The following is a 57,671-nucleotide window of genomic DNA, read 5'->3' on the forward strand; positions in this document are numbered from 1 at the left end:
TAAAGTGGAGTAAAGTGGAGTAAAGTGGAGTAAAGTGGAGTAAAGTGGAGTAAAGTGGAGTAAAGTGGAGTAAAGTGGAGTAAAGTGGAGTAAAGTGGAGTAAAGTGGAGTAAAGTGGAGTAAAGTGGAGTAAAGTGCCAGCGCGCGTATTTAGGTAAGTTTAGACGAGCCGTAGGCTAAGCAAAACCTGCTTAGGCTTCGCGGACCGCTATGCTGGTTTTGTGGGATTGCACCCCTTTATCTACATTTAATTTGCACGCAAAAGCGCTGTTCGCGCATTTTGCACCGTGCGAATTTCCTCTGTAAAATCTTAGAAGTGCTTAAATTTATTTCTAAATTCTCGCAAATTTTAGACGGATTGAATTTAGCACCACGGTTACTGAGCTAAAACACATTGCTGCTGCGCCAAACATCGGTTTTAGCAAGACACCCCACAAAGGATATAAAATTCCTGCCGCCACAGGTATGCAGATGAGATTGTAAAAAAACGCCCAAAAAAGGTTTTGTTTTATCGTCGTCATGGTTTTTTGCGACAAATTTATCAAATAAGCCAAATTTCGCAAGTCGTTTTTGATAAAGATTATATCCCCCGCACCTTTGGCGATGTCGCTGCCTGAGTTCATCGCAACGCCTATGTCTGCGGTTTTGAGTGACGGAGCGTCGTTTATGCCATCTCCTACAAAAAGGACTTTTTCGCCGTTTTTTAAATTTGAGATAAATTCGTATTTTTGACTTGGCAAAACTTCGCTGATGATCTCATCTATGCCTAAACTTTTGCCGATGAAATTCGCCGTTTTGGCGTTGTCGCCTGTTAGCATTATGGTTTTTATGCCTTGATTTTTAAGTGCCCTTATACACTCACTCGCTTCATCACGCAAAATGTCGCTAAGTGCCACAAAGCCCACGAATTCGTGCTCAATAGCCACAAAAATCACGCCAAAGCCGTTATATAAAAATTCATCTGCATTTTTTGGCGTTTCAAATTCCACGCCGTTTTCATTTAAAAGCTCTTTATTTCCCGCTAGTAGCGTAAATTCGCCGTTTTGCGCCTTTATACCACGACCCAGCAAACTCTCAAATTCTCCGTCAAATTTAGCAAATTTAAGCCCTTTTTCTTTTGCAAATTTCACAATCGCTTTTGAAATCGGGTGTTCGCTAAGCATTTGCGCGCTTGCGATTAGCCCTAGATTTTCATCGCTTAAATTTGTAAAATTTACAGAAATTTCGCCCCTGCTGAGTGTGCCTGTTTTGTCAAAAACGGCGATTTTCGTATCTTTTAGGATTTCTAAAACTTCCGGGTTTTTCACCAAAACGCCGTTTTTAGCGGCATTTGAAATAGCGCAAACTATCGCAATGGGCGTAGCCAAACCCAAAGCGCAAGGGCATGAAATAATCAAAACGCAAATCGCGCAAAGTAAGCCGATATGGGCTTTCCCTGCGACTAGCCAAATCAAAAACACGCAAACGGCGATAAAAATCACGCTTGGCACAAAGATATTTGCGATTTTATCAGCAAAGCGAGAAATCGGCATTTTTTTGCTTCCTGCTTCGCTTAGAAGATTTTTGATTTCAGCCAAAACGCTTTGGTGCGAAAATTTGGTGATTTCGACCTGCAAAATTCCCTCTATACTCACGCACCCAGCATTTACCGTGTCGCCCGTCTTTTTAAAAACGGCTAAACTCTCGCCTGTTATAAGGCTTGTATCGATTTCAGCCGCGCCTTCTATGACCACGCCGTCGCCCGGGATTTGCGCGCCGTTTTTGACTAAAACTTTATCGCCCGGTTTTAGTTCATTAGCTAAAATTTCGCTTGTCGTGCCGTCCGGGTTAATCAAAACCGCCTTTTTTGGGCTTAAATCGATAAGTTTTTTAATGTAATCATTGGCTTTTAGTTTGCTTCGCTCTTCAAGGTATTTTCCTAGCAATATGAAAGCAATTATCATCGCTGATGAGCTAAAATACAAATTCGCCCACTGACTTTCGCCCTTAAAATGGACGAAAATCGCACTTCCTAGCGAATACAAATACGCCGCAGACGAGCCAAGCGAGACCAGCACATTCATATCGTAGTTTTTGTTTTTAAGTGAGCCTAGCGCGTGGTAAAAGAAGTTTTTGCCACAAAAGCCAAGCACGACGGCGCCCAGCACAGCGCAAATCGTGGCTTTTACGGCGAAGCTGAAATTTGATTTCATTTCGATTAGCATTATAAGACACGCTAAAATCACGGCTAAAACGAATTTAAAAAGCATATTTTTTAAATTTCGCGCCTTTTTGGCTTCCAGCTCTTCGTAGTTTGTGGCGATTTCATAGCCTAGTTTTGTGATTTTTGCTTTTACGGCGTCTAGGACAGCTTCATTTGCGACTTCAAATTCGCCGACCCCAGCTGTGAAGCTCACATTTGCGCTTTCTACGCCCTCAATCTTGCGCGTAACTCGCTCGATTGCGTTCGAGCAATTCACGCAGGTCATTCCGACTATGTTTAGATTAAATTTTTGTGACATTTGCGATTAAATTTTGGTTGCGCTAAATCCCAAATCGTCCATTTCGCTAAGGAATTTTTCCACCTCATCCGCGCTTAAATTTACGCTTACGACCTTGTTTTCTACATCTACGCTAATCTCGCCAAACTCCTCGCTAAGCGCCTTTTTTATGGTGTTTGCGCAACCATTGCACATAACATTTGGTGCGCTAAATTTCATAGTTTGTTTAAAAGACATATTCACTCCTTGAAAAATATTTTGCGATTGTATATCATAAAGTTAAATGTTTGGAATTTCGCTAGCGCAACCCCATAATACTGCGCCGAAAATTTGTCATTGCAAGCGAAGCGAAACAAAATTACCCGCTATTGTCATTGCGAGCTTTCCGCTACCGCAAGTTTGAAATACTGCCCCGAAATGCGCGTTGATTTGTCATTGCGAGGAGCTGTGAAACAGCGACGAAGCAATCTACGAGTTTAAAATTTTAAAGCGTGTGTTTTTGCTGTCATTGCGAGCCCAGCGTTGCAATCCAGGGAAATTCAGATAAATTTTGATTAATTCAAATTCTCTCTAAATTTTACTGGATTGCCACGACCACTTCGTGGTCTCGCAATGACACTTTTTTTGTCATTGCGAGGAGCGTAGCGACGAAGCAATCTACGAGTTTAAAATTTCTTTGCGGTAAATTTGAAAAAACGCTGACCTTAAATTTTAAAGTCGTAGATTGCCACGAAACGGCTTGCGCCGTTTCTCGCAATGACAGATTGGGCAAAATTTGCCTTGATTTGTCATTGCGAGCTTTCGCAGAAAGCGAAGTAATCTACGAATTTAAAATTTAAAGCGTGTGTTTTTGCTGTCATTGCGAGCCCAGCGTTGCAATCCAGGGAAATTCAGATAAATTTTGATTAATTTTAAATTCTCTCTAAATTTTACTGGATTGCTTCGAGCCTTTCGGCTCTCGCAATGACACGGATTATAGCGTTTGGTAATTTTGGCTCGTAGATTGCCACGAAACGGCTTGCGCCGTTTCTCGCAATGACAGATTATGCAAAATTACTCGCTATTGTCATTGCGAGGAGCTGTGAAACAGCGACGAAGCAATCTACGAGTTTAAAATTCTTTGCGGTAAATTTGCAAAAACGCTGACCTTAAATTTTAAAGTCGTAGATTGCCACGGCGACTGCGTCGCCTCGCAATGACAGATTGGGCATTGCGAGAATTAAGAGTTTTCGATTAAAGCGATTTCATCGGCAGTTAAATCGTAGAGCTTATAAACAAGTGAATTTAGCTCATTTTCGCTTCTTAAAATTTGCGATTTTAAAGACAGCACCTGAGATTTGTATTCGCTAAAAAAGCCTTGATAGCAATTTTTAAATTTCACTTCGGCGAGTTTGTCAGCGAATTTTTCTTTTTTGGCTTTTGCGTATTCTTTGATAAATTCGTCGAATTCTAAATTTTCAAATTCATTTAGTTTTTGCGGTATTTTTTCTAAATTCAGCTCACGCAAAAATTCGGTTTTTGTGGTTTGTAAATTTTTGTTTAAATCTAAAAGTAAATCAACTTTTTGGATAAACGGCTTTTGTTCGTCTAAATTTGCAAGTTTTGGTAACCCAAAAGGATTTATATAATTTGTATTAAATCTAAAATATCCACCCCTTAACTCTGTTCCTATATTTTTTAGATAAAACCATAAAAGTTTTGAATTTAATATCGCAAGATAAAATTTTGTAAATTCACTAAATTTATCATTTATTACTATTCCGTAACCACCATTTTTTATACAATAACCAATATTATCAAAAGAAATTTGAATTCCAAAAGTTATATCGGGCACAACTAATTTTTTACTATCTATCAAATTTAAACTTTTTGGATAGATATATAAAAACCAGCCATCTTTATCCATTTTGCCTTTTTCTCTACCACGCAAAAAAGTTTCATTTTCTTTTAAATATTTATAACCATTTGGAAAATTTGACTTTATATAATCTTCGCTCATAGGCATTGCTTTGCCGTTTTCTAAAATATAAGGAAAAATCACAAAATAGCGATTTTGCAAATTTGCATAGCGTTTAATGTCTTCGCCTTTTAAAATCGGTTTTAAAAGTTCGTTTTCGACTTCGACGATTTTATCTAATGCTTTGGAATAAAGTCCGTTTTTGGTGATTTGCAATAGATAAACATCATCGCCACTAGTTGCAATACCTTGAAAAATTTTGGCAAAAACATCTTGGACTTTGAGCGGTTGAGAATTTATCTTTTTTAAAATATTTGCTGTTTTGTTGTCTGTTAAATTCCATTTGTCGCTACTTAAATTTTGATATGAAATTTCGTTTAAATTTAGCGAATTTGTTAGTTCGTTTGGATTTAAATGTGTAAATTTAAGCTTTTGGTTATCGTGCGATAAAATACAGATACAAGTATAAGTCGAAGCGTCGCTAAAAACGCTGTGGCTACCGAAATGATAGAGTTTTTCAAGGGCTTTGTTTTGGCTTAAAAATTTGCGAATTCCGTTTCCAAAATCTGAAATCAAAAATTTATGTGGCAAAATAAAGCCTAATTTGCCGTTTTTGTTAAGCCATTTAAAACCTTGTTCCATAAAAAGCACATAAATATCGTAATTTCCTGTGGCAGAAGTAAATTTTTGCTCGTAAATTTTACTTTCTTGTTCGTGGTGTGCTTTTAAGCCTTGCACTCTGATATAGGGCGGATTGCCTAAAACGCAGTCGAATTTGAAATCAAACGGAAAATCTAAAAGCGAATTCGCGCATTTTATATTGTTTGATAAATCTGTCAGTTTTCGCCCCTTTTGCGCGGTGCGAAGCCAAAGTGAGAGTTTGGCGATTTGCACAGCGTCGGCGTTAATATCTACGCCAAAAAGGTTGTTTTCTAAAATCTGGGGTTCTATGTCGTATAACGGCAAAGCTTCGTTTTCGTAAATTTTGCGAAATTTATCTAAATTTTTGTGTTCGTTAATGAGAAAATCCAAAGCCCCGTTTAAAAATGCTCCACTTCCACAGGCTGGGTCGATGATTTTTAAATTTAGCAAAAAATCTTTGTAAGCACGGATATTTTCGAGTGTTTGCGTTTCTGCTTTGCTAAGGCGTTTTGGGTTTTTGGGAAGTGAAATTTCGTGCAAATTTAGCCTTGACTTTTCGTTTTCGCAAATCTCGCCTAGCGTTTGGCTAATAATAAATTTCACAATGTATTCAGGTGTGTAGAAAATGCCGTCTTTCTTGCGTTTGGAGTTTGTTTTTTCAAATTTTTCGCCGATTATTTGCGAATTTAACTCTTCTAAATCGCTTAGGCTCTGCTCGAAAATATGACCTAAGATATTTACGCCGATGTCGCTTGCAAAGTCATAAGATGAGAGTTTGGCGATATAGCTTTGTAAAATTTCATCGCTAAGCCTTAGTGAATTTAGCGTCTCATCAGTGGCAAAAAGTCCGCCGTTGTAAGCCGGGATTTGCAAATTTTGGCTTCCTTTGTCAATCGCTTCGAAATATTTCTGCCAAATTTGATAAAGCGACATATCGGCAATGTCCTTTAACTGGGTAAATTTATCATTTATTTCGCTAACCAAATTTGATTTTAAAAGCCCCATATCTTCGGCAAAAAGGACGAAAATAATGCGGTCGCAGAGTTTTTGGGTTAGGCTTAAAATCGTAGTTTGCGAAATTTGCGAATTTAGCGAAACAGCGTTTTCAAAGAGTTTTAGACGAAATTCACTAAAATCAGCGTAGAGTTTTTTAGAAATTTCTTGCTCGAAATTCTCGCTTTCTTTTAGCAAATTTAGCGTTGCGTTTGAGATTATGTTCTCAAAGCATAAAATTTGGTGAAAAAACTCAAATTCCGCACGGCTCATCGTAAAAAGGCTGAATTTTTCGTAAGCTGTCTTTTTATCGATATATAGGCGAATTTCATCGAAATTTGAGATGATGATATAACGGCTTTTTGAGTTTGAATTGTGATAATTAAAGGCTTGATTTTCGATTTTGTCCAAATCGTGCGTTTTTTGGTCTTTTAGCTCGATAACGCCGATAACTTCGCCGTTTGCGCCTAGGATTGCGCCGTCAGCCTTTTTGGCGTCAGTTTCGTTTTTGCTCTCTCTTGCTAGGTTGAAATTTTGCGGATTTGTCGTTTTTAGCGTGTAGCCTAGGCAAGCCTCAAAAATATCGTGTAAAAAATCCGTCTGATACTCTTCTTCTTTTATGGTTTTTAGAAGTTCGATTTTAGCTTGAAATTTTAATAAATTTGCGTAGCGTTGTTCGAGCAGTTCGGAGTTTTGCGTCTGATTTTGTGCGATTTTTCGTTTGAAAAGTGGCATATTCATTTCCCAAAATTTTGAAATTTAAAAATTTTGTGATTTTAGCGAAATTTGATTTAAAATACTGCAAATATCCACCATAACACAAAATTTAAGCCAAATTTTGCTACAATCGCAGGTTTTTAAATTTTAAATTCACAAGGATAATTTATGGGACGAGCGTTTGAATATAGACGAGCGGCAAAAGAGGCTAGATGGGGGAAAATGAGCAAACTTTTCCCAAAACTTGGCAAGGCAATCACAATGGCAGCCAAAGAAGGTGGCGAAGATCCTGAAATGAACGCCAAACTTCGCGCTGCAATCGCGACTGCAAAGGCGCAAAACATGCCAAAGGACAATATCGACGCGGCGATTAAACGCGCCAGTGGCAAGGATAGCGCGGAGATCAAAACCGTATTTTACGACGGCAAAGCCCCACACGGCGCGCTTGTCATCGTCGAGTGCGCCACAGACAACCCTACCCGCACGGTTGCAAACATAAAATCAGCCTTCAACAAAGGCAAGGGCGAGTTTTTGCCAAGCGGAAGTTTGAAATTTATGTTTTCACGCAAGGCGGTTTTTGAGACGAAATTCCCAGATGGCGCAGATATCGAGGAGCTAGAACTCGAACTAATTGATTTTGGACTAAGCGAAATCGAAGTAAATGAGTTCGAAAACGACAAAGGCGAGAGCGAAAAAACGCTAATCATCTACGGCGAATACGAAAATTTCGGCACTCTAAACGAGGGTATCGAAAAGCTAGGTTTGGAGCTAATTAGCGGAAATTTGAAATTCATCGCCAACGACAAACACGAATTCAGCGACGAGCAAATCGCCGATATCGACGCGCTACTAGACCGCCTCGAAGACGACGACGATGTGCAAGCAATCTACACAAATATCGAATAAGGAGCAAAAATGGAAGAGTTAAAAGTCTATGAAATCGACGAAAGCGCGCTATCAAAGCTAAAATTCGCCATAATCCACACAGACAAAGGCGACATGACACTAGAATTATACGCAGACGAGGCACCACAAGCTGTAACAAATTTCGCCACACTTGCAAATTCAGGCTTTTATAAGGGGCTAAATTTTCACCGAGTTATCCCAAATTTCGTAATCCAAGGCGGCTGCCCTTACGGCACTGGCACAGGCGGTCCTGGCTGGCGCATAAACTGCGAGTGCGTAGGTCAAAAACACCGCCACGAACGAGGCTCGCTAAGCATGGCGCATGCTGGACGCAACACAGGCGGAAGCCAGTTTTTCGTCTGCCACAGCGCGCAACCGCACCTTGACGGCGTGCATACGGTATTTGGCAAGGTCGTGGATAATGCGGGATTAGCCGTGCTTGATGCGATTAGAGCCGGCGATAAAATCCTAGATATCGAGATCAAAGAAACTCTATAAATGCTAAAAATCGGCACGGATATTACCCAAATTTCCCGTATCGTAAGACTTCGCGAAAAATACGGCGCGAAGTTTTTGCGTAAAATTTTGCGCAAGAGTGAGCGGGAAATTTTCGTGCGCGATGAGAGTATCGCTGGGGCGTATGCCGCCAAAGAAGCTCTATCTAAGGCGCTTGGCGTGGGTATTGGAGCGAAATTTAGCTTCAAAGACGCCAAAATTTACAAAGATAAATTTGGTGCGCCAAATTTTAAATTCACAAAAAAACTAAAAAAGAAATTCCGCATAAAAGCCTCATCGCTTTCGATTACGCACGATAACGGCGTCGCGATTGCGATTGTAGCGATAAATTTGAAAACTCACTGAAAATCTGCGCTTTTGAGATAATCATACAGGCTTAGCACGCTTAAAAACAGCGTCAGTATCGCAGGGCCTAGTATCACGCCCCAAAACCCAAAGGTCGAAATTCCAGCTAGCATTGAGAAAAAGATTAAAATTTCGTTGATTTTGGCGGGATTTTTGACAAGGCGCGAGTTGATAAATTTAATCACAAGCGGCTTTACAAAGCTATCAGCGATCGTCGAAATCATCACCACGCAATAAATCAAAATAATAAGCGCGCCACTCGTCGAACCCCCGATAAAGACGATTAGCGCAGTAGGCACATACACGAGCGCGCCACCGATTGCTGGGATTAGCGAGCAAAATCCAAAAATTACGCCCATTAACACAGGGTCAAATCCGTAGCTTCCAGCAATCACCGAAAACAAAAGCCCTTGCAAAACGGCGTTAAAAATCGTCGAGTATAGCACCACGCTCATGGTGTTTGCGGTCTCTGCGAAGATATAATCAAGCTGCTCGGCTTTGACGGGGACGATTTTTTTGATAAATCCCGCAATATCGGCGCCATAAAGGTATGAAAAGAAGCAAAAAATGATGATTAACACCATATCAGCGATAAATTTTAGGCTCGATTTGCCCGCCACAGAAAAGTATGAAAACGCCTGTTTCGCAGTGGCTGCGATGTCTAGGTTGCCCAAAAATTCCTTGATTTGCGCCTCAAATCCATTTAGTGCCTTTGGAAGCTGAATATCCATATTTTTGGCGTTTTCGACCATTAAATTTAGGCTAGAAATGTCAAAATGCGCGATATTTTTCGTAATCTGCGTGCCAGCATAGATAAATGGCACAAACAGCACCACGCACAGCACAAGCGTCGTCAAAAGCGAGCCTAGCACCTTTTTGCCACGCACAAATGAGAGGATTTTGACATGCAAACCAGATGTCGAAATCGAAATCAAAACCCCAATCGCAATCGCCAGCAAAAACGGCGAAAACAGATAAATCACGCAACAAAACAGAAATAAAATTATACCGATGAAAAAAATCTTGCTCGTTTTTGCGTTTTTCGCACTAGCTTTGCCCAGCGGTTCGCCCTTGGAATCGACGATATTAGGGCGCGAGTGCGAAAGTGCGTCTAAATTTTCGTTATTTGCCAAATTTTATCCTTTAAATTTCAAAAGGGGTATTTTATAAATTTAATTTTTAAATTTCAAATTTTACGCCAAATTCTTTCAAATTCGCTACCACAGGCTATAAATACTGCGCCGAAATTTTACCTCTCTTAAAATTCTGTGAAAACAAAATCAAACTAAATTTTAAATTTAAAAAGATAAAATTTCGCATTTTATTCAAGGAATTTTTATGAAAAAAATATTGCTGTTTTTATCTCTTGTGGGGCAAATTTTTGCTTTTGATAAAACTGAATTTGCAAAAGAACTTAGCAATTTAGACGCAAACAACTCTACCCAAACACAAAAATTGCTAGATTTGAGCCGGGAGTGGCAAGATGAAAATATAGCAAATTTAACAAAGCTCAAAACCTTGAAAAATCAAGAATTTGTAGAATATTTCCTACTAGATCAAAGGCTAAATTTTTTACTTATTGCAACTCAAACACAAAATCAAAACAAATTCGATAAGACCTTAGAATTTTACAAAGAGTATTTGCAAGAAAAGGTCGATTTTCTGCTCTCAAACGGCACGGAAAATTTAGCCAAATTTAACGAGCTAGAAACCTGCGTAGGCGATCCATGCGGACACCCAACCGAAGTGCTAAATCTAGCTGGCATATTGCAAGCTCTGAAAGAAATGCAAAATGTAGATTTGCAAATCGTCAAAAAAATCAGCGCCCAAGCAGGCAAAGACTACAAGTCTTATCTATACGAACGCTCATTTACAGAGCAAAAATCCCAATTATTAGAACTTTTGCATGAAAAGAGCTTGGAAGCGCATTTTGAGGCTTTGGCTACATTTAGTAGCAAAAATGAAGAGATAGTAAGTGGCTTTCACAACTACTTTTTTTATCAATACTTAACGAGACTTTATACGGCTCAATTTTACGCTGGATTTTTGATTTATGATGATAAAAAACACGGTATTGGGTTAAATGAAGTTAAAAAGTATATAAATTTACACCCCGAAATTTGCACCATTTACCCAGAATTTTTGCGAAAAGAAATTGCAAAATTATGCAAATAAGATTATTGAAATTTAAAAGAAAATTTCGCGCCAGTATTTGGGATTTGCGAAGCAAAATTTTAAAATTTTGCCTATTTTACAATGATTTTAGCCGAATTTGCCACTGAAATTTCGCCCTGTCTAAACTCATTATAAACCACGGCGCAAAACTCATCATCTCGGTTTATCACAAGCCACATTTCATCTCCACTTTTGCGCTCAAACTCCGCACAAACCACGCTTCCCACACGCAAAGGAAGTGAGACGCCACTCATAGAAGCAGGCGCGCCAAACTCGCCCTGCGCGATATAATGCGTGGTGAAATCCTGCACAATCGCTCCTATGCTAAGCTTGGCACGATTTGCTTCTAAATCCATTTTCGCCGCCACTTGCGAAAGCGCCGTGCTCGCGTTTGCGCACTCTTTGGCTGTTTTTTTGGATTTGTTTTTTATGCCTTTACACTGCGCCACTCGCTCTTTGGCTGCGCTTAAATTTGCCCTGTAATAATCCACGCTTTTTTCGCTTTCGCAACCCAAAAACACGGCGCAAAACGCCACAATAGCGCAAAATTTTATGAATTTCATTTTTAGCCTTTTTGTGAAATTTGAAGAAAGATTATAGCGAATTTGGGGTTAAAATTTGCTCGCCAAAACGGCGAGCATAAAAGGAGAACTATTATTATTTATCCAACAAGCAATCTCATATCGGCCTCAACCGAGCTAATGCCCGCAATGCCGAAGTTTTCGACCAATACCTTTGCCACATTTGGCGATAAAAACGCTGGAAGTGTAGGGCCTAAGTGGATATTTTTCACGCCAAGATATAAAAGCGCTAAAAGCACGATAACCGCCTTTTGCTCATACCAAGCGATATTAAACGCCAAAGGAAGCTCATTTATATCATTTAGACCGAAAATTTCTTTTAATTTCAAAGCAATTAGCGCAAGTGAGTATGAATCGTTACACTGACCAGCGTCTAGGACACGCGGGATTCCGCCGATATCGCCAAGGCTAAGCTTATTGTATTTGTATTTCGCACAACCTGCGGTTAAAATCACGGTGTCTTTTGGCAAAGCTTTTGCAAACTCAGTGTAATACTCCCTAGATTTCGCCCGTCCGTCGCACCCAGCCATGACGACAAATTTACGGATTGCGCCTGATTTTACAGCTTCTACGACCTTATCAGCTAGGGCGAAAACCTGTGCGTGAGCAAAACCGCCTACGATTTTACCACTTTCGATTTGTGTCGGTGGGGCGCAGGTTTTGGCCTGCTCGATTATGGCGCCAAAATCCTTATTTTCGCCGTGTTCGCCCTTAATGTGCAAGCAACCCTCCACGCCCACAGCACCTGTCGTCCAAAGTCTGTGTTTGTAGCTCTCAGGCGGGATTATGACGCAGTTTGTCGTCATTAAAATAGGGCCATTAAATTTCTCAAATTCCTCTTTTTGCTTCCACCACGCATTACCGTAATTTCCGATGAAATTCGGATATTTTTTGAAAAACGGATAGTAGTGGGCTGGAAGCATTTCAGAGTGTGTATAGACATCTACGCCGCTGCCTTGTGTCTGCTCCAATAGCATTTCTAAATCGCGCAAATCATGCCCTGAGATTAAAATTCCGGGATTTTTCCCTACGCCGATATTTACTTCGCTAATCTCAGGATTGCCGTAAGCGCTTGTATTTGCGCTATCTAGCAAAGCCATGCCAGATACGCCAAATTTGCCAGTCTCCATGGCAAGAGCGATTAAATCATCAATGCTTAGGCTATCATCAAGGGTTTTTGCCAAAGCCTCTTGGATAAAAATATCAATGCTCTCATCTTCCTTATTTAGGGCGTTTGCGTGTTTCATATACGCAGCAAGCCCCTTTAATCCATAAGTGGTAAGCTCTTTTAGGCTTCGTTTGTCCTCATCAGCCGTGCTTAAAACTCCGACTTCTCTTGCTTTTTGTGCAAATTCGCTCTCATCTCCCTCCCAAAGGGCAAAACTTGGCAAATTTGAACAATCGCCTAAATTTGCGATAAGCGATTTTTTCATTTCTAGGGTTTTTTTGATAATTGCGATAATCGCAGGATTATCGAAATTTGCATTTGTGATAGTTACGAATAAATTCATCGTTACTCTGTGATTTACCTCTTTTGCTACGCTTTTACCCTGCGCCCTTAGCGCACAAGCTACGCTAGAAAGAGCTTTTGTAACCCACACTAGCAGATCTTGCATAGCTGCAACTTCTGGCTTTTTGCCACATACGCCGCTAATCGTGCAGCCTGTGTTTTTAGCCGTCTCTTGGCATTGGAAACAAAACATATTTTCCATAATTTCTCCTTTGAAATTTGAAATTCAAGGCGCATTATAATATAATGCAAAATTAATTTCTGTTGTTATAACAACAAAAAGGCAAAATTTATGAATTTATCCAAAACCATACTTTTTAACGGCATAAGCGAAGATGAGATTGCAGATTTGCTCCCTTGCTTGGAAGCACAAAGGGCGAAATTCGCCAAAGATGAGATAATCTTTCGCTGTGGGGACACCACTGCAAAAATCGGGCTCGTGCTAAGCGGGAGCGTGGATATTGTCGTAAATTTCTTGCGTGGAAATAGCAATATTTTTGGGCGTATTACCAGAGGCGATATATTTGCTGCAAACTACGCCATAAGCGCAAAACCCCTAGAATGCGATGTCGTAAGCGCAGAGCCAAGTGAAATTTTATTTTTAAATTTGCGCAAAATTCTAACTTCTTGTGCCAAAAATTGCCCCTATCATCACAAAATCATCTATAATCTGTTTAAAATTTCAAGCAACAAAAACCTAAATCTCTCAGCCCGTATGATGCACACTGCGCCCAAGACTATACGAGAGAGATTGCTTTCTTATTTTGGTGAGCAAGCACTCAAAAACGCAAGCACCAGCTTTTGTGTGCCGTTTTCTAGGCAGGGGCTGGCTGATTATTTGGGTGTGGATCGAAGCGCTATGTCAAACGAACTTAGCAAAATGGCGAAAGACGGACTAATAAGCTATGATAAAAACGAATTTCGCCTGAATTTTAATATTTGAAATTTTTTAAAATTTGCAAAATTTGCGTTAAATTTTGCAAATTTTCATTATGCCTTTTTTGTTTAGTAAATTTAAGCGCTTCCAATGTAAAATTAGCCCTTAAAAAATCAAGGAAAAATATGTCAGATAAAAAACCACTTGTTATTTTTGTTCTTATTTTTATCGCTATACTTGCTTTAAATTCCGATTTTATGGGTGGTAGAAAAATAAAAACTTTTTCAGTTACTGCCGATACAAATGTTTCGCAAGTAAAAGGTCTGTCGAAATATGTAACCCAAGAAGAAGTTGATGGGTTTGCGTTTAGACATTGGAATATCGATAAAGATAAAGTCATGAATAACGACAAAATGGAAAATTTAAGACTGCTTCTAAAATCAAAAAATACACAAGAAATACTAAATTATATGAAAGATAATAATATCAGCGTTGATGAGCCACTTCACTATGGAGTAACGCCTTTAATGTATGCTAGTTTTTACGATGACATAAATACAGCAAAGGAGCTTTTAAATTTAGGAGCAGACCCACACAAAAAAGATAAATACAAACTAAGTCCTATGGCGTATGCGATAGAAAACAACGCTACAAAAAGTGTAAAACTTTTATACGATAATGGAGTTAAATTTGATGAAGTTGTAGGAATTCAAAGCAGGTGGGAACTTCCCAATGCTATATTTTATGATGCCCATTTCGGCATAGAGAGTATAGTGGCTACTGACGGAGATGCCAAGGTAAATTACTATAAGGTTAGAGAAACACCCAGACCGCCATTTTATCCAATATATTTTTTTCAATTTGTAGTGAGCCATAATCTTATAGAAATAGCCCAAATGGTTTTAGAAAGTGGCTATAAACCTTATGTGTATAATACAGATGGCTTTGATATAGATATAAGGGGTCATACTTTTGAAGAATTTGCTAAAACAATTGATATAAAGAGCTATATGGCAAATGGCTGTTCTCCAAAACCAGATGATCCACATTATGAGTTTTTATTTAACGAAGAAGAATGTCTAGCAACTCTTGATTTTAGATTTTCTATCTATAAAGAACTTATACTCTACCCAAATTACGAACCTATGCTAGAATTACTACTTAAACACAATGTCGGCGGACAGCCTAAATTTTCTATACTTAGAGATAAATACTATGAGTGTTATAGGCGTAGAGCAAGTATTGACGAAGATGCAACTGAAATGAAAGTTAATTTATATCAAAATAACTGCTCCGAGCCTAGCGAAGCCTTTAAAGATACTAGGGCATTGATAGCATATCTAAATGAAGATTATAAAATAAGTGAAATATATCATTTTGAGCTTAACTATAAAGATAGGGTATATACTAAACAAGGAGATACTGATAGTTCGCAAGAAATATTTAAAAAATATAAAGAAGTTATAGGCGAAGAAAATATGAAAGTATTTGTTGAAGAATTAAGAAAAATATCAGATAAATTATTTAAGGAAGAACTAAAAAAAACACAAGAACTTTATGATAGAGAAAAATTAGCAAAAGAACAAGAAAAATTAAATAAACAAAAATAACAAAGGAGCAAAAATGGCAGAATTTAATCGTGCAGAATATATTGCGCAAAAAGTTGAAAAATTTTGAGCCAAAGAAATATAAACAATCTCAAATGCTCCTAAAATTTAGACTATAAATTTGCAAAATTTAGCGTTAAATTTTGCAAATTTTCATTGCGCCTTTGTTTGTTTAGTAAATTTAAGCACTTCCAATGTAAAATTAGCCCTTAAAAAATCAAGGAAAAATATGTCAGATAAAAAACCACTTGTTATTTTTGTTCTTATTTTTGTCGCTATACTTGCTTTAAATTCCGATTTTATAGGTGGTAGAAAAATAAAAACATTTTCAGTTACAGCCGACACAAATGTTTCGCAAGTAAAAGGTCTGTCAAAATATGTAACCCAAGAAGAAGTTGATGATTTTGCGTTTCGCTATTGGGATATAGATGCAGACGATGTTATGAATAATGATAAAATGGAAAATTTAAGACAGCTTCTAAAATCAAAAAACACACAAGAAATTTTAGCTTATATGAAAGATAATAATATCAGCGTTGATGAGCCACTTCACTATGGAGTAACGCCTTTAATGTATAGCGCATTTTATGATGACATAAATACAGCAAAGGAGCTTATAAATTTAGGAGCTAATCCGCATTTGTATGATAAATATAATCTTTGTGCTTTATCTTATGCTATACAAAACGAAAAAGCAGAAATGGTTAAATTTTTGCTTGATAATGGGGTTAAATTTGAAGAAGCAAAGGTAGTGCAGGGGTATTTAATTAGAAATTGGAAAGCAATGTATGATTTAGAAACAAATACTTCCAAACCAATTTATAGTGAGCCTCATGTTTTTAAGCATGGTTTTACGGCTTATTATCCATTTTTTAGGACCAATATAGAAATTAAGAAAATAGCATTAGAAAGTGGTTTTAGACCTTATGCTTATGCTACTTATAATGTTGATTATCCAAAAGTTGAAGTGGGGAATAGTTTAGAAGAAATTTTGACACAAGATGAGATAAATTTATATATGTATTATGAGAAAAAAAGTCTTCCAGACCCTAGCAGATTTGATTTAGAGTTAGAATTAGATAAGCTAATGTATGAAAATAGTGTTTATCACAACATGGACGATAGAACAGAATTAGAATTTTTGCTTGATAATAATATCTCGGGACAGCCTAGTCAAAAGCTTATGAGAGAAGTTTATGAAAAATGTTTTTACTATTTTAGAAGAGCAATTTCAGGGAAAGCTAGATATATAATTGATATGAAAACAGGAACTGATTTGAAAAAAGAGCAAGAAATTTTTGATAAATACAAAGATGAATATGCAAAAAAAATTAGAAAAACAGAAAGTGTAAGTCCATATTCGGAAGTTCCTATATGGATGATAACAAACGCACTAGAAAAAGACGGTTTAATCACAAGAACGCCTATGGAGCCAAATCCGATTTTATTAGAATTATTTGATAGAGAAATAAATAGATATGGTAAATATTGTAGTGATAAAAATTTAGATTTTGATAGTTTAGTTTATTTGGATGAAGAAATTATTCGTAAAAAAAATCAATATAAAAAAATAATTCAATATAGTATGAATAAAGAACCAGATAAAGATGAAAATTTCAAAGATGTTAAAAGTTTTTTGTTGTATCAATTTGATAAAGATATGTCTAGACATGTCGATATCGTCAAAGATACAAATCTTACCTATAAAGAATATATAGATGAATTGGTCAAAAAACATACAAAAACGCAAACAGAAAAAAATATATTTTATTACTACTACTAAATAAAAAATTTAATAAAGGAGCAAAAAATGGCTGAATTTAATCGTGCAGAATATATTGCGCAAAAAGTTGAAAAATTTTGAACCAAAGAAATATAAACAATCTCAAATGTTCTTAAAATTTAGACTATAAATTTGCAAAATTTTGCGTTAAATTTGCAAAATTTAACGCAATTTAATCAAAAAGTCCCCGCTCATTGGGGCTGGTTTCGTATCCTAGGGCTGATTTTGCGCGCACGCTCATAATGCGCCCTTTGGCTGTCTTTTCGATATAGCCGTTTGCGAGTAAATACGGCTCGATGACATCTTCGATCGTGCCTTCATCTTCGCTAAGTGCCGCTGCGATGGTGCTTAGCCCCATGGCTCTCTTGCCCGCTTCGCCCAAAATCGCAAGGTATCGCAAATCCATCTCATCAAATCCGAGCTCATTGACCCCAAGCGCGTCCAAACCCTCGTTCGCGCGCTCTTTGGTGATGATTTTCTCGTCTTTAACCTCGGCGAAATCTCTTATGCGTTTCAAAAGCCGAAGCGCGATGCGTGGCGTGCCACGGCTACGGCGCGCGATTTCCAAACTAGCGTCTTTTTCGCACTCTTTTTCGAGTTTGATCGAGGCGATTTTTACGATTTTGGCAAGCTCTTCGGTGGTATAAAACTGCAAGCGAAACTGCATACCAAAGCGATCGCGAAGTGGTGCAGAAATCATGCCTGCGCGCGTGGTCGCACCGATGAGTGTAAAGTGTGGAATATCGATTTTAATGGTTTGCGCCGCTGGACCTGAGCCGATGATGATATCAAGGCGGAAATCCTCCATCGCAGAATACAGCACCTCTTCGATTGCCGGGGAGAGGCGGTGAATTTCATCGATAAAAAGCACATCGCCCTCTTCGAGATTTGTCAAAATCGCGGCCAAATCGCCACTTTTTTCTATCATCGGAGCGGCGGTTACTTTGATATTAGCTCCCATTTGCGTGGCGATAATGTGCGCAAGTGTGGTCTTGCCAAGCCCTGGTGGCCCATAAAACAGCACATGATCTAGGCACTCGGCGCGCTTTTTGGCGGCCGTGATTGCTATGTTTAGGTTCGATTTGATTTTTTCTTGCCCGATATAATCCTCGAAATTAGCCGGTCTTAGCGAAATTTCCGACGCTTCATCTAGTTTTAATTTTTCTATTTCTACGATTCTGTCCATTAAATCTACCTATTTCAAATACTCAAATTCTTCGCTTGGGAATTTGCCAGTTTTAACATCGTTAGCGTAGTTTTTCACAGCTTCTCGCACGAGTTCGGCGCCGTTTAGGTAGCGTTTTACAAATTTTGGCTTAAACTCGTCAAAAAATCCTAGCATATCGCTCCACACTAGCACCTGTCCGTCGCAGGATCCTGCGCCGATACCGATAACAGGGACATTTGCAACGCTCATTACTTCATTAGCCACGCTTGAAACTGTGCCTTCAAGCAGAAGCAAAACCGCCCCAGCGTCTTGCACGGCTTTTGCGTCATCAAGAAGCAAATTTAGCGCATTTTTTTCGCGACCGCTTACTTTGTAACCGCCTTGAAAGCGAGAGAGTTGCGGTCGTAAGCCTATGTGGCTCATAACGGCAATGCCGTTTTTGCTAAGAAGCTCGACGGTAGCGGCAAAGTCCTTTCCGCCTTCGATTTTAACGGCGTCGCAACCTGTTTTTTCATAAACTTTGGCGCAGTTTTTAAGGGCAAGCTGGGGCGTGGCGCACGAACAAAACGGCATATCCACGACCAAATACGGGTGAGTTAGACCGCGCCTAACAGCCCTTGCGTGATAAATCATCTCATCGACGCTTATGCCGATAGTCTCAGCGTGTCCGCCAAAGCTCATATTTAGGCTATCGCCTACTAGCACCATATCGACTTGGTCGTTAAAAATTTTGGCAAAAAGTGCGTCATAGGCTGTAATCATAACGATTTTTTCGCTGTTTTCTTTCATTTTATAAAGGTCATTTATAGTGATTTTTGCCATATTTAATCCTTAAAAATTTTTTGCGATTATAGCCTAAATTTGGCAAATTTAACCCAAATTTGACAATATAAAATTTTTGAAGTAAAATGTGCGACTTCCTTTTGGGGGTGACTTGGCTTCGACAGAAATGGATTGGTCAAGGTGGCATGCCGCTTCGGATATAGCGTATAAAATCCAAATTAAAATTAAACGCAAATAACAAAAATTTTGCTCCTGCTTACGCAAAAGTAGCGTAATCGCAGTCGAGCCCTGCACTGCGCCCATACTATCTAAGCGCGGTAGCGGGTAATCCTAGATAGCGTAGTTTCGCGCTCTGACGAGGCGCGGGGCGAAATTTAGTCTTTGCTTTGGCGATTTGTTTTGGAAAGTGAGCAAGCTGGGGCGAGAATTTCACTTTTGCTAAGCATGTAGAGGCTTTGGTCGTTTGTTTTTGGACTGCGGTTCGATCCCGCACACCTCCACCATTTAAGCTTTTTTTAAGTTGTTTTCATAAAATTTTACAAAATTTCACAAATTTAAAGGCAAAACAATGGCTAGAATTTTCATCACAGGCGATACACACGGCGGCTGGGGCGGATTTTCGCACGAAATGAAAAGGTTTGAAAAGTTTAGATACAAAACCGAAAAAGAGCTTTGCAAAGACGATTTTCTCATTATCGCAGGAGATTTTGGCTTTATTTGGGAGAGCAAACCAGATAAAGATGAAATTCGTTGGCTAAAATATCTTAACGAGCGAAACTATACCACTCTTTTTATAGACGGCAACCACGAAAATTTCAATCGCTTAAATTCGTATGAAATTAGCGAATTTCACGGCGGAAAAGTGCATAAAATAAGTGATAGCGTGTATCATCTTATGCGCGGGCAGGTTTATGAGCTTGCAGGGCACAAAGTTCTTAGTATGGGCGGTGCGGCGAGTATCGACAGGGAGTATCGCACGCAAAACATATCGTGGTGGGAGGGCGAAAATATCAGCGAAGCTGACATTGCCGAGGCGCACAAAAATCTTAGTGTGCACGATTACAGCGTGGATTTTATCATCACGCACACTTGCCCCAAAGATATCGTGCCAAGGCTAATCAAGCCTTGGAATAACGCAAAACTCCACGACAAAAACTGCGAAATGTTGCAAGAATTTGCCGATAAAATCAGCTTCAAACGCTGGTATTTTGGGCACTGGCACGAAGCTTACAAGGAAATCGACACAAAATTTATAACGATTTATAATATGATTAAAGAGATAAAATTTGCAAAATTTTAATTTCCGCTGTCTGCAAACGGAGAATACTGCGCCGAAATTTTACTAACGCAAAATTCTCGCAATGACAGCATTACGCGCGCTACTAATGCGCCACCGCGAGAATTTCACGCCAAATTTCACGCCCTTATCGCAGGTTCTCAGCCTTGCGAGAGTTTCGTTGCGATAAAGTAGTTAAGCTGAGAATACGAAATATTCCCTAGCTCTGGCTTTAATTCTTTTAGTTTGGCACGGATATCCGTGAGCTGGTCGCCGCTAGCTAGCATTTTGCGAATTTCATCTTTGTATGGGCTTAGCAACTCTTCGCTTGTCGGACCCGCGAATTTCGCCTTTATTTCGGCTAAGTATTTTTCGCCAAACTCGCTCTTGATAAAGTTGCTAATCTGCGAATATGTAAGGTTGCTAAGCTCGGGGTATGCCTCTGCCAAATCCCCGCCGATCGAGTAGTAGCTATCGCCGTTTTCGAGTTTGGCTTGGATTTCGTCCTTGTATTTGGCGAGCCTGTCCCTAGTTGATGGTGCGGAAAATTGATTTAGCCTTGTCTCTGATATGAAATGGCTGACCTGAGAGTAAGCCACTTCCACGCCTCGCTCTTGCAAAATTTTTGTGATTTGAAGCGGGGTTTTTTCCTTTTTGAGTAGCTCTATGATTTCCATAGTGTGGCTGGCTAAAACCTGCTGTTTAGGGGTATAGAGCTCATCTATTTCTGCCCTTGCTAGGCCCAAGAGCGAAGCCATTGTTTGCACGCTATTATGGAGAGCTTCCCATTTCTCGCTATCCAAAAGACTATAATTTTTAGCAATTCCTAAGAGTTTTAGAGCTTTTCTATAACTTTCTCTGCCTCTGATATTTTCTAAAAATTCAGCGTCTTTGACCATTTGTTCGACTTTTATAACATCTACTGCCATAGGTTGCTCCTTGTGAAAATTTGGCGTTATAATATAATATTAATTCTTAAAAGTCAATAAAAATAGCGAATTTGTAAGTGGATTTTAAGAAAATTGGCAATACTAATATTAAAATTTGATATGCAAATTCACAGCACCTGCCGCGGCATAAATCCTTTTAATTTCTTTGCAACTCTTTGATTTTATCGATTTCACTTTGCGAGTAGCCAGCTTGCAAGCGGGCGGTTTCGTTTATCGCGCGAGTGGTTTTAAAGGCTTTTGGGTAGTGGCGCATAACGATTTCGAAAAAACACTCCGAGCTAACTCCCAGCCTAGCGCACTCGTATCTAAACCACTTATCGCCTTTGCTCACATGCGAAACTTCCTCGCGCAAAATCATCTCCAAAAGTGGCCGCAATGGCCTTTTATCCGGCATTTCATCGATATGCGAAAGCAGATAAAAGTTCGCATCCAGTCCGCCAGCCTCCAAGTGCCTAGGCACCACTGCCATGCGCTCAATTAGCGAGTGCTGAGTTTTTTTCAGCGCCTCAAATAGCCCGTCATGCACGCTAAAATCGCCGTAAGAAAAGCCCATTTTTTCTAGCTCAGCATTTACGAGCGAAAAGTGCCTCACTTCATCTTCTGCCACTTCTAGCCAATCAGCGTAAAATTCGCGTGGCAGTCCCGCGAAACGATAGCACGCATCGAGCGCTAAATCAATCGCGCTGTATTCGATATGCGCCACAGAGTGCAGAAATAGGGCGTTTTTATCGACATTGTGCTTTTTTAAATTTTTGTTTTGGATTTTTATATCTTTGACCTGTGAAATTTGGGCGAATTTTGCATAGCTAGGATTTTCGAGTGGTATTGGCTCAAAATTTTGCTCAAATTCTACTTCATTTTTGCAAAATTTTGCGTAAAATTTTGCAAATTTTTCTATTTTTTCGTTTGGGCTACCAGCGTTTAAAATTTCCCAAATTTCTGCGTGAAAACTCATTATAACCCCCAAATTTACGCCATACCGGCTTCGACTAAAAAACAGCTTGGCTGATAGTTTATTTTGCGAATTTTATCAAATTTCGCGTAGCTTAGATAGAGCTCATTTCGCGCCCTAGTAACCGCGACATAAAATAGTCGTCGCTCCTCATCTAGGCTGCCACCCATGCCCATTAGCTTCAAATTCGGAAAGCGGTTTTGCGCCAAATCTACCAAAAACACGCTATCAAACTCCAAACCCTTGCTAGCATGCACGCTTAGCAGATTTACGCCCTCTCCCTCGCTCATTTCCTTTGCGCCAAGTGTGATGAAGTTATAAAAACTCCCCGCGTCCTTGTATTTGCTCGCAATCCCGCCTAAAATCGCTACTTTGTTGTAAATTTTCTCATTTTCGTTCGTTTTGCGATCGAGATCGATTTTGCCGTTTTTGAGCGTGGCTCTGTGAGTGGCGATATTACCTGCAATTATGGCAAAAAGCTTGGAGGATTTTATCAAATTCACTAGCTCGCCAGCGCCGAAATTTGGGCTAAATTTGCTAAATAGCGTGTATAGCTCGTGCAAAATCACAGCTGCGCTTTCGTTTAGTTTGTTGTATTTTAGCACCGGATTTTTGGCGAAATTTTCGCTAAATCCAAGCGTGTTAAACCGCTCCAAACTCGCCTGTAAATCCATATCGTCAAAAAGTCCTAGCTGATAATTTCGCTTTTTTTGCTCGTAAATTTTCGCACTCATATCAGGGCGCAAAAAGCCATCTTTGATATTTCCGCCACCAAGCGCGATTAGCGCGTCGAAAATCTCCTTGCTAGTGGCGTTTCCGATACCTTTGGCATATTCTAAAATCCCAAGGAAAGCCATCATATCCTTTGGGTTTATCAGCGCGCCGAAAATATCCATAAACGCCTTTATTTCGCGACTTTCAAAAAAGCTCGTGCTGCCTTTGCGTTTCGCGCCGATTCCTAGCTCTTTGAGTGCGACCTCGATCCCGTCAGCCGAAGAGTTGTTGCGAAAAATTACCGCAAAACTCTCAGGCGCGCGCCCGCTTTGTTTGATTTGCTGTGCGATATGGCCGTATTGCGACATAATCTCATCATACACATGCAGTTTTGGCGCGCTAAATTTGCCCGTGCGCCCCACGACTAGCTTTTTGTCATACAGGCGCGGATTGTTTGAAATGACCTTGTTTGCAAGGGCTAAAATTTGGCTAGATGAGCGGTAATTTATGTTTAGCGTGTAAATTTTCGCATCGCTAAAACGGGTACCAAAAGAGCCGATTATATCGATATTTGCGCCGTTAAAGGCGTAAATGCTCTGGTCGAAATCGCCCACGCAAAAAAGGCTTTTTGTCCTAAATGCGTCGATTAGCGAGCCTTGAAGCGAGTTGGTATCTTGATACTCATCGACTAAAATTTCATCATAGTATAGTGGCGCACCCTTGCGCAGTTCGTGGCGCATTTTAAGCAGTATGTCGTTAAAATCGGCGTAGTTAAAGCGGGCTTTTTCTTCTTCAAATTCACGCAAAATGTCCTCGTAAATTTCGCTAAATTCAGCCTGATCTTCGAAATTTCTAGCAAACCACGAGCCAAAACTCTCGCCTGTTTGTTTGTTTTGAAAGAGCGAGTATATGTCGTATAAATACGCACCGCCATACGGCCTAGTGTCGCTGATATGGTAAAATTTGCGATTTTCTACGATACTTTTTAAAAGCGTTTTTAACTCGCTTGGCTGTTTTAAAATCACACCCTTGCCAAGCTCACGCAAAAGTGCGTAAGATACCGCGTGGAAGGTGCCTGCGGTGATTTTGGCGGTGATTTTTTTGTCAAAATAGCGATTTAGCCTCGCAATCATTTCGCTAGCTGCCTTGTTTGTGAAGGTTAGAAGCAAAATTTTGCTTGGATTTACGCCAAGGTGCAGTAAATGCGCAATGCGCGCTACAATGGTGCTAGTTTTGCCTGTGCCTGCGCTTGCGATTACGAGATTGTGGCCAAAGGGCGCAGTCGCGGCGGAGTATTGTTCTTGGTTTAAATTTGATATTGCGTTCAAAATTTTCCTTTAAAATCGTAGATTATAGCCTAAATTTATTATAAAAAAATTAGCCCTGTGCCTAAAATTTGGCGCAAATTTGGGCGTGAAATTTAACCAAAATTTGCAAAATTTAAAATTTAACCAAAATTTGCGAATTTTAAAATTTAGCCTAAATTTAACGCGCGAAATTTGGCGCGAAATTTAGCCCAAACTCACGCGCCCATTTCTTTTAGCTTTTTTATCCGTGATTGCAGGCTAGGGTGCGTGGCGAAAAGCCCAGAAAATGCGGGCAAGAAAAACATGTGCGCGCAGGCTCTGGCGTTGGTGTTTTTGATATGAAAATTTGCGAAATTTCTTAGTGGATTTGCGCGAAAATTTCGCATTTCATCTGTGTTTATACTGCCCCTTTGGCGCGTTTTTGAGGAAAAATATCTGTTTAAATTCGGCTTTTTTTCATCTTTTGGGGCTTTAAAATCCTTTTTGCCGATTCCGTCGTGATAGGCTTTGTTGAATTTTTGTATCATAAAAAGTTTATCAAGCGCCTTTTTGATCCCCAAAGGATTGCGCGTGTATTTAGCTGCGCTAGCGTCTGCTAAAAACTCTTTTTGCCTAGAAATCGCGCTTTGGATAAGTTCGGCAAAAACCTTACCCAAAAGCCCAAGTAGCCAAAATATTACGCCTACAAGTATGACTATGGCAATCCCGCTTCCTTTGGAGTTTCTGCCGCTTCTCCCCCTGCCAAATGCCCTTAAAATCTCATATCCGATGAAGCTAAGCGTCCCAAGTGCGCCAATGACGCTAATTAGCCTGATATTTAGCTCGATATCATCGTGAAATGCGTGCGAAAACTCATGCGCGATTACCCCTTGCATTTCGTCTCGGTTAAATGTCCTCATTGCCCCAGCCGTGACAAAAATCGCGATTTTTTCGCTATCTTTGCCGAAATTCTCCCCGCTTGCCATGGCATTTACGCCATTTTCGTTTTTCATGATAAAAACCCGTGGCATGCCCACACGCGAGGCAATCGCCATTTCCTCGATTATGTTAAGCAGAATTTTTTCGGAATTTTTGGCAGTGTGGGGGTGAATTTCTGTGGCGTCAAGCCCCTTTGCAAGGCTAGAAATGTCTGTCGCCTCAAAATGGCGTTTTTTGATATAGTTAAATAAAATCACGCAGACTAAAAGCACGGATAAAAGTAGTGGCAGGGCGTAATCCGCGCCCTCGCCAAGGGCAAAATTTTTGTAATTTAAAAAATCAAAAAATAGCGCGTATGAGAGCCAAAAAACCTGCACCAAAACGCTTGCAAAGACGAAATTTAGCCACGCAACCTTGCTTTTGGCTAGTTTTTGGTGCTCATTTATGCTGTGAGATAGAGTGGCTGTTTTGCCAAGGAAAATGCGCGTTATGGCAAACAAAACCGCGCTACACGCCAAAACACATAGATAATACCCGGCCTTTGGCGTGCAGGAAATCTCATTTGCGCTTAAAAAATGGCAAAATTTTTCAGGTAGGTAAAAGAGCGCTAAATTTAGCGCAGACAATGCCTCCACAAAATTTCTCGCTTAAAATTCGATTTTTGGGGCTTTTTGGATATTTTCCTCTTTGAATTCAAGCAGGGCTAAATCTTTGTGAAATTTAGGGAAAAATCCGACTAAAATATTGTTTGGAAAGCTTTGTTTATAGGTGTTAAAGTCCGTAACCGCGTCATTGTAAGACTGCCTAGCAAAGCCGATTTTATTCTCAGTAGAGGTGATTTCCTCGCTTAGTTGCATCATATTTTCGCTAGCTTTTAGCTCAGGATAGGCTTCGACCTGGATATTTAGCCCATTTAGCGCGTTTTTTAGCTCGTTTTCTGCGCTTGCTAAATTTCGCATATCACTATCGTTTATGCCATTTTGTTTAATGCGTTCTAATGCGCTAGTTGCGCGGTTTCTGGCATTTACGACATTTTCTAGGGTCTGTTTTTCATGCGCCATGTATTTTTTGACAACTTCGATTAAATTTGGGATTAGATCATATCTGCGTTTTAGCTGGACATCGATTTGCGCAAAGGCGTTTTTGGCTTCGTTTAAAAGTGCGACAAGTTTGTTGTAAATACCAATGAGAAAAATTCCGACAAGAATTAAAATAGCTAAAATTACTAGCAAAATACTCATTTTTTATCCTTTTGTTAAATTTGGTTAAATTTCACGCTAAATTTGGAATTTAGCGTGAAATTTGGATTATTTGTTTGCTGCGATTTGCGTAACCAAATCGTAGGTTACTGGGATTTTTTTGTATTGCGGCAAAGATGTAGAAAGCCCGTCGATAATCGCGCCAAAATCGTTAAACAAATAGCTTGCAAGAGCCGCTGGGACGGGGTTGATTTCGTTTAGATAGATTTCGTTATTAAACACGAAAAAGTCGCATCTGATGATCGAGCCCTCAAATCCGCTGTTGTAAATTTTAGCAAACGCATCTTTCATCTTATCTGCGATTGAAATGCCCACGGTTTGCTCTGTTACGGTGTTTGGTTGGGTAGTGTCGATGTATTTGCGACCAAAGTCTAGGAAGTCTTTTTTCACAGGTTGGCCAAATTTTGAAAATACAATCTCGCCACCTATTTTACAACCTGCTAGGCTGTATTCTTTGACATCTTTGACGAAAGGCTCGACGATGACCTCGCTATCTAGCTTAAAGACCTTGTCGATGATTTTATCGAGCTCTAAGTCGCTATTTACGATACTAGCGCCGATACTGCTACCTAGGTGGGCTGGTTTTATGATGACAGGGTAGTTAAAAGACGGCAAACTCGTGCGCTTCAAAACCGCGTAATTAATCGCCTTAACCCCTGCGTTTTTGGCTAAATTTTTGGTTAAAATTTTATTATGGCTTACCGCACTTGCCTCTAATCTAGGGCCGATTTGTGGAATTTCATAAAATTCTAAAAGCGAAGCTAGCTTGCCGTCGCAACCATCACCGCCATGGATTGTGTTGATACACACATCGATTTCTAATCTATTTTTTGAAAACATACCGCTTGTGTAAAATCCGCCATAAGAGAGGGTTAGCTCTTTGACCTTGCTACCATAAGAAGTTTGAGATGAAAAACCGCCCTCAGCAGCGTCTGTGTTGGCAGAGTGAGACCTAGCAAAATTTCTAGCAAAGTAGCTTGCTACCATATTTCCCTCTTCGATTTCGAAAAATCTGCGGTTAGCGTCGCAGTAGATAAAGACTAAATTTTTGCCTTTGAGTGCGTTTTTTACAGCGATTGCTGTGAGGATACTGACATCGTGCTCGTAGCTTTGTCCGCCAAAAATGATACCATATTTCATAATAACTCCTTTGGGCTCTTTAAAGTGTAATTTAGCTCTCGATTTTATAAAATTTATGCTTTATATTCTCTTTTTGCGTGAAAAATTTGAGTAAATTTATAAATTTTATAGATATAATATTTTTATGAAATTTATAGGGTTTGTGAAATTTAGCGCATTTTTGGGCGCATTTTTGCTTTCGTTGTTTTTGATTTTGGATTTTTTATTTCCCCTAAATTTGGCTGGATTAAATAAAGAAAAGTCGTTAGTTTTGTATTCGAGCGAGGGGGAAATTTTAAATATGCAAATTAGCAGTGATGAAATTTGGAGGTTTTATGCCAGTAGTGATGAAATCCCGCAGCGTCTAAAACAGAGCGTAGTGCATTTCGAGGACAGGTATTTTTACTACCATTTTGGCGTAAATCCATTTTCGATAGCACGGGCATTTACGCATAATATTTCGCAAAATTTTACACATAAAAATGCAAATATAGCCAGAGTAGGTGCAAGCACCATTACAATGCAGGTTGCGCGTATGATGAACCCCAAAGAGCGCAGTTACAAAAACAAATTTATCGAAATTTTCAACGCCTTTCAGCTCGAATTTCACTACACCAAAGATGAAATTTTGACAATGTATTTCAATCTAGCCCCCTATGGTGGCAATATCGAGGGTGTGGCGAGTGCTAGCTATTTTTATTTTGGCAAGGCTTTGGGCGAGCTTAGCAACGCTCAAATCGCGCTTCTTGCGGTGGTGCCAAAAAACCCGAACAAAAACCGCCTAGACCGCGCGAATTTGGATTTAAATTCGCTAAAAAACAGGCTGATTTCTAGTCTTTATAAGGCAGGAATTTTATCGCTTAGCGAATTTGAACGAGCTAGTAGCGAGAAATTTAGCCCCGCAAGGCACCCTGCGCCAAATTTCGCCCCGCATTATGCAATGCGCGCCTTTAAAAATGCGAAAAATTTGGGCGTGGTAGGGCGCGTTGGCGCGAGTGAGGCTGTGGGTGCGCGTGTGGGCGAAACAGCGAGCAAAACAGCTGGCGTGGCAGAGGGTGTGAGTGAAACAGCCACCGAAACAAAACGCGCGCGCGCAAGTTCTGTGGGGGCAACTTCTGTGGAGGCAAGCCAAAGCGCGCACTTGGCACAAAATGGCGCGATAAAGCCCGCAAACACAGACAATCACGCCGTGCGCACAGGCGATACAAAGCGCGTGGCACAAAATAGCGCAATCTGGCAAAAAAAAGCAGAGCGCATAGCGCAAAACGGCACAAATTTAATCCACTCAAATTTAAACAAAACCTATCAACTCACCCTTGAAAATTTCCTTAAATCAAGGATAAATGACCTAGCCAAATTTGGCGTCAAAAACGGCTCGGCAATCCTAATCGACAACGAAAAAATGGCGGTTGTGGCATACGCAGGTTCGCACGATTTTGGCGGATTTTTGGGGCAAAATGACGGCATAGTCTGGGCGAAAAATGTAGGCTCCACGCTAAAACCATTTATCTACGCAAGAGCCCTTGAAGAGGGGCTTATCACGCCACGCCGTGAGCTAATCGACGCTCCGATTAGCTTCAAAAATTACTCCCCACGCAACTACAATCTAGGCTTTATGGGGGTTGTTAGCGCAAATGAGGCGCTCGGATATAGCCTAAATATCCCAGCTTTGAAGCTTTTATTATCCCTTGGCGATGACGGGCTTTATGAGCTTTTGCTTCGTGCAAATCTCGCGCCGTATTCCAAAGAGCATTATGGGCTTGGGCTTGGGCTTGGCGGAATTAGCATAAATTTGTTAAATCTCACTCATCTTTACAGCGTTTTTGCAAACTCTGGCGAGTTAAAACCGCTAGAACTAGCAGGGGCGAAAGTAGGGCAGAGCGCGCAAATACTAAGCCCGCAAAGTGCGTATATCATCACGCAAATGCTAAAAAACGCCCCGCGAAGCTATCTTGGCTCTGTGTGGCAAAATACCAAAAACATGCCAGCTCTGATGTTTAAAACCGGCACGAGTGCCGACGGACGCGACCTTTATACGATTGGCGTGACGCCAAAATTTAGCCTTGGGGTTTGGTTTGGCAATTTCAACGGCGAAAAAACGAGCGATATAAGTGGCGGACTTAGTGCTGCGCGCGTGGTTTTTGATATGTTTTCTTACCTTTCAAACACAGGCGCGATAAATGCCGAATTTGTCCGTCCAAGTGGCGTGAGTGAAAGAGAAATTTGCGCTGATTTTTTCGTAGAAAAAGAGTGTAAAAAAATGGTGCGAGATTTGGTGATAGAGGGTGTAACTTTGCGCGATGAGTGCGAATTTTACCGCCCTAGCGAGCTTTTTTATCTTTTGCAAAACGGCATAATCGACGCAAATACGACCAAAAACGGCAGGTGCAAGGATAAATTTGCCCAGATTAGCCCCGCTCTTAGCGATATAGATGGCAAAATTTACGAAGTGGGCGATAGTGGAGAGATAAATCTTAGCGCCTCTTGCACGGCTGTTTTTGGCGATGAAATTTTTATCAGCGTAAATAACGGCCCATACGAGGCGAAAAAAAATGGCGAGAATTTTATGCTAAATTTAAGCCCAGGCGAATATGAGCTTTCGTGTTTGGACGAAAACGCGAATTTTAGCGTGGCGAAATTTATGGTAAAAAATAGATAAAATAAAAAATTACCAAAATATAAAAATTTCACAATATAATTACGCGAAATTCTTAGGGGAAAATCATGGAAAAAATTTTAATCAAATTTGGGCTTTGTAGCGCGCTTTGCGCTGGGTGGCTCTTTGGCGTGGAAACGCAGATTAATGATGAGAGTTTGGTTTTTAGTGGTGCAAAAATCGCGCCTTTTGGCATAAGCGAGGAGCAAATCGCAAAATGTGAGCCAGGGATTACTGGCGTGTATGAGTATAAAAATAGCGCTGAAATAGAGTTTTATCCAAAAACTAAGCTAAATGCTAGCACTCGCTATAATTGCGAGATTGGCGGGGAGAAATTTAGCTTTACGACGGCCCAGTTTAGCGCGAGCGAGCTTAAAATACTGCGCCCAGGACTTGCAAAGATTAGCTTTAACGATAGCGTGAGCGAGGAGGGGGCAAAGTCAGGGATTAGGGTGTATTCGCTGCAAAATTTAGCCAAAAACGATATTAGCTTTACCATTAGCGCGCAAAATGATAGAAGTTTTTTGATTTCTTATGATGCTAAGCACCCAAATATCGTCATCGAAGCAGGCGCTGTAAAATCGAAAAACGGCGCAACGCTAAGCGCCCCAAAAATCCTAAAAGCAGATGAAGAGCCATTTAATGATAGCATAAACGCCTCAAACCTAGACGATGTCAAAATCCGCGAAATTAGCTTTAATGACGGCTCGTTTGGAGCGAGGCTGTATTTCCCTCACTATATCGATGACGCGAATTTAGCCAAATTTATCCGCGTTAATGGCGTGGGTAAATTTAGCCTTGGCGAGGCTAGATACAGATACTACGAAGATGAGCAAAAATACCCGCAAATCAGCGATAAATACTACTATCATGTAGATATCAAAAGCGCTGAATTTGCGCCAAATAAAAGCTATGAATTGCGCCTTTTAAAGGGCTTTGGCGATGATTCTAGGATAGTTAGAAATGAAATAAAGCTAAATTTCAAAACTGGCGATAGGAAGCCTTTCGTGCAGTTTAGTGATATGAAAAAATTTGTCCCTAAAAACGCAAATATCGCGATAAAAAGCTCAAATTTAAATGAGGTTAGCATTAGCGTTTCAAAAATCAGCGATGAGAATTTCAGATATTTTCTAAATTTCGAAAGCAATTATCCACACTCGCTAGCTAGCGAGGTTGTGAATAAAAAATTTGACATTGGCGGGGCGAAAAACGAGATTAGCGAGCATAAAATCGCTATGGATTTTAAGGGCTTCGAGGACGGCGTGTATGTGATAAATGTGCATTACAAAGAGGGCGCTATAATGCGAACTATCACGCGCACAGCCTATATCGGCGATATTTCGGCTCAGGTTAGCATGGCTGATAGTGGCGCGCTAATCTATACTTCGCGCCTAAGCGATGCGAAGGCTTTGTCGCACGCTATTGTTAAAATTTACAATGACAAAAACGAGCTGATTTTAGAAAAACGCACGAATAGTGATGGAATTTTGCTTGTAAATGACGCTAAATTTTTGGATAAAAATCCTAAATCTATCGAGATTACAGACGGCAAAGAGCGCGGGTTTGTGATATTTGACGAGGCTGTTTCTAGCACGGAAGCGACTAAAAGCAACGCGCGCGCAATGGTGTATTTCGCTAGCGAGCTAGTAAGCCCAAATGAGGCACTAATCGGCTCTGTGGTGCTCAAAAAGAGCGATTTTACGCCGATTAAAAACACTCCGATTAAATACAAAATCACAGATCCTTACGGCGTGAATATCATCACTCGCGCCCTAAAAACTGACTCTTATGGCGCGCTAAATTTCAAAGAGAATTTGGGCGAAAAAAGCGGAAGTTATACCTTTGAGCTGATTTATGAGGATAAAATTATCGAAACCAAGAAATTTAGCGTCGAAAATTTCATACCAAACCGCGTGAAAAACGAAATTTTAACGAGCAAAGATGAAATTTACAAAGATGAGCTAATAATCGCAAATTTGATTTCAAACTATCTTGTGGGCGCACCAGCTGCAAATTTAGCCAGCAAAATTGAGGTGAAATCTTACGAAAAAGAGCTTAAAATCAGCGGTTTTGAAGGATACAGCTTCACAAATGCAAGACTTAAAAAAGAGGGCACATTGGAGGTAAAAAGCGAGGAATTTAGGCTAGATAATAACGGCAAAAAAGATCTCGTAATCGCTCCAAAGGCACAGGGTGTGTCAAATGCGGCAAATTTGATGATGAATTTTAGCGTCCAAGACGGGGGCAAAAATGTCAGCGCGTATAAAATGCTAAGCTACTATCCATACGACAAAATTCTAGGAATTCGCGCTAGCAAGGACTTTATAAGCAGTGGTGAGGAGGTAAAATTCGACCTTGCATTGCTAGATAGCCTTAGCAAAAAAGAGCAAAAAGGCAAGGTGGATTTAGAAATTTATCGCCAAGATTTCACTTACATTTATGACGGCGAGAGATATGTCGAGCAAGAGAACTTTTCGCTTGTGGATAGCATTAGCGCAGAGGGCTCACAGATTGGGTATAAATTCGAAAATGGCGGTTCGTATATCGTAGTGGCAAACGACTACGCAAGCGGGGCAAGTGCGAGCGTGAGAGTCGATGTGAGCGGATATGGATACTATGGCAGGCTAAATGCCAAAGATGTCAATACCGCCCGCATAAATTTAGAAAAATCAAAGCTCAAACCTGGCGAAATGATTAAAGGCGTGATTACTTCGCCTATCGAAAACGGCGTGCTAAATGTGGCTTTGATAGGTGAGGGCGTGTATGATTATAAAATCACGCAAATTCGCGGAAACAGCGCAAGTTTCGAGCTAAGAGTGCCAGAGAATTTCACTGGCGGACACATTAGTGCTAGCATTTCACGCTCTGCCTTTGGCGCTGCTATGCCGCTTCGCACCTATGCAAATGTAGCTGTAAGCCTCGATGTGAGCGAGAAAAAACTCCCTCTTAGCCTGCAAAGCAAGCCGGAGTATAAAAACGGCGAAAAAGCCATAATCGTGGCAAAATCCGCGCCAAATTCTAAAATAACGCTTTACGCTGTGGATTTAGGGATACTAGACGCGATAAATCAAAAAGAGCTAAATGCGTTTTCGTATTTTGATAAGCCGATATATTTTAGACACCGATATTTCGATATTTTCGATGATTTGAGTGTGTATAGCGCAAACGGCAAAGAACTAAGCTTTGGTGGTGATGAAATGCTAAAAAGCGCGAAGCGAAATTTAAGCCCAGTGCAAAACAAAAAAGATAAAAAATTTGTCAAAATGTATGAGGGTATCGCAAACGGCGCAGGCGAGGCTAGATTTGAGGTAGATTTGCCAAAACACTTTAACTCTATGATTCGCCTAAGCGCGCTAGCTCTCGATGATGAAGAAAAAATCGGCTGGGCAAATTCTCAAATCAGCGTCAAAGATGATATCGTCATCAAACCAGCTGATCTTACATATATGGTCAAAGGCGATGATATAAATATCCCGCTAACGCTCATAAATACGACAAATTCGCCAAAATCGCTAAATTTAAAGGCGAATTTTAACGATGCAGTTCAAATTTCGCTTAGTGATGCAAATATCACGCTAGGCGCGCTAGAAGCAAAGAATTTGAAATTTAGAGCAAATGCGTTAGAGCTTGGCGAGGGCGTGGTGAGCTTGGAAGCGAGCGAAGAAAATGGGGCGAAATTTGAGTATGAGTTGAAATTTGATGTCATTTCGCAGTTTCCGCGCTCGAAATTTAGCGCCAGTGCTTATAGCGACGCGCCGATGAATTTTAGTCTGCCAGCTTCGTATAAAGATGTCTTTACATACATAGGCACTAGACCTAGCACTTATACGGTGGCAAGGGAGTTGGAGCGATATCCGTATGGTTGCACAGAGCAGATTAGTTCTAAAATTTTAGCCTATGATTTCTTCTTTAAACGCGACCACGACGAGGCGATGAAGGGGGCTGTTTTAGAGCATGCTACGAAAATTTTATCAAGGCTTAAAAATAACGGCGAATTTGGGTATTGGAGCGCGCATGGCGAGACGAACGCATTTGCGTCGCTGTATGCTAGCGATGTGCTTTTGGATATGGACGCGAAATACAAAATCCTAACCCCAAAACAAAAAGAGCTGATTTTAAGGGCGCTAAAATCGTCGTATTCTAGCGAGCCTAGCTTGCGATTGTATGCGGATTTTGTGCTAGATAGGGTAGGCGCATTAAGCGATGATGAGCTAAATTTCGTCTATGATAAAAAACTCTACGAAGCTAGCCCGCTAGCGACATTTTCTATGCTTGCGATTTTGCAAAAACACAAAATGAGCGCAGAATTTAGTAAAATTTATAGTTCAAATTATAAATTTGATTATGCTAATAAAGATGCTAGTAAAATTTTTGCTAGTGAGGTTAGGGACGCTGGATTTGCTCTGTATGCCCTAGGAAGTGTCGGTATAAAAGATAGTGTCTTAGATACTTTGGCGCAAAATTTAAGCCAAAATTTACAAGACATTTATAGCACGCAAGAAAGAGCGTTTGTGCTAAGGGCGCTGGAAGCGTATTTTGGCGAAGATGATAAGGGTGTGGGCACAGATATCGTCGCAAACAGCCTTACACAAAGTATCCAAACTCCGTCAAATTCAGTAATTACGCTAAATTCTAACGACAGAGAAATCAAAATTTCGCCAAAAAATGGCGAGAAAATTTTTGCTAATTTGCTTAGCTTTGGTTACGAACCAGTCGCGCTCAAACACAGCCCGCTTAGTATAAACAACCACACAGGAAATCTGCACGGAATCAAACAGCTAGAAATCGTGCGTGAATTTGTCGATGAGGCTGGTAATGTGGTTTCGCTTGATAATCTAAAAGTAGGGCAGAGAATTTATTCTAAGATAAATTTCCGCTCAAATTTTTATATCAGAAATTTCGTGATTGATGAGGCGGCAAGCACCTGCTTTGAGATCGTCAATGAGCGCATAAATCCGGGATTTATAAGGCCTGAGAATTTGCAGGATAAAACTAGCTTCGAGCACAAAGAGATAATGTTTGATAGAGTGCTAAGCTTCCCGGTTGGTGGGGCGTATTATAAGGATACGAAAAACGGCAATGACTATACCGGCGTATTTTACACACCGCTTAATGTAGTGTATTCTGGTATGTGTGCCTTGCCGGCTGTGAGTATCACTGATATGCAAAACGAAAGCGTAATGGATTATGATTTACCGGCGCTAAATTTCAAAATAAAATAAATTTAACCTTAAAATTTAACTTACTTGTAGAAAATTTAACTACAAGTAAGTTCTTCCTTAACAAATTTTAAACAAAAAAACTATATAATTACGGATTAACGCTATAAGCGTAAAGGAGAACATAATGATTGATTTAGCAAAAGTAGCCGATAGGCTAGAACAAGTCGCTAAACTACCCAAGATAAAAGAGGGCGATAGTATCACTAAACGCCTTGCTGAGCGCGGTTTTTCGCGCCGTGATTTTATGAAATGGGCGGGCGCAATGACTGCGGCGATTGGGTTACCTAGCGTATTTGCACCACAAGTTGCACGGGCGGCAGAACTCGCCGATCGCTTACCTGTGATTTGGCTTCACATGGCAGAATGTACAGGTTGTAGCGAAAGCTTACTTAGAATTGATACTCCAACTATCGATTCGTTGATTTTCGACTATATTAGTTTGGAATATCACGAGACGATTATGGCTGCTGCTGGCTGGCAAGCAGAGGAAAATTTAGATGGAGCTATCGAAAAATATAAGGGGCAATATATTTTAATGGTAGAAGGTGGAATTCCAAGCGGAAGTAGCGAATATTTCCTTACAGTAGGACCTGCTGGTAAGACAGGTGCCGAGCATTGCAGACATGCTGCTGCTGGCGCAGCTGCGATTTTTGCTATTGGAACATGTTCGAGCTTCGGTGGTATCCAAGCAGCAAGACCAAACCCAACAAACGCTGTTGCGTTAAGCAAACTTACAAACAAACAAGTAATCAATGTCCCTGGCTGTCCGCCAAGCGAGAAAAATATCGTAGGAAATGTCCTTCACTACATACTATTTGGCACACTTCCAGCACTTGATGTTTATAATCGTCCAAAATGGGCTTACGGACTTAGAATTCACGATTTGTGCGAAAGACGCGGTCACTTCGACGCAGGTGAGTTCGTAGAGCAATTCGGCGATCAAGGCGCAAAAGACGGATATTGTTTATATAAAGTAGGTTGCAAAGGCCCATATACATTTAATAACTGCTCACGCGAGAGATTTAACGCTCACACTAGCTGGCCAATCCAAGCAGGTCATGGCTGTATCGGCTGCTCTGAGCCTGATTTTTGGGATCACATGGGACCATTTGAGGAGCCATTGGCAGATAGATTATACAATACCGTATTTAGCGGAGCAGGTGCTGATGCGACAGCCGATAAAATCGGTATAGGAATTTTGGCTGTTACAGGTGTAGCTATCACAGTTCATGCAGCCATTGCATCATTTAAAAAGAATAAGGGAGAGTAGAAATGTCACAAAGATTAGTAATAGATCCGATAACTCGTATTGAAGGACACTTACGCATAGAAGTAGTTGTCGATGATAACGGAGTTGTAACGGATGCGTATTCTGGCTCTACTTTATGGCGTGGATTAGAGACTATCGTTAAGGGTCGCGATCCTAGGGATATCGGCTTTTTTATGCAAAGAATTTGCGGTGTTTGCACATTTTCTCACTATAATGCTGGAATTTCAGCTGTTGAAAATGCTCTTGGTATAACTCCGCCACTAAATGCGATTTTAACCAGAACGCTAATGAACACTGCGTTATTTATGCACGATCACCCAGTGCATTTTTATCAACTACACGGACTTGACTGGGTTGATATCGTAAGCGCACTAAGCGCAGATCCGCACGCTGCTAGCCAAGAGGCTTTCAGATATACAGATTTGCCTTATGCTTGCGGTGAGGATCAGCTAAAAGCGGTTCAACAAAGAGTAAAAGCCTTCGTTGAAAAAGGCGCACTTGGACCATTTGCAAACGCATATTTCGGACACAGCACATACAAGCTAACCCCTGAGCAAAATTTGATTGCGCTTAGCCACTATTTAGAGTGCTTGCGTATCCAAAGAACAGCCGCGCAAATGATGGCTATTTTCGGTGGCAAACAACCACACCCACAAACCCTAACAGTCGGTGGCGTAACATGCGTAATGGATATCCTAAGCCCAGCAAGACTTGGTGAGTATATGGTCAAATTCCAAGAAGTTGCTGATTTTATCAACCGTGCATATTATCCAGACTTGCTTATGGCTGGTGGTGCGTATGCTAGTGAAGAAAGCGTATTAAACGATGTCGGTGTCGCAAATCTATGGACACATCAAACTTTCCAATATTCACGCAACGATTTCTTATTCCAAAGCGGTGTGATTTTAGACGGCGATATTAGCAAGGTTCATGAGCTAGATGAGAGCAAGATTACAGAAGAAGCCACTCACTCTTGGTATAAAAACGATAAACCACTTCACCCATACGACGGCGAACAAGAACCAAACTACACAGGATTTAAGGTAGAGCAAACCCTAAATGCCAAAGGTGAAATGGAAGATACAAAAGTCCTAAATACTGAGGGTAAATATAGTTGGATTAAGGCTCCTAGATATGATGGCAAATCGCTTCAAGTTGGACCACTATCAAATATCGTTGTAAATTACGCAAAAGGCAATGAATTCGTCACAAAAGTAGTAGATAAATTCTTAGCCGATACAGGTCTTCCACTAGAAGCAGTATTCTCTACTCTTGGTAGAACAGCATGCCGTATGATCGAGGCAAAAGTCGTAGCTGATAATGGACTATTAGCATTTAATAACCTAATCGCTAATATCAAATCAGGCGACACTGAGACTTGCGCTAAATACACAATCGATAAAAAGAAATCATACAAAGGCAGATATATCGGACATGTTCCACGCGGTAGCCTAAGCCACTGGTGCAGAATCGAAAATGGAGTAATCCAAAACTGGCAAGCAGTCGTTCCTAGCACATGGAACGCTAGTCCAAAAGACGCTCAGGGCAATATGGCATCTTATGAGTCATGCTTAATCGGTCTTAAAATTGCAGATTTAACGCAACCGCTTGAAATTATCCGCAAAATCCACTCTTATGATCCGTGCATTGCGTGTGCTGTTCATGTTATGGATACCAAAGGCAACGAGCTTAGCTCATATAAAGTAAATCCAAATATCAAGGATTAACCATGAAAAAAAGAGAAGCCGAGTATGAATTTTCGATAGGATTGCGCCTTACCCACTGGATACGCGCTATCGCTATCGTCATACTTGTAATTACTGGATTTTATTTGGCTTATGTTTTCATAGCCCCAGAGATTAGCTCTGAGCCAAATTTATTCTTGCAAGCTAAAATTCGCTTCGTGCATTTAGTGGCAGGTTTCGTGCTAATGGCGGCTATGCTTTACAAATCATATCTGTTTTTGTTCGATAAACACAGCAGAAAAGAGCTAGTTAGTATTAAGGATTTTATCAATCCTAGGGTTTGGATCGAGCAGATCAAATTTTACCTATTTTTAGGCGAACACCCACATTTGCACGGCGTTTATAATCCTTTGCAATTCATTGCGTATTTGGCATTTTACATCATTTTAGCCTTGATTTGTATCACTGGCCTTGTGCTTCATGTGCATATGTATCACGGCGGACTTGGTGGTATGATTTATGATCTAATGCGCCCAATCGAGGCTATGATGGGTGGTCTAAGCGAGGTTCGCACTATTCACCATTTATCGATGAATTTCCTTATTTTATTTATCCCTGTGCATGTTTATATGGCTGTTTTCAACGCTGTAAAAGGACAAGACGGAGCTATGGACGCTATCATTAGCGGCTATAAGTTCAAGGTTCAAAAATGAAATTAGGTGTTATCGGTATAGGTAACATTATGTACTCCGACGAAGGTGTCGGAGTACATTTTATGCACGCACTGCAACAAAACTACAAATTCACCCCAAACTCACCTGATGATAGTATCGAATTCATCGACGGAGGCACGCTGGCTGCGCTTTTAATGCACATTTTGGTCGAATTCGACGAAATTTTGCTGATTGATTGTATCGACGCAGACGAGGGCAGTATCGGCGATGTGTATTTCTTCGACTACGAGGCTATGCCAAAAAGCGTGAAATGGAGTGGTTCGGCTCACGAGGTGGAGATGCTAGAAACCCTGCAAATGCTAGATCTTTGTGGCGATAGACCACGCACGCAAATCCTAGCCGTGGTGCCAATGCGCATAGAGCCGATGAGTTTTAGCGTGAGCGATGAGGTGCTGAAATCTAGCGAGATTATGGAGCGCACGGCGATAGATTTTATCGCTTCTCGCGGTTTTGTGTGCGAAAAAATTGGGAATTTAAGTGTGCGCGATATCGCTGAAAATTTTGATTCTAAGGGCAAAAATTGATAATTTCTTTTAAATTTGATTATTTGAATAACAACGGCTTAATCGCCTATTTTTTGGATTTTTATGCGCGCAAGGCTGGGCTGAAATACGCTCTAAATTTAGACAAAAATTTAACCACACTCTATGTCGAAGCAGATGAAAAAGAGCTACTCGAATTTAGCGATAAATTTATGGCGCTTATTCCAAATTCTGCGTTTTTGGCAAAATCGAGCGTGGAGGTGGTATCTGGCGAAGGGGATTTGAAGGAAGTTTGCGCCAGAAGCGATGAGATTAAATTTTTGCCTAAATTTTCGAATTTCACCCCAAGCCAAATTCACGAATTTTTGCAAAGTGGCGAATTTATAGAAAATGAATTTGGAGTTTTAAGCGGTGTTAGCGTCTTTGACGGCGAGAGTTTCGTCGCTGTAAATAAGCAAAATTTTGGCAAGTTAATCGAACATGCTTACCGCATTTTGCGTCATAATCAAATTTTGCAAATTTCGCTAAATGGCGAGAAATTCAGCCTTAGTGCGGATTTAAATTTCGAAAATTCAGACTTTATGGTCGCTACTGGCCTAAAATCGTTTAATAAAATTTTCATCACCGATGACAAACAAAAAATCGCCCTTGCGACATACGAAAAGCCGATTTTGCGCCTCAAAACAAACAGCGTTTTTCGTAGCTCTTTCTCAAAATCGCCTAAATTTTTCGATGTGAAAATGTGTAGCGATCTCTTTTCGTTCGCGCTTTTTAAACGCCTCGAAGATGATGAAATCTACTATGTCAGCGCGCAGGGAAACAAAAATAAATTTTTAAATTTATGCGTGATTGAGGATAGATTTCTTATCACAAAAAATTACGAGTTTATGAGCGAGGCCGAAAAAACGCTCCTTGCTTCTGGCGATGAAATTACGCATTTTGGGCTAATTTGCAAGGAAAGGGAGATTTTTGATTCGCGCGTGATGAGAGTTTTTGTATCGAAAAATAGCGCCGATGAGATTGCGATTTACGAAGCCAAATCCAAGCGCAAACTCCTAAATTTCGCTATGCCTGCGAATTTAGACGCTCTTTTTGATGAAATCAAAAGCGACGAGACAGGCGCGAAACTTTTGGCAAATTTTAGCGCAAAATTTAGCCTAGATTATGCACGCGCAAATGCCGATTTTAGCGAAGTAAAACCTAGTTTTTATGGCTATTTTGAACTGCTTTCTCGCGTGATTTTTGGCAAAGACGCACAGTATTTGTTGGAGTGTGCTGGGGAGTTTTTGGGCGAAAAGGGCATGAAGCTAGACTTCGAGCTTAAAGAAAACGGCGATTTTAACTTCGCCAAAACGCTTCGTTCAGCGATGAGCTACAAGCTAGCAGGCGTCGATGATAAGGTTTTAAGCTACGGCGTAATCGACACGCTGGCTAGGTTTATCGGCGATTTGGCTGACGCAAACGAGGCATTATACGATTCTGGCGTGCTTAGCGGTTCGCTCTTTGCCGAGCGCAGGTTCGCAAACATCGCCACACTCGTGCTTGGCAAATCTCGCCTTGATTTCTCGGCATATTTGGGTTTGCAAGGCTGTGAGCGTTAAAATCAAGATTGCAGGAGCTGTGCAGGGCGTGGGTTTTCGCCCGTTTATCTACCGCATTTGCACCGATCTAGGCATAAAAGGCGAGGTTTATAACGACGGCGAGGGCGTGAAAATCCACGCAAACGCCACGAGCGAGCAAATAGCGCGGCTTAAAGAGCGCATTTATAGCGAGCTTCCGCCACTTGCGAGGATTGATAAATTTGAGATTTTTGAAATCGCGCCTAAAATTTATAATGATTTTAAAATCGTTTCTTCGCAAAATTCGGCGAAATTTAACCCAATCTTGCCTGATTTTGCCATTTGCGATGATTGCAGGCGTGAATTTTACGACCCGCAAAACAAACGCTACCGCTACCCATTTATCAACTGCACGAACTGCGGACCGCGACTTAGTATCATCAAAAAACTCCCTTATGACCGCGCAAATACGACAATGGCGCAGTTTAAAATGTGCGAATTTTGCGGCGGCGAATACACTGACCCGCTAAATCGCCGTTATCACGCCGAGCCGATTGCCTGTGCAAAATGTGGGCCAAAGCTCTTTTTGAAAAACAAAAATGGTGAAATTTTAGCTATTGGCGAAAATGCGGTTAAAATGCTTTGTGAAATTTTATCTCGTGGCGAGATAGTCGCTGTAAAGGGGCTTGGCGGATTTCATATAATGTGCGACGCGACGAACGAAGACGCCGTAGCGACCTTACGAATTCGCAAAAATCGCCCCGATAAGCCATTTGCCATAATGTGTAAAGATGAGAAAATGGCTAAAAAATTTGCCCGGTTTTGCGAGAGTGAAAAAGAGCTTTTAAATTCGCAAATTAAGCCGATTGTTTTGGTTAAAAAATCGAAAAATTCGCAGAATTTTGCTCTCGCTGATGCGGTTGCGCCAAATTTAGGCAAGGTTGGCATTTTTCTAGCAAATACGGGCATTCATTTGCTACTTTTTGAGTATTTTAATCGCCCATTAATCGCCACGAGCGCGAATATCAGTGGCGAGCCGATAATTTACGATGAGGCGAGTTTGCGCCAAAAATTGGGCGGTGTGATTGATTTTTATTTGGATAACGACAGAGAGATTATCACGCCAAGCGACGATAGCGTGGGCTTTGTGGTGCAAAATCAGGCGCAGAGTATCGCAGAAATCACGGAGCAAAATTCGCAAAAAATTACGCAAAATTTTACGCAATATTTACGCACTTCGCGTGGGCTAAATCCGCAAATTTTCAAAAGCAAATTTACTCATAAAGGCTCGTTTCTCGCCCTTGGCGCGGAGCTAAAAAACCAGTTTGCAATATACAAAGACGGGCAAATTTTTATTTCCCCATATATCGGCGATTTGAAAAATATCGCCACAAATGCTCGATTTTTCGCGCTTTTGGATATTTTTATCAAAACTTATGATTTGAAATTTGACGCTGTTTTGGGCGACCTGCACCCGAATTTTTTGCATACGAAACATTTTGAAAATTTGGGCTTTGAAGTGGTAAAATTTCAGCACCATTACGCGCATTTGGTCGCGAATTTGGCGGATAATGATTTGCTTGGAAGTGGTAAAAAATACCTTGGGTTTAGTTTTGACGGCACGGGTTATGGCGAAGATGGCACAATTTGGGGTGGCGAAGTGCTGGAATTTGACGAATTTGGCTACAAAAGGGTTTTGCATTTTGACGAATTTGCGCTAATTGGCGGCGAGAGTTCGATCAAAAATATCTACAAACTCGCAATTTCGCTGATTTTTAAATTTGGCATTGAAAGCGAGGCGAGTGAGTTTTTAGCCAAATTTAGTCAAAATGAAATTTCAAATTTAGCCAAAATCGCCCCGCGCTCGCCAAAGACAACCTCGCTTGGGCGCATTTTTGACGCATTTGCAAGCGTGATTTGCGACCAAAGAAGCGTTAGTTTCGACGGCCAAAGCGGTATGAGTTTGGAAAATCTCTTTGATGAGAGCAAAATCACGAGTGAGAGCGAAAAACGCTATAAATTTGAGATAATAAACGGCAAAATTAGCGTTAAAAACGCATTTTTAAGCGCGCTAAAAGATGAACCAGCCGTAGCTGCTTCAAATTTCATAAACGAGATCGCACAGACAATGCTAAAAATCGCAAAAGAGCGAAATTTAGAGGTCGTGCTAAGTGGTGGGGTTTTTCAAAACGCAACGCTTTTGCATTTGGTAGTGCGAAAATTTAGCGAGGCTGGCGTGAGATTTCACCTACACAAAACCACTCCAAGTAACGATAGTGGCGTGGCCCTCGGGCAACTCATGGCCTATATCGCTCGCCTAAAATAATCAATAAATTTTATCAACTAACTTAAAATTTTAAAATTTTACGCTAAAATCGCAGGAATTTTTAATCAAACAAGGCAAAAATGATGAAAATTTTAAAATTTTTACTATGTTTTGCGCTGTTTTTAGGCGCAGATGAAATAAATTTAAAGGGCGAAAGCGTGCAGAGCAAAAATCAAAATTTAAAAGAAATTTATTTAGCGGGTGGCTGTTTTTGGGGTATGGAAGGGTATTTTAGGCGAGTAAAGGGCGTCGCGAGCAGCGAGGTTGGCTACGCAAACGGCAATAGCGAAAAAACGGATTATTATTCGCTCAAAAACACAGACCACGCCGAAACCCTAAAAATCAAATTTGATGAAAATGTCGTGGCATTTGCCGAGATTTTGGAGCATTTTTTCAGAGTGATTGACCCCATAAGTGTCGATAAACAAGGTAACGATGTCGGCAGGCAGTATCGCACGGGGATTTACTACACCAACGAGAGCGACAAGGAATTTTTGCAAAATTTCATCGCCTTAAAACAAAAAAAATATAAAGAAAAAATCGCCGTCGAGGTCGCACCACTACGCAATTACGCGCGCGCAGAAGAGTATCACCAAAACTACCTTGGCAAAAACCCAAATGGATATTGTCATATCGACCTAAATTTGGCGAGCAAACCGCTTTATGACGAGAGTAGGTTCGCGCTCCCTAGTCCAGAAGAGATGAAGGAAAATCTAACGCCGTTGCAATTTAGCGTGACGCAAGAAAAGGCGACGGAGCGCCCATACACGAGCGAATTTGATAAACTCGACGCAAAGGGCATTTATATCGATGTCGTTACGAAAAAACCGCTTTTTAGCTCGACGGATAAATTCGACGCAGGGTGCGGGTGGCCGAGCTTTTCTAAGCCGATTACTACCGACGCGCTAGATTATGCGCGCGATACGAGACATGGCATGGTGCGCACGGAGGTTAGCTCGCGGCTTGGCGGGGCGCATTTGGGGCATGTTTTTGAGGACGGCATCAAAGAAAAGGGCGGTTTGCGCTACTGCATAAACGGCGCCTCGCTCGAATTTATCCCGCTCGAAAAAATGAGCGAGCGCGGATACGCTGAGTTTATCCCGTATGTGAAATAGGGCGAATTTGCGAGGTGTATTTGACTGGCCAAGGCGGGGCTAAATTTTATATTTTATTTGAATTTTTTTAAAGTTTCGCAATCATTTTTTGAGCCTAATTTGCAAGCTTTTTCGTAAAATTTCATTGCATTTGCAGGGTTTTGTTGCACCCCTTTACCGATATGATACATAAAAGCTAAAATTTGACAGCTAGATACGATGCCGTGATCGCAAGCGTCCGTAAAAAGCGGTATAGCCATATCGTATTTAAAGCTTCCGACATAAAATTTTCCCAGATTATCGCAAGCACCATAAAATCCATTAGCGCAAGAGTACTGGAAATACCAAAGAGATTTTTTGTTATAAAGTGCGCCTAAATTCGAGCATGCTTTATAAAATTTTGCTTCACAAGCGGTGCGAAGCAAAATTTCAGCTTCATCAAGGCGGTAATTTGTCAAAAATTTATTTCCCTCTATATTGATTTTCGAACACGAATTTTCACTGCCTAATTTACAAGCAATTTTTGGATAAAAGAATTTTTCATCAAAGCTTATTTGGATAAAAATCCCAATAATGCAAATTATTGAAAATAGTAAAATTCTCTTCAAATTTCGCCCCTAATCATCAAATCTTTTTAAAAGTGAGCCGTAGCTTTCGATTCGGCGATCGCGCAAGAACGGCCACCACCTGCGCACATTTTCGCACCTTTGCATATCAATCTCCACGACCTCGCACAGCTCGCTCTCGCACTCGCTACGAAATACCTCCTCGCCTTGCGCACCAAAAACAAAGCTATTTCCCCAAAACAAAATTCCCTCATCATCGCAGGCATTTCCAGCTTTATAAGCTTTTTTGCTATTAGATAAAATTTCTTTTGGCGAAATTTCGCTAAGAGTTGCTTTTTCAAACCCCACACGATTTACAGCGATTACAGGTAGTGAGTTTGCCACAGCATGCCCTCTTTGCACCGCAACCCACGCTTCTAGCTGGCGAATTCTCTCAGCCACATCATCACCCATAAACCAGCCAATCGCAGTCGGATAGATTAGCACCTGCGCCCCACGAAGCGCCATTGCGCGCGCTGCCTCAGGATACCACTGATCCCAGCACACCAGCACGCCCAGCCTTCCCACGCTCGTATCAATCGGCGCAAAACCCATATCGCCGGGCGTAAAATAGAATTTTTCATAAAAATTCGGATCGTCTGGGATATGCATTTTGCGGTATTTGCCAAGCACTTTGCCGTCGCGCTCGAAAACCACAGCCGTGTTGTGATACAGCCCAGCACTCCTGCGCTCAAAAAGTGAAGCCACAAGCACCACGCCAAATTCTTTGGCGATACTGCCCCAAAATTTCACATCGTCTTCGAAATTTGTCGCATAGTCGAAATTTTCGGTGTTTTCGCGCTGACAAAAATAGTGAGTTTGGTGGAGTTCTTGAAGCACGATTAAATTCGCCCCTTTTTTCGCCGCCTCGGCGATAAGCTCCTTAGTGCGCGCTATCGTGGCTGATTTGGTGCCGTAAAATTTGTGTGAGATTAGTCCTACTTTTAAATTTTTCATTTTTTGCCTTTAAATTTTAAATTTTATTGCTGAATTTATTCATACACGAGCAGTGAAGCGAGCCGTTTTGACGGATAAAAACCCGCGCATCTACGCCAACGACCTTGCGCCCCGGGCAAGCTTTTGAGAGGCGAGAGAGCGCGATTTCGTCGTTTTTATCGCCATAAGTAGGCACGATAAGTCCTCCATTTACAAATACGAAATTCGCATAAGTAGCTCCCAAACGCCTATTTTCGTAAAAAATCGGCGCTGGAAGCGGAAGTTCGATGACCTCGAATCCATGCGCTAAAATCTGCTCTTTTAGCGAGCGCAGGGCAGGGTAGTGTATGTCGCTAGAATCATCGCATGAAGCCACGGCAACGAGATTTTCGCCCACAAATCTAGCCAGCGTGTCGATATGGCAGTCTGTATCATCGCCCTGAATAAATCCGCCTTTAAGCCAGATTATTTTTTTTAGCCCAAAAATTTCGCCTAGCTTTTGCTCTAAAATTTCTTTGCTAAGGGCGTTTCGGTTGTCATTTAGCAAGCACTCCTCGGTCGTTATTAGCACGCCAGCGCCGTTAAATTCGACACTTCCACCCTCTAAAATCAAATCGACATCGCGCAGCGCTTTGCCCCAAATTTCATAAAGCGTGGCATTTAGCGCATTGTCTTTTTCGCTCGCAAATTTCCCGCCCCAAGCGTTGAAGGTGAAATTTAGCGCCTCTACCTTGCCCTCATTTTCGACATCAATCGCGCCATAATCGCGTATCCAAGTGTCATTTGTAGGGATTTGCACGAAATTAACGGCGAATTTCTCGTCTATTTCGCCACACACTTTGTCGAATACTGCCCGTTTTGGTGCGATAGCTATGAGCGGCTGAAACTGCGCCACAGCGCGGATAAAGTGCGTATAAGCGCTACTAATCTCGCCCAAATACGGCGCCCAGTCGCTATCCTCGTGAGGCAGTGAAACTAAAAGTGCGTTTTGATTTTCCCACTCTGCAAATGCTCTCATTTTCTCTCCAAAATTAAATTTGCGTTGAATTTTATGTAAAATTTAGCGTAAAATTTTACGCTAAATTTGTTAAAATTTTAAAAATTCCTCTTTGAAAATGCCTTTTAAATTTTCGTAAGGCACGATGATTTCGGGCTCGTCCATAGCATACGGCGCGATGAAATACGGCGCGAAGACAAACGCCACGCCCTCTTTGGCGAAGTAAAATTCGCTTTTAAAAACGATATCTTCTGGCAGATTATCCACCCAAAATGTCTTGATAAACTCCGTAATATCGCGCTCTTGGCAGGCTTTGTCGCAGTTTGGCTGCGAGGCTATGATATCTGCGCGAAGCATATCCTTGTAACCCTTGAAAATCTCCTTGTATAGGGGCTCCACGCTAACCGCGCCGATTAGGACATTTGCAATGTCGATTTTCTTGTCTGCGAGTAAATCGTAGATGATATAGCTCGTGTGCTCCATGCCGTGCGCTCCGCCAGAATACGAGTATGAAAACTGCTTGATTTGGGCTAGGTTGCCGATTTGCGAGATAAAACTCTGCTCGGCGCTAAATTCGCTATGAAAGTCCAAATCGCCATTTTGAGCCATTTCTTTATCGGCTTGGGCTTTGGATTGTTCTACTAAACTTGTGGCGTATTTTTTCGCGTCCAAGCTTTTTAGCAAAAGCGCGCATCTCTCGTCGATACTCTCGCCCTCGCAAATCCCAAACAGGCGGTTTTTTAGCAAAATGTCTAAATTTTCGTTGCCGGTTTGAACTAGGGTGTAGCTGTGCGCATCGTCCGAATACAGCTCCTGGGACTGCGGGTTAATCTGCGCATAAGAAAACAGCGCAAATAGCGCAATTATGGCAAGTTTTTTCATTTTTTTCCCTTAAATTTACAAAATTTACGCCAACTTTTCTTTAATCAAATCAAAAATTTTATCCACGCTGACGCTTTGTTTTTCTAGGTTTTTGCGCTCGATAAACTCTACTTCGCCATTAGCCAAGCCTTTGCCGACTAGCAGGGCGTATGGAAATCCCATAAGCTCGTAATCGTTCATCTTAACGCCAAATCGCTCATTTCTATCATCAAGCAAGGCGTTAATGCCTAAATTTCGGCATTTCTCGTAAAGCTCAGTCGCAAAATTGACGATATTTTCATCTTTTGCATTTGAAATGATGATTTCTAGCGCAAAAGGCGATAGCTCTTTGCTCCACACGCAACCCTTCTCATCGTGGCTAGACTCGACTGCGACTGCGACTAAACGGCTCACGCCGATACCATAGCAACCCATGAAAAATGGCTGTGTTTTGCCGTTTTCGTCTAAAAATTTCGCTCCCATAGGGTCTGAATATCTCTGTCCTAGCTGGAAAATGTGTCCTACTTCAATGCCCTTTGTAACGCGCAGTTCGCCCCCACAGCACGGGCATTTATCCCCAGCTTTGACCTCGGTTAAATCTTTGAAGCGAGTTTTGTTAAAATTCGTAACCGCGCAACCGATTAAATGGTAGTTTTCTTCGTTTGCCCCAGCTATCATTTCGCGCTCGTTTTCAAGCTCGACATCGATATAAAAATCAATATCTCTTGGCAGACCAAATGGCCCGCAAAATCCAGGCACAAGCCCAGCTTCGCGCACTTCGCTCTCATCTGCGTCGATTAGTTCTAGCGCACCACAAGCGTTTTGTGCCTTTGTCTCTTGCAAATCATCGTCGCCTCGCACGAAGAAAACCACGATTTTTGCGCTATCTTCGTAGATTGCCTTTTTCATCACGGCTTTGATTGTAAAAAATTTATCCACTTTGAAAAATTCAGCCACGCTCTCGATTGTTTTGGTGCCTGGCGTGTGAAATTTCATCATACCCTCGGTTTCTGGCGCTTCGCAAGGGGCTGTGCGTTTAGCGCGGTGCGCTGCTTCGATATTAGCAGCATAAGAGCAGTTAGCGCAGACTAAAATATCGTCCTCGCCGTTATCCGCTAAAACCATAAATTCCTTGCTTCCGCTTCCGCCGATTGCGCCACTATCGGCTTCGACGGCACGGAAATTTAGCCCAAGACGGGTGAAAATTTTGGTGTATGTTTGCTCCATGAGATCAAATTCACGCTTCAAATCAACCTCGTTTGCATGGAAACTATATCCGTCTTTCATAGTAAATTCGCGCCCACGAAGTAACCCAAAGCGCGGTCTTGCCTCATCTCTGAATTTGGTGTTTATTTGGTAGATATGAAGCGGGAGTTGCTTGTAGCTGGTGATTTTGTTCGCCACCATTAGCACGGCGCTTTCTTCGTTTGTCGGGCTTAGGACGAAGTCGTTTTCTTTGCGGTCTTTTAGACGCAAAAGCTCTTTGCCGTATTTGTTATACCTGCCGCTTGCCTTCCACGCATCAGCTGGTGTAACCACGCTAAATGCGACTTCTTGCGCGCCTGCGTTATTCATTTCTTCGCGCACGATTTGCGTGATTTTGTTTAAAACCATTTTCCCTAGCGGCATGAAATTATAAAGTCCGCTGCCTAACTGCTCGATAAATCCTGCCCTAAGCAAGAAAATATGGCTTGGCAAAATGGCGTCTTTTGGCGCTTCTTTAAATGTCGGTGCAAAAAGTTTGCTAAATTTCATTTTTATTCTCCATTGTTTTGCTATTTTCGTAGTCTAAAAATTTTTCGTAATTTTCTTTAAGGGCGAAAATTTCGTTTAACGAATTTGTCGCGAAATCAATCTCGTCCTTGCTCTTTAAATTTTTCAAATTTGTCGTTGGCGTGTGCAAAAATGATTTGAAAACTTGGTGAATTAGTTTCCTAGCCTCTTCTTTGTCGCTGTTTTTTAAATAGCCTTTTTTGATAGCTTTTTCTAGCTCGATTTCGGAAACCTCACGGGCTTTGGCGCGTAGGGCCTTGATGAGTGGGGTGGCTGCTTTGGCGTTTTGGCTATTGAAAAACTCGCTGGTTTGCGCCCCGATGATCGCATAGGCGTTGTGAGCCTGCTCCTCGCGCAAGATTAGGTTGTTTTTGACGATTTCTTCTAAATCATCGACGCTATATACGACGATATCCTCGCTTTGGCTTAGCTCTATGTCGCGCGGGACGGCGATATCGAAAAAGTAGCGTTTGAAATTTTTGGCTTCAATGATTTCATCGGTGATTATTGGCGTAGCGGAGCTTGTCGCACTGAAAAATAGTCTATTGATATTGACATATTTTTTTAGATTTTCTAAGCTATCAAATTTCACGCCTTCCCCTAGGCTTTTGGCTAAATTTTCGGCGTTTTTTAAATTTCGGTTTAAAATTGTAATCTTCGCGCCACTTGCGAGCAGGTGTTTGCACGCTAGCTCGCTCATCTCGCCAGCACCGCACACTATGGCTTCCTCGCCTTGAAGCGAGCCTAATTTTTCCTTTGCCATGGATACTGCCACGCTTGAAACAGATACTGGATTTTTGGAAATTTCGGTTTTTGTGCGCACGCTAGCAGCGCATTTTAGCGAAGCGTCGATTGCACTTTTGATATCCTCGCCTGTGTTGTTGTTTTCAAGCGCAAATTTATACGCATCTTTTAGCTGGCCTACGATTTGCGTTTCGCCGACAACTAGACTATCAAGCGAGCTTGCGACCGAAAAAAGATGATGAATCGCGCCGTCATCATCGTATAAATCAGCCCTGGTTTCTAGCTCGTCTAGCCCCACGCCACTGACGCGAGATAGCGCAAGTAGGGTAAATTTCGACGCAGCCTCATAATCGCTTACACTAGCGAAAATTTCCACGCGGTTACAGGTATTTAGCACCATGCACTCTTTGATACTCGCGTTCGAGCACAAAAGTCGCAAAATTTCCTTTTTTCGCACATCGTTTGTGAAAGATAGCTTTTCACGCACTGTAATGTCTGTGTTTTTGTGAGTAAAACTCACACTCATATAAGCCATTAAAACTCCCTATTTATCATATTTTCAGCGATTTGTATAAGTTTTTCGTTTTTGAAATCTTTTATCGCTTCTATTGCGCTAGTGCCTAAAAATTTCGCTTCATTTATGCAACGCTCGATGATTTTATACTCGCTAAATTTTGCCCTAAGCCACGAAATTTCGTCCTCGTTTAGCTCTTTTTTGAAAAGCGATTTTAGTTTTTCTTTATCATTTTTGCCCAAATTCTCGTATAGATAAATATACGCTAGCGTAGTTTTGCCCTCTTTGAAATCCCCCAAATTCGGCTTTCCTAACACTTCGCTTGATTGCGTGATATCCAAAATATCGTCGATTATTTGAAAGGCAAGGCCTAAATTTTTGCCATATTCGCCAAATTGTTTTACCTCCGCGCCCTCGCCAAATTTCAAATACGCCGCACTTCTTGCCACTTCCTCGATGAAAACGGCGGTTTTGTAATAAATCATTTGGGTGTATTTTTGGGCGTCAGAGTTGAAATTTTGCGACATTTTTACATCCATCATTTCGCCGATTGCGAGTTTGGTGACGGCTGAGCTTAGCGAAGTAGCGATGAAGCTAGGAAATTTGCAAAGCTCACTGTAAGCTTTGGAGTAGAGTATGTCGCCGAGCATAACGGCGTTTTTAGAGCCCTGGGTTGCGTTGATTGAGGGCTTGCCGCGGCGCATTACGCTTTCGTCGATGACATCATCATGCAGCAGGCTAGCAGCCTGAATAAGCTCAGTAATAGCGCATAGTCTTAGGCTCTCTTCACTCTCTCCTGCAATATTTAAAAGCAGTTTTGAGCGCAGTTTTTTGCCTGAACTAAGAGTCAAAAACATTTCGCTAGCCACGCTGTATCCGCAACTAGCGATGAAATTTTGCATAATTTGATCGATTTTGTCCATTATTTCTTTCTTTTTTGATAAAAAATTTAGCGATTATAGCAAAATTAAATTTAATCCAAGCTAGAATTTATCGATAATCTCCCACGCCTGCTCTGGCGTTTTTGCGTTTTTTACGCCCGCACTGAACTCGCCCATACCCCAGCTTACTTGCAGATACTGGATATTTGCCCTTTTGGCGGCGAATTCGTCCTTTTTGCTATCGCCTAAAAAAATTGCTTTTTTAAATTTGCTATTTTTCAAAACTTCTAAAATCATAGCGGGATCTGGTTTGTGCGGCACTCTCTCGCTCTCACCCACGATAAAGTCAAAAAACTCGCTTAGTCCCGTAAATTCGGCTATGCTAGCAAGGCTAGCTTGTGGAGCATTCGAGGCTAGGGCGACGAAAAAGCCAGCATTTTTACATTTTTTTAGCAAATCCAAAATCCCAGGATAGGGCAGGGCGAATTTGCGGTAATTCCCCATATACACAGCCATAAATTCAGCCCCCAGCTCCGCGCTCACGCTCTGTGTGCCATATAGCGCGATAAAGGGGTTTTGCGCGGGATCGTTTATCACGCTCATTATGTAATCATGCTCCAAAGGTGCGAGATTAAGGCGGTTTCTAGTGAAATTTATACTCTCGCAAATGGCCTTTTTGCTATCAAGTAGCGTGCCGTCCATATCAAAGATTATCGTTTTCATGCGCCTCGCCTTGCAAAAAATTTCTAATATCGCTCTCCCATTTTGGCGCGGCGGTAACGGCGCTTTCGGTGTAGCATTTATCGAAAAATTTATCGATTCGCGAGGCGTCAAGGTTGTTTAAAACGCTGATTTTAAAGTATCTTGTATAGCCTGCTACATCGAGCACTTCCCCGCTCGTGCCGATACAGACGAACATTTCGCACTCTTGCAGTGCTTCGTATAAATCGGCGTAGTGCGGGGCTTGCTCGCCAAACATAACGATATTGTGGCGCATTTTAGGGCTTTTACATTTTTCGCAAATTTGCCCATTTATTGGCGCGTAGCCGATGTTTTGGATATGTCCGCACGCCTCACAGCGAATTTCGGGCAAAAATCCGTGCAAATGAATTACACCCTCGCAACCTGCGCGTTCTAGCAGATCATCGACATTTTGGGTTTGCACGACGATTTTTTCTCCAAATTCTTTTTTTAATTTCGCGATTGTGTGGTGGGCTAAATTTGGCTCGCAACCCGCTAATTGCGCCCTGCGCTCATCGTAAAATTTAAGCACCTTCGCTCTATCTTTTAAAAAACCAGGCACCGAGCAAACCTCTGCCACGCTGTATTGCTCCCAAAGTCCGCCACTCTCCCTAAATGTGCGAAGCCCGCTAGCCGCACTCAGCCCAGCCCCGCTTAAAATCAATACTTTTTTCATTTTTTACTCCATAAATTTTATTTTTTTGCGGGGGCGGCGCTCAGAGTTGCGATGGCCGCCCGCCCCCGCGCCCTCCACCAGGCCGACGCTAGTAGTGGCGCGCTTTGCGCGCTAATTTTACTTTAAAATTCATCGCTAAATTTGCCCTTGTGCTTCTCTTTTTTGTAAGTTTTTGAATTTTTGAGTTTTTCTAGCAAATTTGCCTCTTTTATCAGCTCGTCTTTGCCCTTGTGCGCTAGGACCGATTTGACGAAGTTTTCGAGCGATTTCGTGTAGGGCTGGTCTAAATAAACAGCTTCTACTTTTTTTAAAACTTCGTAGTTTTTTATCACGCGAATTTTAAATAAATTCTCGTCAAAATCATCTCGTTTCAAAATCGAAATTGCCGATTTTGCGAAGCGCTCTAAGGCGCGGATATATTTGATACGATCGCTTTTTTCATTTATTTGGCTCAAATTTTATCCTTTGAAATCAAAAGTGGGATTATACCAAATTTAGCTTTATTTTTTATTTTACATATTTTTTCTATATATTATTAAAACTATATTTTTTTGAAACTGTTACAAATAGGGGTTTTACAAAATATATTTTATCTATTGACTTATTGGTAAATATCTGTTATAATCCCCGAAAATTTTAAAATTTAAGGAGGAAAGATGGCGGAATTTAACTTCGAAACACTAGCGACTCACGCAGGATACAGCTCGAAAGAGGGCTGTGGTGCAATGGCGGTGCCGATTTATCTAACCACAGCGTTTGACTTTGGCACGAGTGAGGAGGCGGCAGCTAGGTTTGCATTGCAAAGCCTTGGTCCCATTTATACGCGCTTAAATAACCCAACGGTCGATATTTTCGAGGCGCGCATTGCAGCCCTTGAAGGTGGCGTGGCGGCGATTGGCACAGCTAGCGGTCAAGCCGCTTCATTTTATGCGGTCGCAAATGTCGCAAGTGCGGGCGATAATATCATTATGGCGCAAAAAGTCTATGGCGGAACTTCAAATTTAATGCTTCATACGCTTAAAAAATTTGGCATTGAGACGCGTATGTTCGACGCAGATAGCGCGGACGATTTAGAAAGCTTGATTGATGATAAAACAAAGGCGATTTTCTTCGAAACGCTTTCAAATCCGCAAGTGGCAATTCCAAATTTTTATAAAATTATCGAAATCGCCGATAAATACGGCATTATCAGCATTGTGGATAACACAGTCGCCACGCCAGTGCTGTTTAATCCTATCAAAAAAGGCGCCGATATCGTCGTGCATAGTGCGAGTAAGTATATCAGTGGTCAAGGGCTAACCATCGCAGGTGCTGTCGTCTCGGGTAAAAGCACAAACAAAAAAATCATAGGCAATCCACGATATGCTGATTTCAACGAGCCCGATGAGAGCTATCATGGGCTAGTTTATACAAATTTAGTAGAAAATTTCGACATTTTCACGCTTCGAATTCGCCTTGGTTTGCTTCGCGATATCGGTGCGACGATGAGCCCATTTAGCGCTTGGCAGTTGATTCAGGGGCTTGAAACCCTAAGCGTGAGGGTCAAAGAACACTCTCGCAAAACGCAAAAAATCGCTGAATTTTTAGAAAATCACCCAGCGATAAAAAGCGTAAATTACCCAGGGCTAAAAAGCTCACCACTAAATAAATTTGTGAGCGAAAATTTCACCGAGGGGCTATGTAGCGGGCTTTTGTGTTTTGATGCAGGAAGCAGAAAAGTAGCTGATGATATCATGCGAGAGGTGAAAATTTTCGCCGTTGTCGTAAATATCGGCGATAGCAAATCCGTTATCACTCACCCAGCTAGCTCAACTCACTCGCAATCAAGCGACGAGGAACTTTTAAGCGCAGGGATTACTCCGGGCTTAATAAGACTTAGCGTGGGGCTAGAAGACACTGACGATTTGATTAATGATCTTAAAAACGCAATCGAAAAAGCGACTAAATAAGGGGAATATATGGCACTTTTATCTACAAAAGGCGTTTATGGTTTAATGGCGATTTTAGAAATCGCCAAAGCTAGCGAAATTTCGCCGATTAGCATTAGCGAAATTTCAGATAGAATTTTGGTTTCAAAAAACTATTTGGAGCAAATTTTAAATGGCCTTAGAGGCGGTGGATTGATCGAGAGTATAAAGGGCAAAAACGGCGGATATTATCTCTCGCGCGATATCGAGGATATCACATTTGCCGATGTTTTCAAGGCTATGGAAAAGGACTTTAAGCTTACGAATTTGAAGCTTTTAAACCCAAATTTAGAGTTTTTTTTCAAAGAGTATGATGAAAAACTGCTAGAAATTTTCAACAAATCAATTAGCAAATTTGAAGAATACAAGGAAGAAAGCACTAAATTTTTGGATTTTAGTATTTGATTTAGGGCTGCGCGCAGTTTCACAACGATAAAAAAAGGAAAAAAATGAAAATAGCAAATGATGTAACAGATCTAATCGGCAACACTCCGTTAGTTAGGATTAATACCTTTTCAAAAAACGCGACAATACTTGCAAAAGCTGAGTTTCTAAACCCAAGCCACTCAGTCAAAGATCGTATCGCGTGGAATATCATCAAGGTCGCCTTCGTGCAAAATCTCATCAACAAAGACACTATCCTAATCGAGCCAACTAGCGGAAATACGGGCGTAGGACTAGCCATGGTAGCTGCGAAAATGGGGCTAAAACTAATCCTAACAATGCCAAGTTCGATGAGTATCGAAAGACAAAAGCTAATCGCGGCTTTTGGCGCGAAAATCGTGCTCACAGATCCGCAATTTGGCATGAAGGGTGCCGTGGATAAGGCAAACGAACTAGCCGAGGAAAACCCAAATTCATTTATCCCAAGCCAGTTTGACAATCCAGCCAACCCACAAGCCCACTACGAGAGCACTGGCCCTGAGATTTGGCGCGATACAGACGGCAAAGTCGATATCTTAGTCGCTGGATTTGGCACGGGAGGCACGCTAAGCGGGACTGCGAAATATCTCAAAGAGCAAAACCCTGATTTAAAGGTAATCGCGGTCGAGCCTGATTCGTCGCCATTAGCTAGTAGAGGGTGCGCTGGAAGCCACAAAATACAAGGAATCGGCGCAAATTTCATACCGAAAAATCTAAATTTAGACATAATCGATGAGTATATCGCGGTCGCAAATGGCGCAGCTTTCGATACTGCAAAGACTTTGGCGCAAAAAGAGGGCTTGCTAGTGGGCATTTCAAGCGGCGCAAATGTCTATGCGGCAAACATCATCGCCAATCGCTTCGAAAATCGTGGCAAAATCATCGTAACCACGCTAAATGACACCGGCGAGAGATACCTTTCTACCGATTTATTCAAATAAAATTTAATTTCAAATTTGCGAATTTTGTAATTCGCAAATTTGCTTTTTACTACGAAAAAATTCAAACGCTAAAATTTGTTGTCATTGCGAGAAGCGAAGCGAGGAAGCAATCTACGAGTGAAAATTACCTAAGCGCAAATTCTGTGTCATTGCGAGCAAAGCGAAGCAATCCAGAGAAATTCCATAGCCTCTAATCTGTCATTGCGAGGCGACAAAGTCGCCGTGGCAATCTACGAGTTAAAAATTCCAAACGCTAAATTTGCAAAATTTAAATTCCATAAATTTACACATTATTATCAAAATTTGCGCTAGAATTTGGCTAAATTTCATAAAAAGGAAAGTTATGAAAAAGCTTTTTGTTTTTTTATTTTTGTGCGCTTCTTTGTGGGGCAAAATCAACATAAACGACGCGACTAGATACGAGCTAATGACCATTGGCGGGCTTGATGCGGGCAGGGCGGACATGCTCATAAACTACCGCAAATCGCGCGAAATCACAGATGAAAATCAGCTAAAAAACATAACCGGTTTTGGCGGTTATGATACGACTAGGCTCGCGCAAAATTTTGATTTACAAGCCCTGCCAAAGCCCCAGCCTGTCCCAGAACCTAAAAAAGAGAGCGAACAAAACATAATCATAATCCAACCAGAAAAAAAGGTCTATGTAAATCACCCGCCAAGATACCGCTACGAACAGAATTTCGGCAATGGTATCACTATCATAGAGGAGGGCAATCTACGACGCAGATCACTACCGCCGCGCTACGAGGAGCACCGAGGGCGCCGCTTTGGCGCGCATGAGCAAAACAGAGTCGCCAAACCTGTGCCCGTGCCACAGCATCTCACCACGCAAAGAGCTAAGAGCTTCCAAAATAACTGCGTCATGCGAAATGGAATTTGCATAAGTGGTGAAGTGCGCGCCAGAGGCGTGTGGCGGTAGGCATCTGGCTTAAATTTTAAAATCAAAGGGAGAAAATATAAAAAACAAGTCAGCACAAAATTTACAAAGGAAATTATTATATGAAAATTCATAAAAAGACCAAAATTCT

46 protein-coding genes and 1 other RNA gene (1 of these 47 running past the window's edge) are annotated in these 57,671 nt (G+C 41.2%); 23 read left to right on the plus strand and 24 right to left on the minus strand.

The window, feature by feature from the left end:
- Positions 1–332: 332 nt before the first annotated feature.
- The 3 genes from OFO10_RS04370 to OFO10_RS04380 all read right to left on the minus strand — a co-directional run bounded on the left by OFO10_RS04370 (position 333) and on the right by OFO10_RS04380 (position 6,807).
- Positions 333–2,501 (minus strand): heavy metal translocating P-type ATPase, encoded by a 2,169-nt coding sequence (locus OFO10_RS04370; RefSeq protein ID WP_270866230.1) that lies wholly within the window; start codon positions 2,499–2,501, stop codon positions 333–335.
- A gap of 6 nt (positions 2,502–2,507) precedes the next feature.
- A complete protein-coding gene (locus OFO10_RS04375) occupies positions 2,508–2,717 on the minus strand; it encodes a heavy-metal-associated domain-containing protein (RefSeq protein ID WP_442867986.1) in 210 nt (69 codons plus the stop codon).
- A 982-nt stretch (positions 2,718–3,699) separates the two neighbouring features.
- Positions 3,700–6,807 (minus strand): Eco57I restriction-modification methylase domain-containing protein, encoded by a 3,108-nt coding sequence (locus tag OFO10_RS04380; RefSeq protein WP_270866231.1) that lies wholly within the window; start codon positions 6,805–6,807, stop codon positions 3,700–3,702.
- Between the two features lie 150 nt (positions 6,808–6,957).
- On the opposite strand from OFO10_RS04380, the gene OFO10_RS04385 reads away from it, so the two are divergent.
- Genes OFO10_RS04385 through acpS form a run of 3 tightly spaced genes read left to right on the plus strand, consistent with a single transcriptional unit; the run spans position 6,958 to position 8,556 of the window.
- Entirely contained in the window at positions 6,958–7,695 is a 738-nt protein-coding gene (locus OFO10_RS04385) for a YebC/PmpR family DNA-binding transcriptional regulator (protein ID WP_270858167.1), read from the plus strand.
- 9 nt (positions 7,696–7,704) lie between these two features.
- Positions 7,705–8,193, plus strand: a complete 489-nt coding sequence (locus OFO10_RS04390; RefSeq protein ID WP_270862590.1) for a peptidylprolyl isomerase — start codon at positions 7,705–7,707, stop codon at positions 8,191–8,193.
- Entirely contained in the window at positions 8,194–8,556 is a 363-nt protein-coding gene (gene acpS / locus OFO10_RS04395) for a holo-ACP synthase (protein WP_270862589.1), read from the plus strand.
- On the opposite strand, the gene OFO10_RS04400 is transcribed toward acpS, so the two are convergent.
- Positions 8,550–9,617 (minus strand): AI-2E family transporter, encoded by a 1,068-nt coding sequence (locus OFO10_RS04400; RefSeq protein WP_333721404.1) that lies wholly within the window; start codon positions 9,615–9,617, stop codon positions 8,550–8,552. The genes acpS and OFO10_RS04400 overlap by 7 nt on opposite strands.
- 277 nt (positions 9,618–9,894) lie before the next feature.
- On the opposite strand from OFO10_RS04400, the gene OFO10_RS04405 reads away from it, so the two are divergent.
- On the plus strand, positions 9,895–10,731 hold the full coding sequence (locus tag OFO10_RS04405; RefSeq protein WP_270866233.1) for a hypothetical protein: 837 nt from the start codon (positions 9,895–9,897) through the stop codon (positions 10,729–10,731).
- A 71-nt stretch (positions 10,732–10,802) separates the two neighbouring features.
- Here the strand turns inward: OFO10_RS04405 and OFO10_RS04410 are convergent, their stop codons facing one another.
- Together OFO10_RS04410 and hcp are read right to left on the minus strand one after the other, a co-directional pair.
- A complete protein-coding gene (locus OFO10_RS04410; RefSeq protein ID WP_270866234.1) occupies positions 10,803–11,294 on the minus strand; it encodes an EexN family lipoprotein in 492 nt (163 codons plus the stop codon).
- 98 nt (positions 11,295–11,392) lie between these two features.
- Complete coding sequence (gene hcp / locus OFO10_RS04415) at positions 11,393–13,024, minus strand: hydroxylamine reductase (RefSeq protein WP_270866235.1); 1,632 nt, start codon at positions 13,022–13,024, stop codon at positions 11,393–11,395.
- A 90-nt stretch (positions 13,025–13,114) separates the two neighbouring features.
- On the opposite strand from hcp, the gene OFO10_RS04420 reads away from it, so the two are divergent.
- The 3 genes from OFO10_RS04420 to OFO10_RS04430 all read left to right on the plus strand — a co-directional run bounded on the left by OFO10_RS04420 (position 13,115) and on the right by OFO10_RS04430 (position 17,089).
- Complete coding sequence (locus tag OFO10_RS04420; protein ID WP_270858173.1) at positions 13,115–13,765, plus strand: Crp/Fnr family transcriptional regulator; 651 nt, start codon at positions 13,115–13,117, stop codon at positions 13,763–13,765.
- 119 nt (positions 13,766–13,884) lie between these two features.
- Positions 13,885–15,309, plus strand: a complete 1,425-nt coding sequence (locus OFO10_RS04425) for an ankyrin repeat domain-containing protein (protein WP_270866236.1) — start codon at positions 13,885–13,887, stop codon at positions 15,307–15,309.
- 226 nt (positions 15,310–15,535) lie between these two features.
- Positions 15,536–17,089 carry an ankyrin repeat domain-containing protein gene (locus tag OFO10_RS04430; RefSeq protein WP_270866237.1) on the plus strand — a complete coding sequence of 518 codons (1,554 nt, stop codon included), beginning with the start codon at positions 15,536–15,538 and terminating at the stop codon, positions 17,087–17,089.
- Positions 17,090–17,261: 172 nt separating this feature from the next.
- Here OFO10_RS04430 and ruvB read toward each other — a convergent pair whose 3' ends face one another.
- Both ruvB and panB read right to left on the minus strand, forming a co-directional pair.
- The gene (gene ruvB / locus OFO10_RS04435; RefSeq protein ID WP_270866238.1) at positions 17,262–18,275 is read right to left on the minus strand and encodes a Holliday junction branch migration DNA helicase RuvB; all 1,014 of its coding nucleotides are present in this window, start codon (positions 18,273–18,275) and stop codon (positions 17,262–17,264) included.
- Between the two features lie 9 nt (positions 18,276–18,284).
- Entirely contained in the window at positions 18,285–19,079 is a 795-nt protein-coding gene (panB, locus tag OFO10_RS04440; RefSeq protein ID WP_270866239.1) for a 3-methyl-2-oxobutanoate hydroxymethyltransferase, read from the minus strand.
- A gap of 103 nt (positions 19,080–19,182) precedes the next feature.
- Here panB and ssrA point away from each other — a divergent pair.
- Positions 19,183–19,543, plus strand: a transfer-messenger RNA (tmRNA) gene (ssrA, locus tag OFO10_RS04445).
- Positions 19,544–19,608: 65 nt separating this feature from the next.
- Positions 19,609–20,340 (plus strand): metallophosphoesterase family protein, encoded by a 732-nt coding sequence (locus OFO10_RS04450; protein ID WP_270866240.1) that lies wholly within the window; start codon positions 19,609–19,611, stop codon positions 20,338–20,340.
- Between the two features lie 137 nt (positions 20,341–20,477).
- Here OFO10_RS04450 and OFO10_RS04455 read toward each other — a convergent pair whose 3' ends face one another.
- The 6 genes from OFO10_RS04455 to OFO10_RS04480 all read right to left on the minus strand — a co-directional run bounded on the left by OFO10_RS04455 (position 20,478) and on the right by OFO10_RS04480 (position 27,556).
- Positions 20,478–21,245, minus strand: a complete 768-nt coding sequence (locus OFO10_RS04455; RefSeq protein ID WP_270866241.1) for a hypothetical protein — start codon at positions 21,243–21,245, stop codon at positions 20,478–20,480.
- Positions 21,246–21,402: 157 nt separating this feature from the next.
- The gene (locus OFO10_RS04460) at positions 21,403–22,221 is read right to left on the minus strand and encodes a ferritin-like domain-containing protein (protein WP_270866242.1); all 819 of its coding nucleotides are present in this window, start codon (positions 22,219–22,221) and stop codon (positions 21,403–21,405) included.
- A 14-nt stretch (positions 22,222–22,235) separates the two neighbouring features.
- The gene (locus tag OFO10_RS04465) at positions 22,236–24,260 is read right to left on the minus strand and encodes an ATP-dependent helicase (protein ID WP_442867987.1); all 2,025 of its coding nucleotides are present in this window, start codon (positions 24,258–24,260) and stop codon (positions 22,236–22,238) included.
- 194 nt (positions 24,261–24,454) lie between these two features.
- Positions 24,455–25,792 carry a M48 family metalloprotease gene (locus OFO10_RS04470; protein ID WP_270866243.1) on the minus strand — a complete coding sequence of 446 codons (1,338 nt, stop codon included), beginning with the start codon at positions 25,790–25,792 and terminating at the stop codon, positions 24,455–24,457.
- Between the two features lie 12 nt (positions 25,793–25,804).
- Positions 25,805–26,398: a LemA family protein gene (locus OFO10_RS04475; RefSeq protein WP_270866244.1), complete on the minus strand. Its 594-nt coding sequence runs from the start codon at positions 26,396–26,398 to the stop codon at positions 25,805–25,807.
- 66 nt (positions 26,399–26,464) lie between these two features.
- Positions 26,465–27,556, minus strand: coding sequence for a D-alanine--D-alanine ligase (locus OFO10_RS04480; RefSeq protein ID WP_270866245.1), 1,092 nt, complete (start codon positions 27,554–27,556; stop codon positions 26,465–26,467).
- Between the two features lie 124 nt (positions 27,557–27,680).
- On the opposite strand from OFO10_RS04480, the gene OFO10_RS04485 reads away from it, so the two are divergent.
- From OFO10_RS04485 to msrB, 9 genes are all read left to right on the plus strand, one after another.
- A complete protein-coding gene (locus OFO10_RS04485) occupies positions 27,681–30,194 on the plus strand; it encodes a transglycosylase domain-containing protein (protein WP_270866246.1) in 2,514 nt (837 codons plus the stop codon).
- A gap of 65 nt (positions 30,195–30,259) precedes the next feature.
- The gene (locus OFO10_RS04490; RefSeq protein ID WP_270866247.1) at positions 30,260–35,413 is read left to right on the plus strand and encodes an alpha-2-macroglobulin family protein; all 5,154 of its coding nucleotides are present in this window, start codon (positions 30,260–30,262) and stop codon (positions 35,411–35,413) included.
- Between the two features lie 124 nt (positions 35,414–35,537).
- The gene (locus tag OFO10_RS04495; RefSeq protein WP_270864426.1) at positions 35,538–36,683 is read left to right on the plus strand and encodes a hydrogenase small subunit; all 1,146 of its coding nucleotides are present in this window, start codon (positions 35,538–35,540) and stop codon (positions 36,681–36,683) included.
- A gap of 2 nt (positions 36,684–36,685) precedes the next feature.
- A complete protein-coding gene (locus tag OFO10_RS04500) occupies positions 36,686–38,410 on the plus strand; it encodes a nickel-dependent hydrogenase large subunit (protein WP_270866248.1) in 1,725 nt (574 codons plus the stop codon).
- A 2-nt stretch (positions 38,411–38,412) separates the two neighbouring features.
- Positions 38,413–39,081: a Ni/Fe-hydrogenase, b-type cytochrome subunit gene (cybH, locus tag OFO10_RS04505; RefSeq protein WP_270861780.1), complete on the plus strand. Its 669-nt coding sequence runs from the start codon at positions 38,413–38,415 to the stop codon at positions 39,079–39,081.
- Positions 39,078–39,626: a HyaD/HybD family hydrogenase maturation endopeptidase gene (locus OFO10_RS04510; protein WP_270858957.1), complete on the plus strand. Its 549-nt coding sequence runs from the start codon at positions 39,078–39,080 to the stop codon at positions 39,624–39,626. Before cybH ends, OFO10_RS04510 begins: the two co-directional genes overlap by 4 nt.
- Positions 39,623–41,185, plus strand: a complete 1,563-nt coding sequence (locus tag OFO10_RS04515; protein ID WP_270866249.1) for a hypothetical protein — start codon at positions 39,623–39,625, stop codon at positions 41,183–41,185. Before OFO10_RS04510 ends, OFO10_RS04515 begins: the two co-directional genes overlap by 4 nt.
- On the plus strand, positions 41,175–43,469 hold the full coding sequence (gene hypF / locus OFO10_RS04520) for a carbamoyltransferase HypF (protein WP_270866250.1): 2,295 nt from the start codon (positions 41,175–41,177) through the stop codon (positions 43,467–43,469). Before OFO10_RS04515 ends, hypF begins: the two co-directional genes overlap by 11 nt.
- 83 nt (positions 43,470–43,552) lie before the next feature.
- Entirely contained in the window at positions 43,553–44,584 is a 1,032-nt protein-coding gene (gene msrB, locus OFO10_RS04525; protein ID WP_270866251.1) for a peptide-methionine (R)-S-oxide reductase MsrB, read from the plus strand.
- Between the two features lie 53 nt (positions 44,585–44,637).
- On the opposite strand, the gene OFO10_RS04530 is transcribed toward msrB, so the two are convergent.
- From OFO10_RS04530 to OFO10_RS04575, 10 genes are all read right to left on the minus strand, one after another.
- On the minus strand, positions 44,638–45,021 hold the full coding sequence (locus tag OFO10_RS04530) for a tetratricopeptide repeat protein (protein WP_270866252.1): 384 nt from the start codon (positions 45,019–45,021) through the stop codon (positions 44,638–44,640).
- A gap of 159 nt (positions 45,022–45,180) precedes the next feature.
- A complete protein-coding gene (locus OFO10_RS04535; RefSeq protein WP_270866253.1) occupies positions 45,181–46,125 on the minus strand; it encodes a carbon-nitrogen hydrolase in 945 nt (314 codons plus the stop codon).
- Positions 46,126–46,141: 16 nt separating this feature from the next.
- On the minus strand, positions 46,142–47,122 hold the full coding sequence (locus OFO10_RS04540) for an agmatine deiminase family protein (RefSeq protein WP_270866254.1): 981 nt from the start codon (positions 47,120–47,122) through the stop codon (positions 46,142–46,144).
- A gap of 69 nt (positions 47,123–47,191) precedes the next feature.
- Entirely contained in the window at positions 47,192–47,983 is a 792-nt protein-coding gene (locus OFO10_RS04545; protein WP_270866255.1) for a DUF3298 and DUF4163 domain-containing protein, read from the minus strand.
- A gap of 24 nt (positions 47,984–48,007) precedes the next feature.
- Entirely contained in the window at positions 48,008–49,717 is a 1,710-nt protein-coding gene (locus OFO10_RS04550) for a proline--tRNA ligase (protein WP_270864417.1), read from the minus strand.
- Complete coding sequence (hemA, locus tag OFO10_RS04555) at positions 49,707–51,014, minus strand: glutamyl-tRNA reductase (RefSeq protein WP_270866256.1); 1,308 nt, start codon at positions 51,012–51,014, stop codon at positions 49,707–49,709. The genes OFO10_RS04550 and hemA overlap by 11 nt, the downstream gene beginning before the upstream one ends.
- Positions 51,014–51,916, minus strand: a complete 903-nt coding sequence (locus OFO10_RS04560) for a polyprenyl synthetase family protein (RefSeq protein ID WP_270866257.1) — start codon at positions 51,914–51,916, stop codon at positions 51,014–51,016. The genes hemA and OFO10_RS04560 overlap by 1 nt, the downstream gene beginning before the upstream one ends.
- A 60-nt stretch (positions 51,917–51,976) precedes the next feature.
- Positions 51,977–52,597, minus strand: a complete 621-nt coding sequence (locus tag OFO10_RS04565; protein WP_270866258.1) for an HAD family hydrolase — start codon at positions 52,595–52,597, stop codon at positions 51,977–51,979.
- Positions 52,578–53,291, minus strand: a complete 714-nt coding sequence (locus OFO10_RS04570) for an SIR2 family NAD-dependent protein deacylase (RefSeq protein ID WP_270866259.1) — start codon at positions 53,289–53,291, stop codon at positions 52,578–52,580. Before OFO10_RS04570 ends, OFO10_RS04565 begins: the two co-directional genes overlap by 20 nt.
- 122 nt (positions 53,292–53,413) lie before the next feature.
- Entirely contained in the window at positions 53,414–53,746 is a 333-nt protein-coding gene (locus OFO10_RS04575; protein ID WP_270866260.1) for a hypothetical protein, read from the minus strand.
- A 201-nt stretch (positions 53,747–53,947) separates the two neighbouring features.
- Between OFO10_RS04575 and OFO10_RS04580 the strand changes: the two genes are divergently transcribed.
- From OFO10_RS04580 to OFO10_RS04600, 5 genes are all read left to right on the plus strand, one after another.
- On the plus strand, positions 53,948–55,240 hold the full coding sequence (locus OFO10_RS04580; protein ID WP_270866261.1) for an O-acetylhomoserine aminocarboxypropyltransferase/cysteine synthase family protein: 1,293 nt from the start codon (positions 53,948–53,950) through the stop codon (positions 55,238–55,240).
- A 9-nt stretch (positions 55,241–55,249) separates the two neighbouring features.
- Positions 55,250–55,663: an RrF2 family transcriptional regulator gene (locus OFO10_RS04585; RefSeq protein ID WP_270858939.1), complete on the plus strand. Its 414-nt coding sequence runs from the start codon at positions 55,250–55,252 to the stop codon at positions 55,661–55,663.
- Positions 55,664–55,707: 44 nt separating this feature from the next.
- On the plus strand, positions 55,708–56,622 hold the full coding sequence (cysK, locus tag OFO10_RS04590) for a cysteine synthase A (protein WP_270864410.1): 915 nt from the start codon (positions 55,708–55,710) through the stop codon (positions 56,620–56,622).
- A gap of 343 nt (positions 56,623–56,965) precedes the next feature.
- On the plus strand, positions 56,966–57,562 hold the full coding sequence (locus OFO10_RS04595) for a hypothetical protein (RefSeq protein WP_270866262.1): 597 nt from the start codon (positions 56,966–56,968) through the stop codon (positions 57,560–57,562).
- An 80-nt stretch (positions 57,563–57,642) separates the two neighbouring features.
- On the plus strand, positions 57,643–57,671 hold the 5' portion of the coding sequence (locus OFO10_RS04600) for a hypothetical protein (RefSeq protein WP_270866263.1). 805 nt of this gene lie beyond the right edge of the window; 29 of the gene's 834 nt are visible here — the first part of the coding sequence; the start codon lies at positions 57,643–57,645; its stop codon lies beyond the right edge, outside the window.

Source organism: Campylobacter sp. VBCF_06 NA8 (assembly GCF_027737825.1).
In the GTDB taxonomy this organism is placed as follows: Bacteria; Campylobacterota; Campylobacteria; order Campylobacterales; family Campylobacteraceae; genus Campylobacter_B.

Coding starts and splice junctions, on each gene's coding strand:
- OFO10_RS04390 (WP_270862590.1), top strand. CDS start 7,705: ATGGAAGAGTTAAAAGTCTATGAAATCGACGAAAGCGCGCTATCAAAG.
- OFO10_RS04565 (WP_270866258.1), bottom strand. CDS start 52,597: ATGAAAACGATAATCTTTGATATGGACGGCACGCTACTTGATAGCAAA.
- msrB (WP_270866251.1), top strand. CDS start 43,553: ATGAAAATTTTAAAATTTTTACTATGTTTTGCGCTGTTTTTAGGCGCA.
- OFO10_RS04535 (WP_270866253.1), bottom strand. CDS start 46,125: ATGAAAAATTTAAAAGTAGGACTAATCTCACACAAATTTTACGGCACC.
- OFO10_RS04540 (WP_270866254.1), bottom strand. CDS start 47,122: ATGAGAGCATTTGCAGAGTGGGAAAATCAAAACGCACTTTTAGTTTCA.
- OFO10_RS04375 (WP_442867986.1), bottom strand. CDS start 2,717: ATGTCTTTTAAACAAACTATGAAATTTAGCGCACCAAATGTTATGTGC.
- OFO10_RS04500 (WP_270866248.1), top strand. CDS start 36,686: ATGTCACAAAGATTAGTAATAGATCCGATAACTCGTATTGAAGGACAC.
- hemA (WP_270866256.1), bottom strand. CDS start 51,014: ATGGCTTATATGAGTGTGAGTTTTACTCACAAAAACACAGACATTACA.
- OFO10_RS04560 (WP_270866257.1), bottom strand. CDS start 51,916: ATGGACAAAATCGATCAAATTATGCAAAATTTCATCGCTAGTTGCGGA.
- OFO10_RS04380 (WP_270866231.1), bottom strand. CDS start 6,807: ATGCCACTTTTCAAACGAAAAATCGCACAAAATCAGACGCAAAACTCC.
- OFO10_RS04450 (WP_270866240.1), top strand. CDS start 19,609: ATGGCTAGAATTTTCATCACAGGCGATACACACGGCGGCTGGGGCGGA.
- OFO10_RS04545 (WP_270866255.1), bottom strand. CDS start 47,983: ATGAAAAAACTTGCCATAATTGCGCTATTTGCGCTGTTTTCTTATGCG.
- OFO10_RS04460 (WP_270866242.1), bottom strand. CDS start 22,221: ATGAGTTTTCACGCAGAAATTTGGGAAATTTTAAACGCTGGTAGCCCA.
- hcp (WP_270866235.1), bottom strand. CDS start 13,024: ATGGAAAATATGTTTTGTTTCCAATGCCAAGAGACGGCTAAAAACACA.
- OFO10_RS04455 (WP_270866241.1), bottom strand. CDS start 21,245: ATGGCAGTAGATGTTATAAAAGTCGAACAAATGGTCAAAGACGCTGAA.
- OFO10_RS04420 (WP_270858173.1), top strand. CDS start 13,115: ATGAATTTATCCAAAACCATACTTTTTAACGGCATAAGCGAAGATGAG.
- OFO10_RS04430 (WP_270866237.1), top strand. CDS start 15,536: ATGTCAGATAAAAAACCACTTGTTATTTTTGTTCTTATTTTTGTCGCT.
- OFO10_RS04410 (WP_270866234.1), bottom strand. CDS start 11,294: ATGAAATTCATAAAATTTTGCGCTATTGTGGCGTTTTGCGCCGTGTTT.
- acpS (WP_270862589.1), top strand. CDS start 8,194: ATGCTAAAAATCGGCACGGATATTACCCAAATTTCCCGTATCGTAAGA.
- cybH (WP_270861780.1), top strand. CDS start 38,413: ATGAAAAAAAGAGAAGCCGAGTATGAATTTTCGATAGGATTGCGCCTT.
- OFO10_RS04480 (WP_270866245.1), bottom strand. CDS start 27,556: ATGAAATATGGTATCATTTTTGGCGGACAAAGCTACGAGCACGATGTC.
- OFO10_RS04595 (WP_270866262.1), top strand. CDS start 56,966: ATGAAAAAGCTTTTTGTTTTTTTATTTTTGTGCGCTTCTTTGTGGGGC.
- ruvB (WP_270866238.1), bottom strand. CDS start 18,275: ATGGACAGAATCGTAGAAATAGAAAAATTAAAACTAGATGAAGCGTCG.
- OFO10_RS04405 (WP_270866233.1), top strand. CDS start 9,895: ATGAAAAAAATATTGCTGTTTTTATCTCTTGTGGGGCAAATTTTTGCT.
- OFO10_RS04495 (WP_270864426.1), top strand. CDS start 35,538: ATGATTGATTTAGCAAAAGTAGCCGATAGGCTAGAACAAGTCGCTAAA.
- OFO10_RS04425 (WP_270866236.1), top strand. CDS start 13,885: ATGTCAGATAAAAAACCACTTGTTATTTTTGTTCTTATTTTTATCGCT.
- OFO10_RS04475 (WP_270866244.1), bottom strand. CDS start 26,398: ATGAGTATTTTGCTAGTAATTTTAGCTATTTTAATTCTTGTCGGAATT.
- cysK (WP_270864410.1), top strand. CDS start 55,708: ATGAAAATAGCAAATGATGTAACAGATCTAATCGGCAACACTCCGTTA.
- OFO10_RS04580 (WP_270866261.1), top strand. CDS start 53,948: ATGGCGGAATTTAACTTCGAAACACTAGCGACTCACGCAGGATACAGC.
- OFO10_RS04550 (WP_270864417.1), bottom strand. CDS start 49,717: ATGAAATTTAGCAAACTTTTTGCACCGACATTTAAAGAAGCGCCAAAA.
- OFO10_RS04585 (WP_270858939.1), top strand. CDS start 55,250: ATGGCACTTTTATCTACAAAAGGCGTTTATGGTTTAATGGCGATTTTA.
- OFO10_RS04385 (WP_270858167.1), top strand. CDS start 6,958: ATGGGACGAGCGTTTGAATATAGACGAGCGGCAAAAGAGGCTAGATGG.
- OFO10_RS04490 (WP_270866247.1), top strand. CDS start 30,260: ATGGAAAAAATTTTAATCAAATTTGGGCTTTGTAGCGCGCTTTGCGCT.
- OFO10_RS04570 (WP_270866259.1), bottom strand. CDS start 53,291: ATGAAAAAAGTATTGATTTTAAGCGGGGCTGGGCTGAGTGCGGCTAGC.
- OFO10_RS04370 (WP_270866230.1), bottom strand. CDS start 2,501: ATGTCACAAAAATTTAATCTAAACATAGTCGGAATGACCTGCGTGAAT.
- OFO10_RS04485 (WP_270866246.1), top strand. CDS start 27,681: ATGAAATTTATAGGGTTTGTGAAATTTAGCGCATTTTTGGGCGCATTT.
- panB (WP_270866239.1), bottom strand. CDS start 19,079: ATGGCAAAAATCACTATAAATGACCTTTATAAAATGAAAGAAAACAGC.
- OFO10_RS04510 (WP_270858957.1), top strand. CDS start 39,078: ATGAAATTAGGTGTTATCGGTATAGGTAACATTATGTACTCCGACGAA.